Origin of the sequence: Caballeronia choica (genome assembly GCF_001544535.1) — a bacterium.
Taxonomy (GTDB): domain Bacteria; phylum Pseudomonadota; class Gammaproteobacteria; order Burkholderiales; family Burkholderiaceae; genus Caballeronia; species Caballeronia choica.
The window spans coordinates 1-57,671 of record NZ_FCON02000028.1; the positions used below are offsets into that span (position 1 = coordinate 1).

The 57,671-nt window shown below is 61.8% G+C and carries 50 protein-coding genes and 2 pseudogenes (1 of these 52 running past the window's edge); 27 read left to right on the forward strand and 25 right to left on the reverse strand.

Annotated elements, in window-relative coordinates; genetic code table 11:
- Positions 1-97 precede the first annotated feature (97 nt).
- Both AWB68_RS14855 and AWB68_RS14865 read right to left on the reverse strand, forming a co-directional pair.
- A complete protein-coding gene (locus tag AWB68_RS14855; protein ID WP_087645116.1) occupies positions 98-904 on the reverse strand; it encodes a transglutaminase-like domain-containing protein in 807 nt (268 codons plus the stop codon).
- 846 nt (positions 905-1,750) lie between these two features.
- Entirely contained in the window at positions 1,751-1,912 is a 162-nt protein-coding gene (locus tag AWB68_RS14865; protein WP_235028340.1) for a DUF2382 domain-containing protein, read from the reverse strand.
- Positions 1,913-1,923: 11 nt separating this feature from the next.
- Here AWB68_RS14865 and AWB68_RS14870 point away from each other — a divergent pair, with 11 nt between their 5' ends.
- The 4 genes from AWB68_RS14870 (at position 1,924) to AWB68_RS14885 (ending at position 5,595) form a co-directional block, all read left to right on the forward strand.
- Complete coding sequence (locus tag AWB68_RS14870) at positions 1,924-2,385, forward strand: RES family NAD+ phosphorylase (protein WP_087645117.1); 462 nt, start codon at positions 1,924-1,926, stop codon at positions 2,383-2,385.
- A 597-nt stretch (positions 2,386-2,982) separates the two neighbouring features.
- Positions 2,983-4,137 carry an alcohol dehydrogenase gene (gene yqhD, locus AWB68_RS14875; RefSeq protein ID WP_087645118.1) on the forward strand — a complete coding sequence of 385 codons (1,155 nt, stop codon included), beginning with the start codon at positions 2,983-2,985 and terminating at the stop codon, positions 4,135-4,137.
- Positions 4,138-4,179: 42 nt separating this feature from the next.
- On the forward strand, positions 4,180-5,073 hold the full coding sequence (locus tag AWB68_RS14880; protein WP_087645119.1) for an NAD(P)-dependent oxidoreductase: 894 nt from the start codon (positions 4,180-4,182) through the stop codon (positions 5,071-5,073).
- Between the two features lie 201 nt (positions 5,074-5,274).
- Entirely contained in the window at positions 5,275-5,595 is a 321-nt protein-coding gene (locus AWB68_RS14885) for a GntR family transcriptional regulator (protein WP_087645120.1), read from the forward strand.
- Here AWB68_RS14885 and ltaE read toward each other — a convergent pair.
- Together ltaE and AWB68_RS49425 are read right to left on the reverse strand one after the other, a co-directional pair.
- Positions 5,585-6,589 carry a low-specificity L-threonine aldolase gene (gene ltaE / locus AWB68_RS14890; RefSeq protein WP_087645121.1) on the reverse strand — a complete coding sequence of 335 codons (1,005 nt, stop codon included), beginning with the start codon at positions 6,587-6,589 and terminating at the stop codon, positions 5,585-5,587. The two genes, AWB68_RS14885 and ltaE, sit on opposite strands and share 11 nt — an antisense overlap.
- A 350-nt stretch (positions 6,590-6,939) precedes the next feature.
- Positions 6,940-7,140, reverse strand: a pseudogene (locus AWB68_RS49425) (hypothetical protein); the annotation flags it as partial.
- 272 nt (positions 7,141-7,412) lie between these two features.
- On the opposite strand from AWB68_RS49425, the gene AWB68_RS14895 reads away from it, so the two are divergent.
- The gene (locus tag AWB68_RS14895; protein ID WP_087645122.1) at positions 7,413-7,688 is read left to right on the forward strand and encodes an HU family DNA-binding protein; all 276 of its coding nucleotides are present in this window, start codon (positions 7,413-7,415) and stop codon (positions 7,686-7,688) included.
- Between the two features lie 28 nt (positions 7,689-7,716).
- Here AWB68_RS14895 and AWB68_RS14900 read toward each other — a convergent pair whose 3' ends face one another.
- On the reverse strand, positions 7,717-7,878 hold the full coding sequence (locus AWB68_RS14900) for a hypothetical protein (protein WP_235028341.1): 162 nt from the start codon (positions 7,876-7,878) through the stop codon (positions 7,717-7,719).
- Positions 7,879-8,162: 284 nt separating this feature from the next.
- On the opposite strand from AWB68_RS14900, the gene AWB68_RS14905 reads away from it, so the two are divergent.
- A complete protein-coding gene (locus AWB68_RS14905) occupies positions 8,163-8,438 on the forward strand; it encodes a YlcI/YnfO family protein (RefSeq protein WP_087645124.1) in 276 nt (91 codons plus the stop codon).
- 228 nt (positions 8,439-8,666) lie between these two features.
- Here AWB68_RS14905 and AWB68_RS14910 read toward each other — a convergent pair whose 3' ends face one another.
- Positions 8,667-9,443, reverse strand: a complete 777-nt coding sequence (locus tag AWB68_RS14910) for a hypothetical protein (protein WP_087645125.1) — start codon at positions 9,441-9,443, stop codon at positions 8,667-8,669.
- 803 nt (positions 9,444-10,246) lie between these two features.
- On the opposite strand from AWB68_RS14910, the gene AWB68_RS14915 reads away from it, so the two are divergent.
- Positions 10,247-10,702 (forward strand): response regulator, encoded by a 456-nt coding sequence (locus AWB68_RS14915; RefSeq protein WP_087645126.1) that lies wholly within the window; start codon positions 10,247-10,249, stop codon positions 10,700-10,702.
- A 325-nt stretch (positions 10,703-11,027) separates the two neighbouring features.
- On the opposite strand, the gene AWB68_RS14920 is transcribed toward AWB68_RS14915, so the two are convergent.
- Complete coding sequence (locus AWB68_RS14920; protein WP_087645127.1) at positions 11,028-11,327, reverse strand: hypothetical protein; 300 nt, start codon at positions 11,325-11,327, stop codon at positions 11,028-11,030.
- Positions 11,328-11,634: 307 nt separating this feature from the next.
- On the opposite strand from AWB68_RS14920, the gene AWB68_RS14925 reads away from it, so the two are divergent.
- Both AWB68_RS14925 and AWB68_RS14930 read left to right on the forward strand, forming a co-directional pair.
- Positions 11,635-13,152 carry an ATPase domain-containing protein gene (locus AWB68_RS14925; protein WP_087645128.1) on the forward strand — a complete coding sequence of 506 codons (1,518 nt, stop codon included), beginning with the start codon at positions 11,635-11,637 and terminating at the stop codon, positions 13,150-13,152.
- Positions 13,153-13,156: 4 nt separating this feature from the next.
- Entirely contained in the window at positions 13,157-14,836 is a 1,680-nt protein-coding gene (locus tag AWB68_RS14930; protein ID WP_087645129.1) for an ATP-binding protein, read from the forward strand.
- Positions 14,837-15,089: 253 nt separating this feature from the next.
- Here the strand turns inward: AWB68_RS14930 and AWB68_RS14940 are convergent, their stop codons facing one another.
- From AWB68_RS14940 to AWB68_RS14955, 4 genes are all read right to left on the reverse strand, one after another.
- Positions 15,090-17,741, reverse strand: a complete 2,652-nt coding sequence (locus AWB68_RS14940; RefSeq protein WP_087645130.1) for an excinuclease ABC subunit UvrA — start codon at positions 17,739-17,741, stop codon at positions 15,090-15,092.
- 30 nt (positions 17,742-17,771) lie between these two features.
- Positions 17,772-18,074: a putative quinol monooxygenase gene (locus tag AWB68_RS14945; RefSeq protein ID WP_087645131.1), complete on the reverse strand. Its 303-nt coding sequence runs from the start codon at positions 18,072-18,074 to the stop codon at positions 17,772-17,774.
- 496 nt (positions 18,075-18,570) lie between these two features.
- On the reverse strand, positions 18,571-19,008 hold the full coding sequence (locus AWB68_RS14950; protein WP_327382576.1) for a host attachment protein: 438 nt from the start codon (positions 19,006-19,008) through the stop codon (positions 18,571-18,573).
- Between the two features lie 7 nt (positions 19,009-19,015).
- Positions 19,016-20,230, reverse strand: coding sequence for an alkene reductase (locus AWB68_RS14955; protein ID WP_087645132.1), 1,215 nt, complete (start codon positions 20,228-20,230; stop codon positions 19,016-19,018).
- A 798-nt stretch (positions 20,231-21,028) separates the two neighbouring features.
- Between AWB68_RS14955 and AWB68_RS14960 the strand changes: the two genes are divergently transcribed.
- The 3 genes from AWB68_RS14960 to AWB68_RS14970 all read left to right on the forward strand — a co-directional run bounded on the left by AWB68_RS14960 (position 21,029) and on the right by AWB68_RS14970 (position 23,279).
- Positions 21,029-21,235: a hypothetical protein gene (locus tag AWB68_RS14960; RefSeq protein WP_235028342.1), complete on the forward strand. Its 207-nt coding sequence runs from the start codon at positions 21,029-21,031 to the stop codon at positions 21,233-21,235.
- Positions 21,236-21,714: 479 nt separating this feature from the next.
- Positions 21,715-22,950: an NAD(P)/FAD-dependent oxidoreductase gene (locus AWB68_RS14965; RefSeq protein WP_087645133.1), complete on the forward strand. Its 1,236-nt coding sequence runs from the start codon at positions 21,715-21,717 to the stop codon at positions 22,948-22,950.
- 56 nt (positions 22,951-23,006) lie between these two features.
- Entirely contained in the window at positions 23,007-23,279 is a 273-nt protein-coding gene (locus tag AWB68_RS14970; RefSeq protein ID WP_087645134.1) for a UBP-type zinc finger domain-containing protein, read from the forward strand.
- Between the two features lie 48 nt (positions 23,280-23,327).
- On the opposite strand, the pseudogene AWB68_RS14975 reads toward AWB68_RS14970, so the two are convergent.
- Both AWB68_RS14975 and AWB68_RS14980 read right to left on the reverse strand, forming a co-directional pair.
- A pseudogene (locus AWB68_RS14975) lies at positions 23,328-26,158 on the reverse strand (ATP-dependent Clp protease ATP-binding subunit).
- 290 nt (positions 26,159-26,448) lie between these two features.
- Positions 26,449-27,468 carry an IS110 family RNA-guided transposase gene (locus AWB68_RS14980; RefSeq protein WP_087645135.1) on the reverse strand — a complete coding sequence of 340 codons (1,020 nt, stop codon included), beginning with the start codon at positions 27,466-27,468 and terminating at the stop codon, positions 26,449-26,451.
- 261 nt (positions 27,469-27,729) lie between these two features.
- Here AWB68_RS14980 and AWB68_RS14985 point away from each other — a divergent pair, with 261 nt between their 5' ends.
- The gene (locus tag AWB68_RS14985; protein ID WP_125482940.1) at positions 27,730-27,948 is read left to right on the forward strand and encodes a hypothetical protein; all 219 of its coding nucleotides are present in this window, start codon (positions 27,730-27,732) and stop codon (positions 27,946-27,948) included.
- A gap of 43 nt (positions 27,949-27,991) precedes the next feature.
- Positions 27,992-28,231: a hypothetical protein gene (locus AWB68_RS14990; protein ID WP_125482941.1), complete on the forward strand. Its 240-nt coding sequence runs from the start codon at positions 27,992-27,994 to the stop codon at positions 28,229-28,231.
- Here AWB68_RS14990 and AWB68_RS14995 read toward each other — a convergent pair.
- The 5 genes from AWB68_RS14995 to AWB68_RS15015 all read right to left on the reverse strand — a co-directional run bounded on the left by AWB68_RS14995 (position 28,224) and on the right by AWB68_RS15015 (position 31,817).
- Positions 28,224-28,829: an Hsp20/alpha crystallin family protein gene (locus tag AWB68_RS14995; RefSeq protein ID WP_087645138.1), complete on the reverse strand. Its 606-nt coding sequence runs from the start codon at positions 28,827-28,829 to the stop codon at positions 28,224-28,226. The genes AWB68_RS14990 and AWB68_RS14995 overlap by 8 nt on opposite strands.
- 79 nt (positions 28,830-28,908) lie before the next feature.
- The gene (locus tag AWB68_RS15000) at positions 28,909-29,388 is read right to left on the reverse strand and encodes a PRC-barrel domain-containing protein (protein WP_374729576.1); all 480 of its coding nucleotides are present in this window, start codon (positions 29,386-29,388) and stop codon (positions 28,909-28,911) included.
- Positions 29,385-29,960: an HdeD family acid-resistance protein gene (locus AWB68_RS15005; RefSeq protein WP_087645139.1), complete on the reverse strand. Its 576-nt coding sequence runs from the start codon at positions 29,958-29,960 to the stop codon at positions 29,385-29,387. The genes AWB68_RS15000 and AWB68_RS15005 overlap by 4 nt, the downstream gene beginning before the upstream one ends.
- Before the next feature lie 173 nt (positions 29,961-30,133).
- On the reverse strand, positions 30,134-30,970 hold the full coding sequence (locus AWB68_RS15010; RefSeq protein ID WP_087645140.1) for a helix-turn-helix domain-containing protein: 837 nt from the start codon (positions 30,968-30,970) through the stop codon (positions 30,134-30,136).
- A 325-nt stretch (positions 30,971-31,295) separates the two neighbouring features.
- Entirely contained in the window at positions 31,296-31,817 is a 522-nt protein-coding gene (locus tag AWB68_RS15015; protein WP_087645141.1) for a phosphate-starvation-inducible PsiE family protein, read from the reverse strand.
- Between the two features lie 451 nt (positions 31,818-32,268).
- Between AWB68_RS15015 and AWB68_RS15025 the strand changes: the two genes are divergently transcribed.
- The 4 genes from AWB68_RS15025 to AWB68_RS15040 all read left to right on the forward strand — a co-directional run bounded on the left by AWB68_RS15025 (position 32,269) and on the right by AWB68_RS15040 (position 40,483).
- On the forward strand, positions 32,269-36,912 hold the full coding sequence (locus tag AWB68_RS15025; RefSeq protein ID WP_087645143.1) for a PAS domain S-box protein: 4,644 nt from the start codon (positions 32,269-32,271) through the stop codon (positions 36,910-36,912).
- A gap of 11 nt (positions 36,913-36,923) precedes the next feature.
- Positions 36,924-38,087, forward strand: a complete 1,164-nt coding sequence (locus tag AWB68_RS15030; protein WP_087645144.1) for a response regulator — start codon at positions 36,924-36,926, stop codon at positions 38,085-38,087.
- Positions 38,088-38,134: 47 nt separating this feature from the next.
- A complete protein-coding gene (locus tag AWB68_RS15035) occupies positions 38,135-39,337 on the forward strand; it encodes an EAL domain-containing response regulator (RefSeq protein WP_087645145.1) in 1,203 nt (400 codons plus the stop codon).
- Between the two features lie 483 nt (positions 39,338-39,820).
- The gene (locus AWB68_RS15040) at positions 39,821-40,483 is read left to right on the forward strand and encodes a DUF1345 domain-containing protein (RefSeq protein ID WP_087645177.1); all 663 of its coding nucleotides are present in this window, start codon (positions 39,821-39,823) and stop codon (positions 40,481-40,483) included.
- A gap of 410 nt (positions 40,484-40,893) precedes the next feature.
- On the opposite strand, the gene AWB68_RS15045 is transcribed toward AWB68_RS15040, so the two are convergent.
- The 3 genes from AWB68_RS15045 to relB all read right to left on the reverse strand — a co-directional run bounded on the left by AWB68_RS15045 (position 40,894) and on the right by relB (position 41,961).
- Positions 40,894-41,391: a hypothetical protein gene (locus tag AWB68_RS15045; RefSeq protein WP_087645146.1), complete on the reverse strand. Its 498-nt coding sequence runs from the start codon at positions 41,389-41,391 to the stop codon at positions 40,894-40,896.
- Positions 41,392-41,458: 67 nt separating this feature from the next.
- Positions 41,459-41,767 carry a type II toxin-antitoxin system RelE/ParE family toxin gene (locus AWB68_RS15050; RefSeq protein ID WP_200828701.1) on the reverse strand — a complete coding sequence of 103 codons (309 nt, stop codon included), beginning with the start codon at positions 41,765-41,767 and terminating at the stop codon, positions 41,459-41,461.
- Positions 41,764-41,961, reverse strand: coding sequence for a type II toxin-antitoxin system RelB family antitoxin (gene relB, locus AWB68_RS15055; RefSeq protein WP_087645147.1), 198 nt, complete (start codon positions 41,959-41,961; stop codon positions 41,764-41,766). Before relB ends, AWB68_RS15050 begins: the two co-directional genes overlap by 4 nt.
- A gap of 555 nt (positions 41,962-42,516) precedes the next feature.
- Here relB and AWB68_RS50790 point away from each other — a divergent pair.
- Entirely contained in the window at positions 42,517-42,648 is a 132-nt protein-coding gene (locus AWB68_RS50790) for a hypothetical protein (RefSeq protein WP_268810927.1), read from the forward strand.
- 174 nt (positions 42,649-42,822) lie between these two features.
- Here AWB68_RS50790 and AWB68_RS15060 read toward each other — a convergent pair whose 3' ends face one another.
- Genes AWB68_RS15060 through AWB68_RS15075 form a run of 4 tightly spaced genes read right to left on the reverse strand, consistent with a single transcriptional unit; the run spans position 42,823 to position 47,549 of the window.
- Positions 42,823-43,755, reverse strand: a complete 933-nt coding sequence (locus AWB68_RS15060) for a D-2-hydroxyacid dehydrogenase (protein WP_087645148.1) — start codon at positions 43,753-43,755, stop codon at positions 42,823-42,825.
- A 39-nt stretch (positions 43,756-43,794) separates the two neighbouring features.
- Positions 43,795-44,553: a GntR family transcriptional regulator gene (locus tag AWB68_RS15065; protein ID WP_235028343.1), complete on the reverse strand. Its 759-nt coding sequence runs from the start codon at positions 44,551-44,553 to the stop codon at positions 43,795-43,797.
- 24 nt (positions 44,554-44,577) lie between these two features.
- Positions 44,578-46,485, reverse strand: a complete 1,908-nt coding sequence (locus tag AWB68_RS15070; RefSeq protein ID WP_087645149.1) for a TRAP transporter large permease — start codon at positions 46,483-46,485, stop codon at positions 44,578-44,580.
- A gap of 35 nt (positions 46,486-46,520) precedes the next feature.
- Entirely contained in the window at positions 46,521-47,549 is a 1,029-nt protein-coding gene (locus AWB68_RS15075; protein ID WP_200828702.1) for a TRAP transporter substrate-binding protein, read from the reverse strand.
- A 270-nt stretch (positions 47,550-47,819) separates the two neighbouring features.
- Here AWB68_RS15075 and AWB68_RS15080 point away from each other — a divergent pair, with 270 nt between their 5' ends.
- The 8 genes in view from AWB68_RS15080 to AWB68_RS15115 are tightly spaced (at most 19 nt apart) and all read left to right on the forward strand, a layout consistent with a single transcriptional unit that may run on beyond the window.
- Positions 47,820-49,310 (forward strand): NAD-dependent succinate-semialdehyde dehydrogenase, encoded by a 1,491-nt coding sequence (locus tag AWB68_RS15080; RefSeq protein WP_087645150.1) that lies wholly within the window; start codon positions 47,820-47,822, stop codon positions 49,308-49,310.
- 13 nt (positions 49,311-49,323) lie between these two features.
- A complete protein-coding gene (locus tag AWB68_RS15085; protein WP_087645151.1) occupies positions 49,324-50,148 on the forward strand; it encodes an HpcH/HpaI aldolase family protein in 825 nt (274 codons plus the stop codon).
- A gap of 19 nt (positions 50,149-50,167) precedes the next feature.
- Positions 50,168-51,349, forward strand: coding sequence for an acyl-CoA dehydrogenase family protein (locus AWB68_RS15090; RefSeq protein ID WP_087645152.1), 1,182 nt, complete (start codon positions 50,168-50,170; stop codon positions 51,347-51,349).
- Between the two features lie 13 nt (positions 51,350-51,362).
- Positions 51,363-53,156, forward strand: coding sequence for an FAD-binding protein (locus tag AWB68_RS15095; protein WP_087645153.1), 1,794 nt, complete (start codon positions 51,363-51,365; stop codon positions 53,154-53,156).
- Positions 53,149-54,381, forward strand: a complete 1,233-nt coding sequence (locus tag AWB68_RS15100; protein ID WP_087645154.1) for a CaiB/BaiF CoA transferase family protein — start codon at positions 53,149-53,151, stop codon at positions 54,379-54,381. The genes AWB68_RS15095 and AWB68_RS15100 overlap by 8 nt, the downstream gene beginning before the upstream one ends.
- Positions 54,378-56,018 (forward strand): GMC family oxidoreductase, encoded by a 1,641-nt coding sequence (locus tag AWB68_RS15105; RefSeq protein ID WP_087645155.1) that lies wholly within the window; start codon positions 54,378-54,380, stop codon positions 56,016-56,018. The genes AWB68_RS15100 and AWB68_RS15105 overlap by 4 nt, the downstream gene beginning before the upstream one ends.
- Positions 56,015-56,764 (forward strand): electron transfer flavoprotein subunit beta/FixA family protein, encoded by a 750-nt coding sequence (locus AWB68_RS15110; RefSeq protein ID WP_087645156.1) that lies wholly within the window; start codon positions 56,015-56,017, stop codon positions 56,762-56,764. The genes AWB68_RS15105 and AWB68_RS15110 overlap by 4 nt, the downstream gene beginning before the upstream one ends.
- A gap of 11 nt (positions 56,765-56,775) precedes the next feature.
- Positions 56,776-57,671, forward strand: partial view of an electron transfer flavoprotein subunit alpha/FixB family protein gene (locus AWB68_RS15115; RefSeq protein WP_087645157.1) — the 5' portion only. It continues 40 nt past the right edge of the window; 896 of the gene's 936 nt are visible here — the first part of the coding sequence; the start codon lies at positions 56,776-56,778; its stop codon lies off the right edge, out of view.

Below are 57,671 nucleotides of genomic sequence, written 5' to 3' on the forward strand. Positions count from 1 at the left end.
AACGTTCTCGAAGAAGATCAAATGTCCGCAACTGGTACAGTGAAACGTCTTCATCGCGGACGAGTCGTGAACGATGTCGAGGCGATCGTGAAAATCATCAGCCAGGCTCGCATATCACCTTGAATTCGACTAAGGCCGCGTCTCCGAACGTCATACTGATCGGGACGTCCGTCGCATCGCGGCCACGTGCCATGAGCACGCGGCCGGTACGCGGTGCGTTATTGCGAGGATCGAAGGTCTGCCACGCGCCTCCGAGGTACGCCTCGAACCATGCACAGAAATCCTGGGCCGCGTAAGGCGGGGGAAGGTTGACGTCGCTGATATAGCCTGTGCAGTATCGCGCGGGAATATTCATGGCCCGGCACAGTGCGACCGCCAAGTGAGTGAAATCGCGACACACGCCGATACCTTCCTGGTGGGCTTCGAACGCCGTCCTGGTAGGGCGTGCCTTTTTGTAGTCAAACTTGATATGGGCGTGAACGTAGTCACAGATCGCGAGGACCCGGGCGCGCCCTTGAGGAAGGCTGCCGAACCGCTCCCACGCTATGTTCGATAGCAGGTCCGTTTCGCAGTAGCGACTGCCTAACAGGAACTGAAGGCAGTCGTCGGGGAGCTCCTCAACGGAATGCTGATGGCCGTCAGCAGGATAGGTTTCCGGGGTGCCAGGAACCTCGAGCACCCCTTCGGTGGCGACCCGCAAAGATCCATGAGAAGGCGTGACAATGCGGGTGCACAGGTTGCCAAACGCATCATAATAGTGCGTGAACGCCAATGGCGGGTCGAACGAAATGCGGTCGGCCATGACGACTTTGTCCGCCACCGATGGATGCGTGTTCAACATGAGCACCGCCGGTGTCGCATGCGGACAGGAATAGGTCAACTGGAAGCCAACGTGGAGTTTCATGTAACAGGCACTCGATGCTGTGGGTCAAATTGGACGTCCGGTTCTTCCGCGGGTCCGACGGTGATGCGTCAGTAACGCTCGGTGTTCCGACTATTTTTCTGGACTCGGTTTTTCCACTCTCTCTCGGTATTCCTTCGGGCCGGATTCGAACCGCTGTTCGACCACAGTACGCCTATCAAAAAACTTGCGACAGCGACGAGCGCCAAGGTGCCGAGGGAATTTCCGGTGCCTCTGTCCCGGACAACTGTTGCGGCGTCAGCATGAAGTTGCTGCGCCTTGCCGCCCACTTCACGCGCTCTGCTCTTAAGCTGCGTCGAGGTGTTGCCCAAGGGGTCGCCTGCCGCGTCGTGCACTTTGCCAGCGACTTTCTGAACCGCTCCTCGTGCTTTCTCGGTATCCGTTGCTTTTTCCTTTTGCAGGATGAGGGTGCCCGCAGGGGACGGTCGCGGTGTTCGCCTCAAGCTATGTGTTGGGGGCGAGGAAAGAGCGGACGACCTGGGCACGGGATAAAACTCGACAACGTGACGAACAACGGTCGATCTAACCGGGATCGGGAGCATCTCTGAAGGAAATCTTGCTCTAAATTTAATACCGAGTTTTGCGCTTTTGTGGCTCGGACGGCATCAGAGCGGTGGTGCAAAAATGACCACCGCTCGCTTGGCCATCGCGCTCGCTCTGCCCGTGCGGAGCCGATCGTCGCATTCGCGCCGCTCAGCCACATGCTCATAAACCGTTTCTTCATCGTCCAAAGGTTTTCATGTCGACTCCAATTAAAGGGGCGCCGGGAAGTCCACGAAAGTGTGCTTGTCGGCGCCCACGCTTCCTACAGGGCTTCACAGGAGGGACTTAACCCAGGCTTCCCGCGCTTCGGACCTCCGCGGGCAGGTCGCCATCGACCCGCTCGACTTCGACCTCGGTACCGTGCAGGGTCTCATTGATCGTCTCCGTACGTTCGGTCGCCTGACGGCCTACAACAACTTCTTCAATCACATGGGCAGTCTTGGCCACGGGAATGCTCGCTGACGATCTTCCGAATCGCTGACAGTCGCCATCCCGTCTGGCGCGGAACGGGCGCAATGCTAGTCGGTGGCCGGTTCAACAGTCCAGGTCGCCCGGTCATCCATGGCGCGTTGAACTTCGCTGGCGCGATGCTCGAAGTTCTCCTCCACGCGCGCATCGGCAAAGTACCACGCCACCACGTCTACGTAGAGGCGACGGTGCCCGATGGCGTTGACATCGAGCGCGTCGAAGCAGATGAGTTGCCCGCAGGATGGGATGGAACGGACGCCAGGATCGCGCGCCAGGTTGGAGATCGTTGGCTCGAGGAGGCGCGGTCAGCTGTGCTGCTGGTTCCCTCAGTGGTCGCACGCGCCGAGCGGAATGTTCTCGTGAATCCGACGCATCCCGACGCTTCGGGATTCGTCGTTTCCGAGCAGCGCCCAGTTGTCTGGGATCGGCGGCTGTTTTCGAACGGCAAGTAGTTCAGCGGTTCTGTATAAGCCCCGTCACATCAATTTGTTTCCGCGGGGAAAGTATGGAACCGTGAAGTGCCTTCTTGTGATCGACGAATGCGGCTGAAATAATCGTCCCGCATGTTCGCTCAACGGGCATGCATGAGTTCCCTGGACCGCAATCCGGTACGCAGCTGACGCGTCACACCTCGAACAGACGGCATCGCCGAACGACAGCCCCGTGAATATCGCCAGTCCTGCCAAGACAAGCTGAGCGAATCCCGCGGTCGATCGGCGCAAAGCAGGCGCGCCGCAAAGGATGGGGCAACGCATACCTGCGCGGAACACAAGAGGTGGAACCGAGAGCCGGTGGGCGCGCGGCGGTTGAATGCCGCGCGCGTCAACGGAAAGAAGTCAGCGGGTCGAATTCGATCGTGAAGACCATTTACCACAACGTCGACGCGCGCGCAAACATGCGCCGGACAAGTGGTCAACGCGTGGCAAACCTTCCCCTTAACTGAAAGTGTCCGGATTTGCTACGGTCGCGGTGACCACCATGCCGTTTACCGGAACAGGGTGACAGGTGTTTATCCAAAAATGGACCGTCTAAACGTTCCCGAACAAGTCATGCAAAATTTCACTTTCCACAATCCGACCAGAATCCTATTCGGCGAAGGCCAAATCAAAGCACTTGACGCTCACGTGCCGTGCGAGGCACGCGTTCTGATCACCTTCGGCGGCGGGAGCATCAAGAGCAACGGCGTGCTCGCGCAAGTGCAGGCGGCGCTTGGTCATCGGGCGTGGTTTGTGTTCGGTGGCATCGAACCGAATCCGACCTACGAAACCTTGATGGAAGCGGTTGCGCTCGCGCGCGACAAGAAGGTCGACTTTCTCCTTGCAGTCCGCGGCGGCTCGGTGATCGACGGTACGAAGTTCATCGCGGCAGCGCTGAAATTCGACGGCGAACCGTGGGACATCCTGGCAAAGCAGGCCGAGGTGCACGACGCGGTGCCTTTCGGAAGCGTCTTGACGCTGCCAGCCACCGGCGCGGAAATGAACAGTGGCGGAGTCATCAGCTACCGCGCGAGGGGCGACAAATTGCCGTTCCGCAGCGAGGCGACCTATCCGCGCTTTTCGGTGCTGGACCCGACGACGACCTATTCGTTGCCACCGCGGCAGATCGCCAACGGTGTGGTCGATGCGTTCGTGCATATCGTCGAGCAATATCTGACCTACCCTGTCGATGCAAGGGTCCAGGACCGCTTCGCAGAAGGGCTGCTCGTCACGCTGACCGAAATCGGCCCGCAAGCGCTCGCCGAACCACACAACTACGACGTGCGAGCAAACCTGATGTGGACGGCGACGCTGGCGCTGAATGGCCTGATCGGTGCAGGCGTTCCGCAGGACTGGGCGACGCATATGCTCGGCCACGAGATCACCGCGTTGCACGGACTCGATCACGCTCAAACGCTTGCGATCGTGCTGCCGGCGATGCTGAGCGTGCGCCGCGAGCAGAAGCGCGCGAAGCTGCTGCAGTACGCGGAGCGCGTATGGGGCATCGTGCAAGGCACTGAAGCCGAACGCATCACCGCAGCGATCACGGCGACGCGCGTGTTCTTCGAGCGGATGTCGGTCGGGACTCGATTGCGCGACTATCAGATCGGCGGCAGCTCCATTGGCACATTGATGGCAAAACTTGAGGAGCACGGCATGACAGCGCTGGGCGAGCACGGCGACGTGACGCCCGAGGTCAGCCGCCGGGTTTATCAGCTTGCGGTTTGAGCACCGTTTGCTCCATTTATCCGCTTCATTCGGAGATTGATCATGCAGATTGGATTTATCGGACTCGGTTCCATGGGCGCGGCGATTGCGATGAACCTCGTCAAGTCCGGGAACGATGTTCACGTTTTCAACCGTAACCCTTTACGTGCGGAACCGCTGCGCGAAGCCGGCGCTATCGTCGCGGCAAGTCCCGCGCAGGCCGCCCGTTCGGCCGACGTTGTGTTCACGATGGTGGCCGACGATGACGCACTCACATCGGTCACGTTCGGCGATGCGGGCATTCTCGTGGGCCTCAGACCCGGCGCGCTTCATGTCTCGATGAGTACGATCGGCGTCGCCACGGCACAGGATGTCGCGCTCGCGCATCGCGAAGCCGGCCTGGGATTCGTGTCCGCGCTGGTGTTCGGCCGACCCGACGCAGCGGCCGCACGCAAGCTGTTCATCATGGCCGCCGGCGCGGACGAGCATCTGAGCGTTGCGGTGCCGCTGCTCGAGCAGCTCGGGCAGTCGGTCGGTATCGTCGGTCCCGACCCGTCGCACGCGAACCTCGTGAAGCTCATCGGCAATTTCATGCTATCGGTGATCATCGAAACGTTGGGAGAGGCATGCGCCGTTGCGGGCAAGGCAGGGATCGACCCGATGCACCTCGTCGAGCTGCTGACGAGCGCGAACTTCAACGCGCCGCCTTACAAGATCTACGGTCAGTTGATTGCGTCGCAGCGCTTTCAACCCGCTGGCTTTTCACTGCCGCTCGGTCAAAAAGACAATCGCCTGATGCGCGCCGCCGCCGACGCGCTCAGTGTTCCGCTGCCCCTCGCGAGCCTCGTTCACAATCGTTTCCTTGCGTTGCGCGCGCAAGGTATTGGTGCTGAGCACGATTGGTCGCCGGTCGCGCTTTGTGCGCTGGACGAAGCAGGAGTGCTCAAGCAGCGTTGAAACGCCACGGATGCGCAGTACGGTATATCCAGCCGGCCGACATTTCTGGTGACGCCTTATATCGCGCCGCGAGATCGAGCGACGCCACCGTCCTCCTGTGAGGTCGCTCGTTATCGGGCAAGCTTCCGCGAACGCTCGACCCAAATTCCGTTGGGCTCGCCAGGATATCCAGCGTAGTCAGTCACACACGAAAAGGTCGGTATGTGCAAATCCATTTTCCAACTCGCCCAATATTCGAGCCCCGCATTTCTGGCTTTGGCCCATGTCATCGAAATGGCCATCCGCGAGGGGGCGTATGGAGCCGGGGACAGGCTACCTTCGCAGCGAATGTTGGCCGATTTGCTGGGCCTGCACGTAAATACAGTTTGCCGGGCTTTGCGGGAAACCCGGCGACGTGGCCTCACGAGCGGTAACAGGCGCAAGGAACGCGGCTACTTGGAGCTACCACGTCGTGCTGATTCGCCAAATACGGTGCCGGGCCCCAAAGCCGCGCTGCGCCCGTTCCGTGGATTCAGCGCGTGAAGTATTGCTGCACTGATGCCACAAAGGTATCGATGTCGGCCCGCGTGACGTCCATGTGTGTGACGAAGCGCGATGCGTAGAGCATTTGCGTCAGGATTCCGCGCTCCTTGAGCCACGCTTCGAGCGGCGCGCAGTGTTCCTGCGGAAACTCGGCGAAGACCATGTTCGTCGCATGCGACTGAACCTTTACCTGCTCGATTTGCTCCAGCCGCTCCGCGAGATGCGCAGCGTTTGCATGATCTTCTGCGAGACGTGCAACGTTGTGTTCGAGCGCGTAGAGGCACGCAGCGGCGAGCAGCCCGGACTGCCGCATGCCGCCGCCCAGTACTTTGCGCCAGCGATGAGCGTTGTCGATAAGCGCCTTGCTGCCGACCAGAACGGATCCGACGGGCGCGCCGAGTCCCTTCGAGAAACAGATCGAAATCGAATCGAACGGCGCACACAGCGCTGCAATCGATTGCGCCGATGCGACGGCCGCGTTGCACGCGCGCGCGCCATCGAGGTGGGTCGTGAGCCCCCGACTGCGCGCCAGTTGCACCGCATCGGTCACGTAGCCAGCCGGGAGCACCTTGCCGCCGATGGTGTTCTCCAGCGCGAGCAGTCGCGTGCGTGCGAAGTGGTCGTCGATCGGCTTGATCGCCGCGCCGATCTTGGCGAGCGGCAAAGAGCCGTCAGGCGCATTCTCGATCGGTTGAGGCTGAATGCTGCCGAGCACCGCTGCGCCGCCGCCTTCGTACCTATAGGTATGGGCAAGCTGGCCGACGATGTATTCGTCGCCGCGCCCACAATGGGCCATCAGGGCTGCCAGGTTGCTCTGCGTGCCGCTCGGAAAGAAGAGGCCGGCTTCCTTGTCGGCACGCTCGGCCGTCGCCGCCTGAAGGCGCAACACGGTCGGGTCGTCGCCCCAAACGTCGTCGCCTGTCTGCGCGGCCGTCATGGACGCGAGCATCGCCGGAGTCGGACGGGTGACGGTATCGCTGCGCAAATCGATCATGTGAGAGTTCCTGCGTGGGTTAACGGCACTCCGCAACGACTCGAATGGCCCGCGCGGCATCTTGGTTGATGAATCCGCAAAAGTATATCCAGTCACGGTTACTGTGGCCTGCCGAGTCGCACGATACCGCTGCAAACGTGTTGCCTGATCGGCGATTTCTATCGGATGGTTGGGCCCTTTTCGATTTTTTCCGATCAGACGAAATTTGCTTCGGCATCGGTTCGCTCGACGTCCCCGCACTCGCGATCATCCTATGACCGAAGCGCGGCTTGTCGATCATCTTGGGCGCGAGCGTGAACGGATACGCGTCGGCGAAGCCGAGGCTGCGGTTCACTCTGTTCAGCGCGTAGCGCCTTGGCGGCTAGCTTGGCCGTCGTCAGCCAGTCGGCAGAGCGTCGGTGACGATCAAGCCATCGGCGTGCATCTTCGATCGGAAAGTCCGCGTGAGGCCAGCTGCCTTCAAAATAGCAGGCACCCAGGCAGCCGCAGGTGAGCCAACACAACAGCCGGGGCCGATCCTCGCGATCAAAATCGAGATAACCATGGTCCATCTCGGTGCTCGCCGTACAACGCATGACACCCTGATGACGACAGCAGGTCAGGACCGGGCGTGCGGACACATGGTCGAGGGCTGTCTGTGTGGCGGCTCGAGTTCGAGGTGGGTTCGACTCGGCTGAAACGAGTCGGTGCGCTTTGCGTATAGTCGTGACCGCAAGGCCTCTTAGCTTCAACAGCGCGCCGATTTGCGCGCGGGCGGCTCGTCCGGTAAGGTAGCGGGCGCTGAGTGCACTCGGTCTAGATTTAATCTTTGCAAGGAGTCGCCATGAACAAGCAGGAACTGATCGACGCGGTCGCATCGGACGTCGGGATCAGCAAGAGCGCGGCAGCCGATACAATAGACGCTGTGCTGGACGCCGTGTCCAAAGCGGTCGCCGGCGGCGACAGTGTCCAGTTGATTGGATTTGGCACGTTCGCCACGGGCGAACGGTCTGCGCGCACGGGCCGCAATCCGCAGACGGGCGAGACGATCGAGATCGCCGCCGCCAAAACGGTGAAGTTCACCGCCGGCAAGGCGTTCAAGGACGCCGTGAATCAGTAAGCCTGTGGGATCGGCAAAGCCAGGCTGGCTAGAAATGCCGGCCGTCGAGCGGCAGCAGATTGATCCACTTGACGGCGGTGCGGCGCTCACGGCCATCGGCGTGAATCGAGCGAATCATCACTCGCTGTCCGCGTGCTTCGCCGAGAACTTCGGCGATGCGGTCCTGATAGCGCACGAGTGTGCCGCGCATTGGTTTGCGCTTGATGCGGCCGCGACCGAGGGAGGCAGGCATAGATGCGGCGGAAGGAATGCGATGACGTCCTTATGCCCAAGTACGCCCGGATCGCTGCCTGTACGCGCGTCGTTGGTTCGATTATGTAGAGGAACTATGCCCGAATCAAATCGGGTGAATCAGCTGCGGCTGATCATCCCGCTAATAAGTGTTGCGATGCCAGTGGATGATATGGTGGAAGCGATGCGCGGAGGCGTCCGTTTCCGGCTGTTTAAAAGTTAAAACGCTAACAGGAGCGTGCGGTGAAAAGAAACGCCGAAAACAAGCTAAAGGTGGTCGCGGTACGGGTCGATCCTCAGATCGAGCAAAGGTTACGACTCTTGGCTGAAACAACGGGACGCAAGCAGTCGTTCTTCTTGCAACAGATGATCGAGAGCGGTATCGGCGCGATGGAAAATACGTGGTTGCCGCCGGATCTTCTTTCGCAAGTCCAGAACGGCAGGTTACTGTTGCAGCAACAGGCGAGCGATGCGACTTCAGACCTTTTTGGCGGCTTATACACCGACCAAGCAAGCTAAATTAAAGAGACACCTAAGACTTCGTCTGCGCATAGGCCAGTGCCGAGAAAATGCGCGCAACGCATGAAGCAAGATCGCCGCCGCTCTCGACGGTGCGAGACTCTCGCGCTTCGAGTATCTGCATCGAGTCGTCAATCGTCGAGTACAGGCAAATCGTCTCGTGGCGGCAATCTTACCGCGCGTACGAACGGTCCGGGACGTAAGACGGCCGCACCGGGCGGTCATTTATTATTCTATTTTTGATGTGCGTCTGGCTTTGCCGCGTCCGGCTCCAGAAATTCGCTTCGCTTTCACCTGCGTCGATGGGGATCCCGCTGCAGCGGCGCACGGCTCTAGCGAGGCCACGAGCGCCTCACTGGCTTCCAGCTTGCTGCGCGCCGCAGCTAATTCGCTGAGTAGATTTTCCCGTTCAGCTTGCAGCTTTATTAATTCGGCCTCTTTTTTTGCTGTTGTCTCCTTGTGCTGCTCGATGACGCAGGTCTTGTCAGCCAGTTCGGCACGCAGCGCGCTCATTTCGGTCTGCGACGACTCGCTCGTCTGCTGCATTTTCAACAGCAGGGCTTCGGCGCGCTTCTGGTCGGCGCGCGCCTCGCTGATCTGTTTCGTCATGCGGTTTTGGTCGCCTTCCATTCGCTGCACGGCCTTGTCCAGTTCCGTCTGAAACGACTGGTTGCGCATCGCGGCCGACGCGTGCAGTGCGCCGACTTCCTGTTCGTGCGTCGCACGTAGCGCGTCGAGTTTGGTTTCACCCCGTTCCCGCGCGTCGGCAAGCTGCTTTTCGAGTGCGGCAATGCGCGCGTGCGCCGGTTCCGCGGCCGCTGCCTGAGCCGCTAGCTGGTGTTCCAGTTCGACGATTCGGGTTGCGTGTGCTTCCAACTGGGTTTGAAATCGAGCCTGCTCTGCGGCCGCCGCACCCGCACGTTCGGCGTGCTCCCTCCGATCTGCGGCGACGAGCAGGGCAGCGGCTTCGCGGGGACTTAACCGGGTATTGCTGACACGGCTCATGGCGGCTTCGTTCGGGAGGTCGGTGGGAGGGAGCAGCTATCTAATTGTATAGCGGGCTTCGGGGACGGTTGACGTTCGGTAATTCTACTAGCCGTGTTCACGGATTACGCTAACGAAGAAAGTGCCGGCGCGCGCTCACAACCGTACGGGAAGGGCGGAACAAGTGCGCGAGCAGGGTTTTAGACCGATCCGTCCGATCAAGAAGGGCGGCGAGCCTTTCATCGACTATCAGTTGCAAACCGACGGGCGCCGCAGAGTAGCGACCAACCGCACCTATGCCAGTCGTTGCGGTTCGGTCGACTGTCAAGAAACAATGCGGGCCGCATCTTCGACTTGACGTGCGAAGTTGTTAGTTCGAACTGTTTGCTGCAGGGAATGAATGCCGACCAGCCGCAAGACACCGCAAGGACAGCGAATGCCACGGCGCGCGCCGGGATGTCGAACGTTCGTCCTGCTCCCGCCTGAGTTAGTCGCGAGCGGTAAGTCGGTCCTTCAGCGCTGTTCAACGCCATAATCGAATTGTCCGTCAATCGTACCCCGTGCGGTCGAAAAGTCGCTTATTGACGGGTTGGGGTCCGATCGCGTCCCCGAGGATGCGGATTTCCGATGCTTCGAACCCACTGGACATTTTGCGAGGCGAGTGCGAGGATCACTGCTCGCACCCAGAAGTAAAGCGTGCTTATTTTCTGCATCGGGTGGGGCAATCAATGAGGTGTCTGACTCGACGCTTGCCTGCGTCACTGTAGCCGGCGTATGGGGCCGGCAGGAACGTAGAGTACCGAGACTCGGTCTGGGAGCATGAGATGACAAGCCGTGCTGCCGAGGCTAGTTCTGCCCAATTCGCGCTGTGGCAGCGCAAAACGGTTAAAGCCACAAAGGATGCGCGGCGAGTCCTCGTTGCCCATCCCGATCCATCCGTCGGCGAGTCCCTCGTGGTGTTGCTATGCCTGAAGGCGTTTCAGGCGAAACACGCCATCGACGTTGCCGCGACCCGTTCAATCCTTGACCAATGGCGCCCGTACGCAATCTTTCTCGATACGCGTATTGGTGGCCTCGACGATGATGCATTCGTACGCGAGATAGATTTGCTCAAGGGAAACGAGCATGGACTGCTCATTGCGATGAGCAGTTTCATGCCGGAAGAGTCGGTTGAACGCTTAAAGGAAGTCGGCTTTGATGGACACTGCCGCCGTCCCTGCCCGATGTGGCAGATGGCGGACCTCTTAGAGGGATTTTTCTCTTGCGATCTCGAACGCTGATAGCAATGCGACTTACATTTGTGAGGCATTAGCGAGAAGACAGCACATCTGACGACGCAGCGGCTTTCTCCGCGCTGCAGCGATCTCGACAGAATTCAAAAAATTGATTTCTGGATTCGGGTCTTCTCATTGGATTGCCCCAAGACGTGCGCGCTGAACCTGATCTAGAGGCCTACCGTTCGGAAATCAACGTCAGCGCCGCACTGGACATAGATTGGATACAGGGGGTTTCCTTGAGATATGTAGCGGCGGGTGTGCAATTAGGAATACAAGCCTTGTACGAGATTTCATCTGAGCAGGCGGACGCCTATCGCCAATTGCTGCGCTAAGTGCTTTGGCGTTTAGCTCGTCTACGCGCACGCAGCCCCGCCGGCTGCAACGTGTCGACGGCAATGGTCGACCGATCAGCATTATGGTCGATCCACGCGACCCCGCAGTTCAGGGCGAAGACGACTGCTTGATCGGGGGTTTCGAAACCAATTAGGCTGGCATCCACCAATTCGCAGATCCCCCTAACTTTGTCGAACGTCGACGGGAATTTGTCAACGTACGCATCTGCGAAATATGCACCGTGGCCCTCACGCGCGGTTGCGTCGATATGGTGCAACTTATAGTCGTAGCGCATTGCACTTCTCCGCGTGGTGCGTCATAGAAAAATAATGCACTTGAATGGCGGGACGAGTCACGCCCTGTAAGCTGAACTTTCAGCGTTGCATGGGTCGGCAATTTTGTCTGTACGGTACCGGGCGACTTTCGGGCGACTTCAGCGTCGCAGCGCGCCGCGTCGACCGGGCGTCGTCCGCAGAACAAGTTCCGAAATCGGATCTTGGTCGAGTGTTACTGTGGCCCGGTTATTGCGACACGCCGGTCGCAAGTCCTCGACTCTCCGAGCGCTCACAGCCAGATCGGTCATTCTCACCTACTCGACAGCCATGGCAGAAAACATAGAAGAGGCCGTGCCAATGCGCCTCGCCTCAGGAGTCGACGGCGTCGACGACATCCTCGGCGGCGGACTTACTCCGCGCCGAATGTATCTCATAGAGGGTGCGCCTGGCGCGGGCAAAACTACGTTTGCCTTGCAGTTTTTACTCAAGGGCGCTGAAGTGGGTGAGGCCGGGCTCTACGTTACATTGTCGGAGACCAAGTCTGAACTTGTTGCCGTCGCGGCCAGTCACGGATGGGACGTCAGCAGGCTTACGATCATCGAGCTTTTATCCGACGAGGGGCTCGATCCGCGATACGAACAAACGGTACTGCACCCGGCGGAAGTGGAGTTGGGCGAAACGGTGAGGGATGTCATCGAGAAGGTGGACGAGCTCAAACCGGCGCGGCTGGTCTTCGACAGTTTGTCTGAACTGCGTCTGCTTTCTCAGAATCCGCTTCGCTACCGAAGACAGATTCTCGCTTTGAAACGTTACTTTGCCACGCGCGCCTGCACAGTCGTGCTCCTGGATGACAACACCTCGGAGCCTGGCGATCTTCAGTTGCACAGCATCGCGCATGGTGTGGTAAGTCTGGATAACCTCGCGCACGACTACGGAGGAGAACGTCGCCGTTTGCGAATCGCGAAGATGCGTGGCATCAAGTTTCGCGAGGGATACCACGACATGACACTTGATACGGGTGGCATCAAGGTCTACCCGCGGCTGGTGGCCGCGGAGCATCACAGCGACTTCTCAGGGCACGCGCGCAGTACGGGAACGGAGGGCCTCGACGAGCTGCTCGGGGGAGGGCTGGTGCCCGGCACCAATGCGCTGATGATCGGTCCGTCTGGGGTCGGCAAGACGACTACGGTCGTGTCGTGCCTGCTGGCCGCGCTGGAACGCGGCGAGCCGTGCGTCTATTACCTTTTTGATGAGACCCTCAACACGCTTCTGCTGCGCTCGGCCAACCTCGGCATGGACCTAAGGCCGCACATCGAGAGCGGACTCTTGACGCTTCGCCAGATCGACCCTGCGGAAATATCGCCGGGAGAATTCACCAGCGATGTACGCAACCGCGTCGAGTATGGAAAGGCGAAGTACGTGGCGATCGATAGTCTCAATGCATTCCTACAGGCTATGCCCGGAGAACGCTATCTCCTCCTTCAAATGCATGAGCTGCTCGCCTATCTCAATCAACGGGGCGTGGTCACGATGCTGGTTCTCGGGCAGCACGGAATCATCGGTGAAATCGAAAGCGACATTGACGTCAGCTACCTGAGCGACGTGGTACTGCTGTTCCGCTACTTCGAGCGTCAGGGCGAAGTCCTGACCGCCGTGACTGCCCTCAAGAGCCGGGCGAATGCGCACGAGCGCTCCATACGTCAGTTCCGCCTGGGCAACACCGGGCTGGATGTCGGGGAGGCATTGCGCGACTTCGAGGGTATCCTCAGTGGCTTGCCTGCATACAAGGGCACCACCGCCATGCTCGCGACGGCAGGTGGCGCCTCCGACACTGCTGAACAGTAAAGCCATGGAGCACCGCGTTCTTATATTGGCGCCGTTCGGCCGCGACGCTGACGTAATTGCGGACGTACTTGCGGCGGACGGCCGTCAATGCCTTGCTTGCCTCGATTCGCAGGTGCTCGCGACGGAGCTGGCTAAGGGCGCTGGGACCGCGATCGTTACCGAGGAGGCGTTGTTGACCGACGACGCCGTCAATCTATTCGCCTGGCTGAGACAGCAACCCGTCTGGTCCGACTTCCAGATTACCCTGCTGGCTGGAAAGAGAGTCGAACGACGTTCTGCACGAAGCATACAGGTGCTTGAAGAGCTTGGTAACGTCGTAGTCCTCGAACGACCGCTCAATTCGGAGACGCTGCGTCGAGCGGTCGCATCGTCACTTCGCGCACGAGCCAGGCAGTACGATTCGCGCGGACACCTCGCCGAGTCGCATCAACATCTGGTGGAACGTACGAAGGCCCAAGAGGCGCTTGAGCGTCTCAACGATTCGCTCGAAAGCCGGATTGCCGAAAGGACGGAGGAACTTGCATCCGCTAACAACCGGCTGATGAGGGAAATCCACGAGCGCGCAAAGGTACAGGCGGTACTGGTCCAATCGCAGAAGATGGAGGCCCTCGGGCAGTTGACGGGCGGCATCGCGCATGACTTCAACAATCTGCTGAATGTCATTATGGCCAACGCCGAGCTCATCGCGCGCATAAGCGGCGATGAACGCATCCGCAGTATGGCCGCAACCACCAAGCGAGCGACCGAGCGGGGTGCGAAGCTCACCGGGCAGCTCCTGACCTTCTCCCGAACCAGCAATCTCAATCTGAGATCGATAAACGTCATAACGTTGCTTCAGGGGATGCACGACATCATTTCCATTTCCCTGGGCTCGTCGATTAAGTACACCACCGTCTTCGAAGGTGATGAACTGTGGACTCGGGCGGATGCCAACCAGCTCGAGTTGGCCGTTTTAAACCTGGCTATCAATGCGCGAGACGCGATGCCCAGCGGCGGCAGACTGACCATCCGAGCGGGAGCGCGGCTGGCGCCTGACGAAACCTTTACCTCGGACCGGTATGTTGTAGTAGAGGTGTGCGATTCCGGCTCTGGAATTCCGGCGAGCGTGATTGCGCGAGTTTTCGATCCCTTCTTCACAACCAAACCTGTCGGGAAGGGGACGGGGCTTGGCCTAAGCCAAGTGTATGGAATCGCCCGGCAGGCCGGGGGTACGGCTCGCATCGAAAGCGAGCAGGGCAAGGGCACGACGGTTGAACTATGGCTTCCGCTCGGGGCGAAAGACATGTCAGAGATGAAGGCCGCCGCCGATCCGGAGCGGAGTGCGGCGGGCGTCAAGCGTATTCTGGTTGTTGAGGACGACGAGGATGTGCGCACCATGCTCGTTGAATGCCTGAAGACGCTGGGATATATAGCTACCGAGGCCCCAGACGGTCCAAGCGGTCTGGGGCGGCTCGCGCATGACGATCCCGATTTGCTGATGGTCGACTTCGCGATGCCAGGCATGAACGGGATGGAGGTGATTGCGCAGGCTCGAAAGCTGCGAGCCGATCTCCCGGTGATTCTCGCTACCGGTTACGCGGATGTCGATATTTCGAAGCTGGCCGAAAAGGGCTTTACTATCCTGCGTAAGCCGTTTCAGCTCGATGATCTGGCGCGAGCTGTCCGCCTCGGCCTCAGCAACTGATTCAGCCAACCGTATCTGTGCAGACTGTCATGGGGACGCCAGAACACGGTTTCTCTTGACATCGTTGCCACGGCAAACTTCCCATGCTGCCTGACTCGCATGCGCGAGCGGCCCAAGAACTTCCAAATGAAAAACGGCCCGGGCGCAGTTGCACTCGGGCCGTCAAATCCAGACCTTTTTCCGCTACACCTTTCGATACCTGAAGAAGGACCTTAACTGAACGGCAGTACGGCTTCGGCCGCTGTTTTCACGTTTACGACAAACGATCGCGCACATAAGCGGCCGTGCGGCTTTCCGCCACTTTCGCAACTTCACGAGGCGGGCCGCACGCAACCGTCCTTCCGCCGTCGTCGCCCGCGCCCGGTCCGATGTCGATCAGCCAGTCGCTGTGCGCCGCGACACGCATGTCATGCTCGACGACGATCACCGTGTTGCCCGCGTCGACGAGTCCCTGCAACTGGGTCATCAGCCGGTCGACGTCGGCGGGGTGGAGGCCTGTCGTCGGCTCGTCGAGGATGTAGAGCGAGTCGCCGCGTTGCGCGCGCTGCAGTTCGGTCGCGAGCTTGATGCGCTGCGCCTCGCCGCCCGATAGCTCCGTCGCGGGCTGGCCGAGCCGCAAATAACCGAGGCCGATGTCCTGCAGCACTTGCAGCGCGCGCATGACCTGCGCTTCGTCGGCGAAGAAGTCGCAGGCGGCGTCGACCGTCAATCCCAGCACCTGCGCGATGTTCTTGCCGCGCCATTCGATTTCGAGCGTCGGCGCGTTGTAGCGCGTGCCGTGGCAGGTGGAGCAGGGCGCGTACACGCTCGGCAGGAACAGCAGTTCGACGCTGACGAACCCTTCGCCTTCGCACGTCGGGCAGCGGCCTTTCGCGACGTTGAACGAGAAGCGGCCCGCGTCGTAGCGGCGCTTGCGGGCGGCCGGCGTCTCGGCGAAGAGTCTGCGCACGTGATCGAAGAGGCCGGTGTAGGTCGCGAGATTCGAGCGCGGCGTGCGGCCGATCGGCTTCTGGTCGACGCGCACGAGCCGCCGGATCGCCTCCATTCCTTCGACGATGTCGCCGCCCGTCGGCTGTGTATCGGCGGCGAGGAGCGGGTCGAGTTCTTCGTCGGCGTCGGGTGTGATCGTGCGGCCGAGGCGTCCCGCGACGAGCTCCGGCAGCGCCTGACTGACGAGGCTCGATTTGCCCGAGCCCGATACGCCGGTCACGCTCGTGAAGCAGCCGAGCGGAAACGCGGCATCGAGTTTGTGCAGATTGTTCCGCGTGATTTTCGCGAGCCGCAACCAGCCCGAAGGCGTGCGCGGAGTGTTCGCGGCACGCTTGTGGGTGCCGAAGAGATGCTCGCGCGTCTGCGACGCTTCGACCTTCGCGAGCCCCGCCGGCGGCCCGCTGTACACCACGTGACCGCCTGCTTCGCCCGCGGCCGGGCCGACATCGACGAGCCAGTCCGCGCGTCGCATCATGTTCAGATCGTGCTCGACGACGAAAAGCGAATTGCCCGCCGCCTTCAGCCGCTCGAGCGCCGTGAAAAGCGCTTCGCCATCGGCGGGATGTAGCCCTGCGGAGGGCTCGTCGAGCACGTACACGACGCCGAACAACTGCGATGCGAGCTGCGTGGCCAGGCGCAGGCGCTGCAATTCGCCCGACGAAAGCGTAGGCGTCGCGCGGTCGAGCGCGAGGTAGCCGAGGCCGAGGTCGATCAGCGTCGTCAGGCGCTCGAGCAATTCCTCCGCGATGCGCTGCGCTGCGACGCGCTTCTCGTCCGACATGTTCGGCGTACGCCGCACGTTCGGCGCCGCCTTGTGCGCGGAGCCGCCCGCTGCGACGCGCTTCTCGCTCGCTTCGCGCATCGCCTGCTTGCCGAGGATCGCTCTGTCGCCGTCGATGCCGTGGGTGTGCGCGGGCAGTTCGCCGCGCGCGATCGGGCCGAGCAGGCCGGCGAGGCGCGCGAGCGGCATCTGCGAGAACGCGGCGATGTCGAGTCCTGCGAACGTCACGGACAACGCCTCGCGCTTCAATCGCTTGCCGTGACACGCCGGGCACTCGCTGCCGATCATATAGCGCGACACGCGTTTCTTCATCAACGCGCTTTGCGTATTCGCGAACGTGTGCAGCACATAGCGGCGCGCGCCGGTGAACGTGCCCTGATAGCTCGGCTCCATCTTGCGCTTGAGCGCAAGCCGCGTTTCCTCGGGCGTGAAGCCGGCGTAGACGGGCACCGTGGGCGTATCGTCGGTGAAAAGGATCCAGTCGCGGTCCTTTTTCGGCAGATCGCGCCATGGAACATCTACGTCGTAGCCGAGCGTGACGAGGATGTCGCGCAGATTCTGCCCGTGCCACGCGGGCGGCCACGCGGCGATCGCGCGCTCGCGAATTGTGAGCTTATCGTCGGGGACCATCGACTTTTCGGTGACTTCGTACACGCGTCCGAGCCCGTGGCACGTCGGGCATGCGCCCTGGACCGTGTTCGGCGAGAAGTCCTCGGCGTAGAGCATCGGCTGCTTCGGCGGATAGCTGCCGGTGCGCGAGTACAGCATGCGCACCAGGCTAGAAAGCGTCGTGACGCTTCCCACCGACGAGCGCGCGCTCGGCGTGCCGCGCTGCTGCTGAAGCGCGACGGCGGGCGGCAGTCCTTCGATCGAATCGAATTCGGGCACGCCGACCTGTTCGATCAGCCGGCGCGCGTAAGGCGCGACCGACTCGAAGTAGCGCCGCTGCGCCTCGGCGTAGAGCGTGCCGAACGCGAGCGACGACTTGCCGGAGCCGGACACGCCGGTGAATGCGACGAACGCATTGCGCGGAATGTCGACGTCGATGTTCTTGAGGTTGTGTTCGCGTGCGCCGCGCACGCGCACGAAACCATCGCGCGCGGTTTCGGGGGAGTGTTTCGGACGGGAGTTCATCCGCTGCGGAGACAGCAATCCGCAGGCCAGCTAGCCGGGCAGCTTCGCCGCGAGCACGTCGACGTGCGCGATTTCGGGCGGCCTGGCAAAAAGGTCCGCGGCTTTCGCCGTCAGCGCCTCGGCGACCTTGCCCGAGAGATGCGCCTGGCGGCCGGCTTCGTCGGGAAAAGTATCGAAGATGCCGAACGTGGACGGCCCGAGGCGCAGGCCGAACCACGCGATCCTTGCGGGCTCCGCTTCGACGAGCGGCAATCCGCCCATCAGAAAGGCTTCTACTTCCTGCTCCTTGCCCGGCTTCGCTTCCAGCCGGACGAACAACGCGGTCTTGACCATGACATCGCTCCTGTTGCACGCACTGAGGTGACGGACAAATGAGTCGCATACCTCAGCTTACGTCGAATTCTAGGCTGCTTAAGGCCGATTCGTCATATGGACGCCGCACCGGGCGAGATCGCGGAGATCGCCCGCGTACTTGCCATGAATTCCGTCAGGTCTTGCCCGGGCGCGGCGTGCGGCCACGGCGATTCCCGCGATGCGGATTCCAACCAACCGATCCGGTGCTCGTGGATTCTCTTGGCGATGTTCGTACCGATTTGGAGAAGTCATGTAGTGACCAAGTTTGCGCTACGCTCGAAATATTGGAAGGTGGTCTTCGAGCCTGGAAGGCTAGGCGCTCACCGGGCGCGAGCCCGACGTTTTTTTAACGCTCCCGACGGTTTTATTTGGTTCGACTGCAAGCAAAATTGTCGCTACTGCGGTTCGTCGGCCCGAATTGTCAAGGTATGGGCGGTGACACATTTGATGCGGTCTACGACCGCGCAGGTCGCCGTCAATGCCTTCGCAGGTGCGCTTGAATTTCGCGCGCATCGAGGGCCGAGAGATCTTCGTTGATCTCTTCGAAAATCATCTGACGCGTCTCCTCGCTCAGGCGCTCGCGCAGCATCCCGAGAAACTTCGGCTCCGCGGCAAATCGCAATCGCCGATACCGGTGATGAAGCCGTCGCTGTTCGACATAGTCGGCGACGGTCTTTGCGAATTGTTCGCGATCCTTCTCGCTCAGCGTCGGTCCAGTAGAGACGACATTGACGAGGTCTTCGATTTCCCGCAATTCTAATTTGAGTCCCGGGGTCTCGAAGATTCGAGCACGGCTGCCGTCGGCAACGACAACCCAGGTAGTGACAGCCATGGTGCGCCTCTCAGCGTGATCGGTCGCCGGCTCGGCGGCCATCGCAAATCGTCGCCTGACGCCAGCGAGCTTGCCGGTCAACGACAGTCTATCTCCAGCGCCCATCGATGACGGACCGTGGGGTCTCCCCGCGCTCCTGCGCGAGCGATGGATAGTCGGTATAGCCGCGCTCGCCGCCTCCGTAGAACGTTGACGGATCCGGCGAATTGAGCGGAGCGTGCGACCGCAGGCGTTCCGGCAGGTCGGGATTGGCGATGAACAAGCGTCCGAACGCGATCAGGTCTGCGTTGCCGTCCTCAAGCCATTTTTCCGCACTGCCGCCGTCGAACCCGCCCGCGACCATCAGCACACCATGATAGGTGCGGCGTATCATCTCGCTCATGCGTTTCGCGCGCTCCGTGAAAGCGACATCCTCACCGGTCGCCGCCAGCGCGGGATTGACGATGTGCAAATAGGCCAGCCGGTATCGATTGAGCTTCTCGATAACATAGGAAAAGGTCGCCTCGGGATCGTCGTCATGCATGTCGTTGAAGGTGCCAAGAGGAGAGAGCCGCACCCCGACCTTTTCCGGCCCCCACACTTCGCAAACCGTTTCGATCACCTCGAATAGCAGCTTGGCCCGACGGTCGCTCGATCCGCCGTATTCGTCCGTGCGACGGTTCGTGCCGGACGACAGAAACTGGTCGAGTAGATAGCCGTTCGCTCCGTGCACTTCGACGCCGTCCATACCGGCAGCCTTTGCGTTGCGCGCACCCCTGAAGTATTGGCGCACGAGATACGGCATCTCTTCGACCTGCAGCGCGCGAGGCGTGGCGCAGGGCGCGACGACACCTTCGCCGCGCCCGTTCTCAATGAACGCCTCCGCTTTCGGCTGGACCGCAGAGGGTGCAACGGGCAACATTTCATCGGGTTGCAATGAGGGGTGCGATATGCGTCCGACGTGCCAGAGCTGCATGAACATCAACCCGCCCGTCTCGTGCACGGCGTCCGCCACGAGCCGCCAGCCTTCGACCTGCTCGCGACTATGGATCCCAGGTGTCCACGCATAGCCCTGTCCTTGCATCGACACCTGCGTCGCCTCACTGATGATGAGCGCGGCCGCTGCACGCTGCGCGTAATAGCAGGCGTTGAGCTGCGACGGTATGTTGCCTGGTCGGCTCGCGCGCGAACGCGTAAGCGGCGCCATCACGACACGATGACGCAGGTTGTGCGGTCCCACCCTTAGGGGTTCGAAGAGCTTGCGCAGCGGAATTTGTTCGTCGTGTTGCCGCGCTTCCCCGGGCGCGATTTCCGTATCGGGCATAAATTCGCTCCTTCTGTTCTTGACTCGGCCCGAAAAGTGTTGCCATAGACGCATCGAAGCGTCGGCGTCAAATCCACATCGACAGGATCCCCCTCTCCGCCCAGTCTAGCCATGACCCGACGCGGGCTTCTTTCCGGTTTCTGCTCAGATGTGTCACGATTCTGCGGTCTCCCGGTCTCCCGGTCTCCCGGTCTCCCGGTCTCCCGGTCTCCCGGTCCATCGCTCCATCGGGGATGGGGCCCTGCCATGCCCTCGGCTGCTCTGGTGCTTTCGAAAGATTCACGACCGAGGCGCTCGCCTCGGACTTCGGCACGGGGATGGTGCAGTCGGGCCATAGAGGGAGAGCGCCCTGGTCGATGCAGCGGGGCCGTCGTCGGGCGGGAGCAGGCCTTTACGCCTGCCGGCCAGTCGCTCAACGGTCCGGAAAGAACCTTGACGATCATCTCGGTGGCTTCGGCGGCGCCTTCGAGCGCGGTCGGATGCAAGTTGGATTCCATCATGCCTGTCGCCATGACCGGTATCGGGGTCAGGCCGGGCCGGCGTGAGCAACTGCCGGGCGAGGGCTGTTCGACTGCGGCGACGCGTCAAGATCGTCCATCTGCGCAGTTGATGCCGTCGGCCCGGGAGCGTGGTCTCCTTTCTGCGTCTCTCGTCAGGTAGGTGGAGGGTCATTGCATTTGTCGGTGGCTATCCGGATTAGCGACTAGACTTAAAACATCGTCGGCGCATGCTCGCGCAAGAGGAACGTATGCGCCCGTTCACTCCCGATCCTGACGTGCGACCGAAGGAGCCAGACCGATGCCGAAGACCGTTCGAACCGCGGAGCAGATTCGCGACGAACTGCAAAACCGCATGGCGAAAATCGCCGCTGACGCGCCGGTAGCTTTGCACGTGCGCATACCGCTGCCAGAGCGGCACCCGCCCGACGCATCCGGCCGCAACTGGAACGTCGTGCCGCTCAATGACCTCGGCGCAGATTTTGGGTACATCATGTCCAGAAGGTGATCGAAGACATGCGTACCGAGTTCATGCTTCCCGATTGACGCCTTGATACGAAACCCGAGGGGCTCATACAAACGCACGTGTTTGAGCATCGAGGCTAGGAGATCGTGGTACAGCCGGAGCAGAACGGAAACGGCGCGTAGAAGGTACACAGTGAGTGTGCGTCATGCAGATAGCCAGTGGCGGAATTTCGTCCAGAGATGGTTCAGCCGGAATGACTGACGCAGGAGACGCGGTGCGCAACGGCCTCGAATGGGGCACGCGTTTTTGTTGACCGCAAGCTGGAAGAGACGCACGACCGATGTTATGGAAGCGTCAGCAGAAAGCCAACAAAACCCGGCAGGATTGCGAAAGACACCGCCCTACGGTGCGCTTACGGTGCAGGGATATGGCCAACCGCTGTTATCTAGCCGCGGACTGCCTGCTAGTGAAGTGCATGAAACGAAAGAAACTCCTGAACCTCCTCAAAGGCCGACCTGTTCATGGTCAGGATCTATGGACGCATGCGCAGCGCTAACGGCTACGCGATCCGCGACTTCCTGCATCGCTGCGACATACCGTTCGAATGGATCGAACTTGGCAGCGGTAAAGAAGCGGAGGAACTGGCGCACGTGCAGCATCTTTCCGACTCGCGCTTGCCGGTCTGCGTCTTCCACGACGGCACGCGGCTCGAGTGTCCCACTATCCGGCAAATCACCGAGAAGCTCGGCTGGTTTGCGAGTCCATCCCGTGAAGGCTACGATCTGGCGATTTACGGCGCAGGACCGGCGGGATTGAGCGCGGCCGTGTACGGAGCATCGGAAGGGCTGCATACCGTACTGGTGGAGCGTTGGGCGCTGGGCGGTCAGGCAGGCAGTAGTTCAAAAATCGAGAACTATCTGGGCTTCCCACACGGCGTGAGCGGCGCGGAACTGGCAGAACGGGCCCGCGTCCAGGCCATCAAGTTCGGCGCCGACATCCTGATAGCGCGCGCCGGCGTGCGCGCGGAATTTCCGCCCGGCCAGGGCATCGTCTATCTGGAGGATGGCACACGTATTACGGCGCGCACGTCGATCTGCGCCACCGGCGTGGCATATCGCACGCTCGGCCTGGAAGGTGAGGAGCGCTTTTTCGGCGCGGGCCTTTATTACGGCGCCGGCGCGAGTGAGGCGGCGCTGATCTATAACGAAGATGTCTATGTGGTGGGCGGCGGCAATTCGGCGGGACAGGCCGCCATGCATTTTTCGCAGTCGGCCAACCGCGTCTATTTGCTCGTGCGTGACGCGTCGCTTAAGAACACGTTGTCCCAATACCTGGTGGATCGCATCATGTCGGCGCCGAACATTGAAAGGTGCACGTGCACTGAGGTTACCGCACTCGCAGGCGGTGACGTGTTGCAGGAGATCACACTGACCGATGTGCGCACTGGCCGGCAACGCACGGTAATGACAAACTGGCTATTCATCTGCATTGGCGGCGTGCCGCAGACCGAGTGGGCGCAGGAGGTTGGCATTGTCCGAGATGAAGGCGGCTATCTCGTAACCGGTCCCGACCTGCAGGATTATCGGTCGAACCTGAAATGGCCGCTCGAACGCGCGCCGCTACATCTGGAGACCTCTGTGCCTGGCGTATTCGCAGCGGGCGACGTACGTCACGCGTCGATCAAGCGCGTGGCGTCGGCAGTCGGCGAGGGCGCAATGGCTGTGGCGCTGGTGCATCGCTATTTAAATAGCGCGTGAGCGTAAGCGCAAGCTTGAATCACACGTCTGCGCGCACCTCTCAGAGGAGTACGATCATGACCCCCGGTTGCACGCATCTAGGCGAGGCCCGCATTCTCCACACGCCCATCGACTATTGCGAGGACTGCGTCAAGCTTCGCCAGCCGTGGGTACATTTGAGGCTTTGTCTTTCGTGCGGACACGTCGGCTGTTGCGATTCGTCGCCCAACCGGCATGCAAGCAAGCATTTTCACGCGACCGGCCATCCGCTGGTGCGTTCAATCGAACCCGGCGAAACGTGGATCTGGTGCTATCGCGACGAGATCGTCGTAGGCGAACTTGAATCGTGACCAGCCACCCGCACGGGCGGGCGGCGTCCCGTTCAAGCAATGCCGGTGTTACGTATGCGCCGGTTCTTGTTTCGCCCCTTCGCTCGGCGCTTCTGCGGGCGCTGCGCCCTTCTGCACACGCACAGAGTGCGTACCGGAGTCGTAGGTCATTGTGACCTTATCACCGTCGCGAACGTCGCCCCGCAGCAGCGCATCGGCGAGTTGCGATTCCACTTCCGCCCGGATCTTGCGCTTTAGCATTCGTGCGCCGAACTCGGGGTCATAGCCGATCTCCGCGAGATGATTGCGCAACGAATCGTCGAATGACAACTCAATGTTTTGCCCGGCCGCGGTGCGCTGCACGCGCGCGAGTTGCAGATCGACGATGCGGCGAATCTGCTCCCTGCCGAGCGCATGGAACACGACGACTTCATCGACCCGGTTCAGGAACTCGGGCCTGAAGTGATGCCGCAGTACTTCCATCAGACGGTCGCGCAGCGCGGGGTAGTCCAGCTGCTTCTTGTCGGATCGCACGTTGTCCTGGATCATCTGTGAACCAATATTGCTCGTCGCGATGATGATCGTGTTCGTGAAATCGACGAGACGGCCCTTGCCGTCGGTGAGGCGGCCTTCGTCGAAGAGCTGCAGCAGCATGTTGTGCACCTCCGAATGCGCCTTCTCGATCTCGTCGAGCAGCACCACGCAATACGGGCGGCGCCGCACCCGCTCGGTCAACTGGCCGCCTTCCTCATAGCCGACATAGCCCGGAGGCGCGCCCACCAGCCGCGCTACGGTATGCCGCTCGGAGTACTCGCTCATGTCGATGCGCACCAGCGCGTTCTCGTCGCCGAACACAGAGGCGGCGAGCGCTTTGGCGAGTTCGGTCTTGCCCACGCCCGTCGGTCCGAGAAAAAGGAAGCTCGCGGTCGGCTTGCCGCCTTCGGTGAGACCGGCGCGTGACAGTCGGACCGCCTTCGCGACGGCGCTGACCGCCTCGTCCTGGCCGACCACCCGTTCCTTCAGACGGTCTTCGAGACGCAGCAGTTTCTCGCGGTCCTCGGCGGTGAGTTCAGACACGGGCACGCCCGTGAGCGACGCCACGATCTGCGCGATGTCCTCTGCTGTGACCTCTTGCGAACTGGTGCCGCGTTCCTTCTTCCACGCTTCGGTCGCATCGTTCAGGCGCTTCTGTTCGGAGACGAGCTTGTCTTCCAGTTCCTTTGCCTTGTCGAACCGCTTGGCGGCGCTTGCCGCATCCTGTTCCTGGCGTGTGCGACGCATGGTCGCCTCGATGTCGCGCAGTTGTGTCGGCCGCGAATTCGATGAAATGCGCACGCGAGCGGCCGCCTGATCGAGCAGGTCGATGGCCTTGTCCGGCAGGAAGCGTGCGGCGATATAGCGGTCCGACAGCTTCGCCGCGGCCGCGATGGCCTCCTCGGTAATCTTCACCTTGTGATGCGCTTCAAGGCGGTCACGCAGTCCGCGCAGGATTTCGATGGTTTCCGCGACGGTCGGCTCGGGCACGTTCACCGGCTGGAAGCGCCGCTCGAGCGCCGAGTCCTTTTCGATGTACTTTTGGTATTCGTTGAGCGTCGTGGCGCCCACGAGATGCAGTTCGCCGCGCGCGAGAGCAGGCTTGAACACGTTGCCGATATCGAGCCCGCCTTCGCCGCCGCCCTGGCCGGCACCGACGATCGTATGCAGTTCATCGATGAAGATGATCAACCGGTCCTGGTTCTCGACGATCTCATCGAGCACCTGCTTCACGCGCTCTTCGAACTCACCGCGGTACTTTGCCCCCGCCACCACGCTGTTGATATTCAGCTCGACGACACGCTTGCCGCGCAGCACTTCTGGCACCTGGTCCTGGGCGATGCGCTGCGCGAGACCTTCGACGATCGCCGTTTTGCCGACGCCCGGTTCGCCGATCAGCACCGGGTTGTTCTTGCGCCGACGCGCAAGGACTTCGATAGTCGTTTCGATTTCCTTGTCGCGGCCGATCACCGGATCGAGCTTGCCGCGCCGTGCAAGATCGCTCAGGTCGCGCGCGTACTTGTCGAGCGTCGGCGTGGTGGAGCGACCCTCGACGGTGCCTTCCTCGGCGCCCTTGCCGACCACCTTGACCGTCCTCTGGCGGAGCGCATGCGACGATAGCCCGTACTTGCGCAACAGCTCGCCCGCGAAGCCGTCTTCCTCTTCCACGAGCCCAATCAGGATGTGCTCCGGTCCGACGTAGCTGTGGCCGAGTTCCCGCGACGCGGTGAGCGCATTTTCAAGCGCGCTTTTCGCGCGCGGCGATACGCCGATGCGTTCCTCGTCCGTCTTCTCGGCGCGGGTGCCGCGTGGTGCGTTCTGATCCACGTTCTTCTTGACCTCTTCGGGATCGAGCTTGAATTCGCGCAGAATCTCCTGCACCACGTTGTTGTCGGCGAGTGCAAGCAGCAGGTGCTCGGTATCGACTTCGGACTTGCCGAACTCGACCGCCTTTTGCGCGGCCGCCTGCAAGCGCTCCAGGCCGCTCTCGCTCAGGAACGTCTGCAGGTCGACGGCCTCGCGCGCTCGGCGATGCCGACGCGGCCGGCCGGCGGGCCGCCGCTCGCGTTCGCCCCCCGACTCGCCGCCGCCGCCCGCGCCTTCCCCCCACTCGCGTGCGTCTCGTCCGCCTGGCCGAGAGGTTGCCAGCCGCCGCGCCTGCCTTCGAGCGGCGACAACATGTCGTCGAAGAGACTTTCGAAAAGGCCGCCGTGAAAGAGCGATTCGAGCGGCGAGAGGCTGCGCTGGTTGCGGGCCATGAACTGCATGTAGTGCTCGTCGCACAGCGTCAACTGACGGCGCTGGCCGTTCTCGGTGATCGTGATCTGCGAGGTCGCCGGTTTGCCGCAAACGCTGCAAGTGGCCATGATGTTTATATGAACGCGTCCCGTTTGCAACAGTTTTCGTGTGTTCAGACTGACAGGATGGGCTGCGGCTTTATATCCGGCCTTGTTGCAGCCGGTACAGCCGCTGCGGGCCCCTATGAAATTCGCTGACCCGCACCTCATTTCTCCGGCGAGCTCGAAGCTCTCCACATCATTCAGGTTTAGCGAGTCCCGGTCCTACCTGGCTTGTCATCACACTCAATTGCTGCGCAACCTTTCGACGTTCACCCTGTGTTAAAACGATGGTTGATCAACTACGCGACGCTGACCGCTCAAGCCGGTTTTACGCTCGCGTAACTCTTCTGATACTGCCGGTCATGGGCTAGCACGGCCCAGATCGTTCTGGCTATCTTGTTGGCCAACGCAACCACAATCACGTTCGTTGGCCGCCGCTTCTTGATCTGCTCGACCCAGGGGCCAGGATCTTTCGAATGCGACAACACACTGCGCGCACCGTGAATCAGCAGCGTGCGCAAATACGTGTCGCCGCGTTTCGATATGCCGTGGAAGTTCACCTTGCCGCCCGAGCCTGTCTGCTTTGGCACCAGTCCCGCCCACGCTGCAAACTCCCTGCCTGATTTGAACGCCTTTGCGTCACCCATCATCGCCACCGCTGCCGTCGCCGTCAGCAGGCCACCACCGGGTATCTCGCTGATCGCCTTCACCGCCCGGTCTTCCTTCTTCCACTCGCGCATGCGGCGCTCAATCTCGGCAATCTGCTCGTCCAGCCTTGCCAGCCCGTTCCACTGCTCGCGCAGCGTGTCGATCAACGCCGCCGGAAGTCGCTGTGCAAGCCGTCCCAGCACCGCCGCAATCTCGCCGTTCAGTTTCTCCCGGCCGCGGCTCATCACCTCGCCGTATTCCGTCAGCAACCCACGCAGTCCGTTGATTTGCATCGTGCGGAACTTCACCAACTGCTCGCGCATCCGATGCAGTGCCAGCATCGCCTGCTGCATCTCCGTCTTCACTGCCACCGGCTTACCAGGCTGTTGCACCGCCAGCCAGATCGCCTTTGCATCGGCCGCGTCGTTCTTGTTGCGGATATTGAACGCCTTCACGAACTCCGCCGGCATCAACCTGACTTCGTGGCCCAACTGCATCAACTGCCGGGCCCAGTGGTGCGCTCCGCCACACGCTTCCATTCCGATCAGGCACTTGGCACGGTTGGCAAAGTGCTCCAGAAACTTCGCCCGCTTGATCGGCTTGTTCACGACCTCGCCGGTTTCCTGATCGATGTAATGCACTTGGAACACCTGCTTGGCGATGTCTACACCAACTGCGATACTGTTCATCGTGGATCCTCCGGTTGCCTGGGAAATGCTTGCATTTTCCGCTTGGGCACATCGATGCCGTCGGCCCGTGAGGATCCACCCTGCCTTTTCCTCTCACTCGACCACGGGGTGGGACGCGTTCATTTCATTTCTCCGTTGGGGGCAGGGGATGGTTGAAAGGCGAGGGATCTTGCGCAAGCAGTGAGGCGATGCGCCGCGCGGCTGCCGTCCGCACTTTGCATCCGGTGGGTCATGCCCCGTTTCGGTTTCAGGGTGCCGTGCATGCGTTCTGCCACGCGCGGCGAATCCGCCGGCCGAAGCGGCACCCGCGTCTTCGCCGGCGCCGCGCCGCGCCGAGAGCCTCGCACGCAGGACCGCACAGGCACCGTCGAGCCACGGCTGTACGGTGGCCTGATCGGTGTCGAAGCGCGCCGCGACTTCGCGGGCGGGCAGGTCGTCGACGCGAGCGAGCAGCATAGGTCGCCCCCGCGCATGCGGTAACTAATATATTCGTCGATACCGTCGTGTCTTGGCGGCGAGCGTCGTGCTCCGCAGCGCGAAACCGCAGCTTCACCCGATACTTGCCGCCCATGCGCCTCACATCCTTCTCGTCACGCGCGCACAGCCTGACGAGATCCGTCGCGAAGTACTGCAGGTACCGCTTGAAACGATGCTCGTCCAGTCCCGCGATCCTGTCTTCGACGGCTTCATGCAGGATATCGTCGAGGCTATGGAAACTGACGACCTGCCTCACTGTGTCGCCGTACGCAGTCGCGCTATTTGATCTCGAGGCGCCGCTTCGCCGCGGGTTCATTGGCCGCTTTGGGCACCCGCACGGTGAGCACGCCGTTCTCGAAATTCGCTTCGGCGCGTTCGAGATCGACGCCCGAGGGAAGCGGAATCGCGCGCTCGAACTGTCCGAACGCCCGCTCCACCCGGTAGCAGCCCTTCTCGTCGCTCTTCGATTCGATGCGCTTCTCGCCGGTCAGCACCAGCATGTCCTCGACGACTTCGAGCTCTACGTCCTCACGCGACAGTCCTGGCAACTCGGCCACGACGCGCAGCGCGTCGCCGTCGTCGACCACATCGAGGCGCGGCTGAAAGCGGCTGGGACTGAAGTCGCCGAACCAGTTGCCGAGCGGTCCCACCCCGCCGAACGGATCGCGTATCAGGTCGGTGAGAAGATGCAGGGGATCGGGCAGCGGCCAACGCGCCGCATCGAACGATGCCGGCCATGCGGACGCGGCCGCATCCGAGGTCAACGGCGCGGTGGCCAGCTGTGAGGCCGCGGGCGCGGCGTTCAGCTTCGCGCCCGCGCCCTTTTCCTCGGGGCTCTTGCGCAGGAAGCGGAAGGGATTCCACTTATCGACGTCCAACAGCATCGCTATGCTCCTTGTTCCGATGAGCCGTCAGAGCGGCCCGAATCTTCAGTGACTCCTGCCTTGGCGTTCCCGGCCGATGTCAGCCCTTGGCATATTCGAACTCCGGCAGTTTTTTCAGCGCATCCTTGTTTGCGCCGACCAAGATTGCCTTCGGTGCTATCTGCTTGAACTGCTGAATGGGGATGGCGACGCGGTGCGCCGCCATCCCGAGAAAGCCGCCCACGTCGATAATCGCGGTCGACAACGACCCATCGGGTGCGACAATCAGGTCGTCGACGCGGCCGATCTTTTCGTTCTTTTCGTTGTAGACATCGGTGTGGATCATCTTCGATGCGCGCCAGCCTGTTGCGACCAGTTGCGCTTCGGTGACGGTCACGCCGAGCGTCGCCTTCCCGGCGATAGGCGCATCCTGCGCGGTCGCGCCGCTGGCCACAAAGCCACCAGCGGATAGCGCAAGGATGAATGTCGACAGCCTTGCGGCCGATGCGAGGTTAGTCTTCATGGCGTTCTCCAAAATGCGCAACGGGATACGTGGACGCCGGGCGCAGGATGCGCTCATGAGTGCAGCGGCGTGTTTTGCTTGTCGCGAAGGACGGCGCTGCGCCAATTCCGTGCGCCGAGGCCGAGGACGAACAGAAGCGCGCCGGTCACGATCGCGTAGGTGCCGATCATCCAGACGAGCGCAAGCGCTCCAGCACCCGGGACGGCCAGCACGAAGATGCCGAACAGAGCCGACAGGATACCGATGAACAACAGCAGCCACTGCGTGCGGCCGCGCCTTTTCAGCCGAACCCAGGCGATGACGTCGAGCACTCCGGTGACTATGGCGTTCGCGCCCATCACTGCGATTAACACGAGCGCCGTGACGCCCGGCGCCGCGACAGCAATCAGGCCCGCAGCGATCGTGCACAGGCCGAGCAGTAACGGGATCCACCAGTCCGTGCGGATCGAACGATGTCGTATCGCCGCGCTGACCGCTGCGATGCCTCCAATGAGCGCATACGCCGCGAACACCGCGACGAGAAGCAGCAGCGTGAGACCGGGCAAAAAGAGCGCGACGAGGCCGAACAGGATTCCCGCGGCGCCACGCAGCGCGAGCATCCACCATGCGCGTCCGAGCAGTTCGTCCATCGTTCGGTCCTCGGTCGAATTGCCGGTATCCGGCTAATACAGCGCGCGCAATTCTTATGCGGCGCATATTAGTCAAGCCTACGTCCGCAAGCCGCGCGCTTCTTTCGGGTTCCTGCCCAGAGGTGTCGGAATTCTGCGCTTGTCGGTTGCCCGGGGATCGATTCGAGAACGCATCACCGGATCGTCGGGAGGTGATGCGCAAGGCGGAAAGCGCGGGGCGTGCAGCCCGCATATCGATGGAACACTTCGGTGAAATGCTGCTGCGTCTGAAAGCCCACGCATGCGGCGACATCGATCAGCGGGAGGCTCCCTTCCGAAAGCATTGACTGCGCTAGTCTCAACCTTTCGGTTGTCAGGTAGAAGTGAGGTGGATGCCCCGTCGCATTCTTGAAAGCCCGCGCGAAATGCGACGGGCTCATGTGCACGAGCGCGGCGAGGTGCTCAATCTGGATGCTCTCGGCGATGTGCTCGCGTATGAAGTGTTCAACGACGCTCAGCTTTGGCTGGCTGAGACTTGCACCCGCGTCACGCGTATCGCCGTCGTGTCCGTACCGGCACGCGAGATGAAGTGCGAACACATCCGCGAACGCGGCAAGGCAGATAGGGTCCGGGCTTCTGCCGACGTGCAACGAATTGAGCGTGTCGGCCGCCTCGCGTAGGAAAGGGTCCCACGCCTTGAACCAGCATGGGATATTGCACGTCGTGGTGCCGAGCGCCCTTCGAGCGGTTTCCCTCACCTTGGCCGAATTGAGCGTCACGACGAAGCCGCGCGGACCGTAATCATTGTCGAGCTCGATGCAAGCCGACGCCGGCACGATCGCGATGAACGGCGCACTGACGCTTATGTGCCGATAGGGGCGTGCGCTGCTGCCGATGGTGCTCGCGTGCGCGGTGGTCCGGTCAGCCGGGATGACACACGAGATCGATTGCGCCGACTGTACGGCACAGTCTGTGCGGGACGCGCCGATCGAGTGGCAGCGAAGACATCGCAGTTGTGGAGGACGTGGCATTTTGCTCCATCGTGCGCGTTCGCTGGGGAGGCGCGACTCGAAGTCGTGCCCCCCCAAGTGTAGTGTTCATTTTTCGTCTACGGTAAGTTTGATTTGTTATATGACGAGCGAGCGTTGCATTCTCTCGCCGCCAAAATGCCCTTCCGGCCAGATGAACGCGGCGTGCCGGAGGCCGAGGTCGAAATAAGGCCCGGTTAATAAGTAGCCGCTACGAACGTGTCATTGGTCACGGCTGTTGAAGAGGATCGAGCCCGCCCGGACCTGGACTATGCGCAAAGATCGAGCAAGAACCGGCAAGTACTCGATGTTCTCGGAGCGAAAGCAGTCACTCAGCGCGCTCTTTCCGATCCTGCGCGGCGGGCTCGGCGATCGCGGCTTCGACGGGATCGTCGCGCTGCCGCATCAGCCAGTAGACGCTGCCAAGCGCAACCAGAGCGGCCGCGAGTGCGGCGATGCGAGCCGGGTCCGTGGCTGGATCGAGGATGATGAACTTGCGCGCTATCGCGAGCATGGCCACGAGGATCACTGTCTTGACTTGCACGATGTGATCGCGTCTTAACATGACGCGGGTAATCGAATGCTTGAATTCCATCGCGATCAACAGCGTCATCACCATCCCGAAGACCGCCTGGAAGATCGCATGATCCAGAGGATTGAGCGCCCCCGATAGCAACAGCGCGATGACCGCCCGAATCAACTGCCATAGCGATACGACGATAATCACCGAGATCACGATGCTCAGGATATGGGCGATTATCTGCTCGAAGCGCTCATAGAAGGTGAGCACGCGCCATTGCAGCCGAAGCTCGTCGAGGTTCAAGCGAATTGGTCGGGTTGGTTTGTTCATGAATGGGTTTGCACAAAGGCTCGGACAGAAGTGAAGCCCAATAAGGGCGTAACGCGCAGTGGCGGCGGCAACGAAAGCCGCGGACAGCCTCTGTGAGGGTGAGCCATGCGTGCGGCCGTTTCTTTCGCCTTCGTGCTCACTTTTTTCCCTTATCTGTTGTGCAAGGCACCTTACTCACGCGGTGACCCCGCAATCTGCTGCGCGGGCTTGTGGCACGCGGCAGGCGCGAGCACGCCGAGGAAAACAGATTCGCGTCTTTTGCAGCACGGTGCGCTGCATGAGCCCCGTTCTCGCGAGCAGCGCCGGATTTGCTTGCCCGCCGACAAGCTGAAGCCCCTATTGGGCGAGAAGGGGTGACATAGATGTCCGCGCGGATCATTTTCGGAACGCCCTCCACACAAAGGTCTGCGCCGGCAAAGGGAATTTTCAACAGTCTGCTAAAGATTTCGCCATGCCGGTCGTTAACTTCGAGTGCATCTTCGAAAAAGGAAATGCCTCCTCGCTACCAAGCGCTGCGGAAAAATTCCCGAAAGGGCGCACTGGGTCCGACCTAGAGATAAATAAGTCGCCGTTTTCGATCATGAAAGACTCTTCCAAGAATCCCGACCCGGTCTTCCCGCCCAGCGTGCTTTTGATGCTGCGCAAGTCACGCAACTGGCTTGCAGGCCTCGCGAGCGTGGGCCACGCGTTCAGCGCCATGTTAATTATCGGGCTGTGGTTGGCGCTCGGAGTGTTCGTAGCCTGGGATGCGCGCACTGAGCTGCGCAGGGCGAGAACGCAGACCGACACATTGGCCGATGCTATAGCCGCTCATACAAGTCGCGTTCTGAGCCAAGCAGAAGATTTGGCAGCCGTTGTCGCGTGGCAAGTTCAGAAACGGGGTCTGGGGCTACCGCTATCCGATTACACGCCGCCCGGCTCATTTAAGCTCGACGCATTCGAAAAAATCGCCGTGATTGACCGCGACGGAACGGTGCGATCATCGACCGCGCCGCGACATCCTGGCGTCGATGTTGCGGATAGCGACCAATTTGCGGTCCATGTCGACAATCCCAGCACGCGCCTCTTCATTGGCAAGACAGTCATAGGGCGCGCGAGCGGCAGGCCTTCAGTGCAGCTTTCACGCAGAATCGATGATGCCTCCGGCCGCTTTTTGGGTGTGGTGGCGATTTCAATGACCCCCTCGCACCTAACCGAATTCTACGAGGCCCTGCGCGTGGGCGATCATGGAATGATTTGGATTCTGGGTACCATTGACTACGAGGTCCGCGCTCGCCGAAGCGGTCCGACGAACGCCGGCAATCTACTGCTGCCCGAGGACGACCCTCTGCGCAGAGCGTTGACTGGCGCAAAAAGCGGACAGCTTTCCGGTGCCAGTCGGGTGGACGGTGTCTACCGAACCATCAGTTACAGGGAACTAGCCGATTATCCGATTGCCGTCGCTGTGGGATTTTCGGTCACTGATTTCCTGCTTGCGTTCAGGGGCCGCGCCCTGGCGTTGCTGGTGGCGGGAATCGTGCTGCCGGCTCTCATCCTTGCTGCCGAGACATACCGGGCTATCCTTCTCACGAAGATGAAGTTCGCCGACGCACGCGAACGCGAGGCAGACAGTAACCGTGCACTCAAGGTGCAGCGGATCGAATCGCTCTTTATGGCAGTATCGGATGCTGCCGTCGGATTCTCGCCTGACGGCGAGATCGACGGTTACAACTCCAACTTGCTCACCCTACTCGGGTGGTCAGTGGACGACCTCCCACGCGCGACTGCCGCAGCGCTGGCCGCTGCGTTCTTTCGCGAAGACACAAGCGCGGAACGCGACGGCAAGGCGTCGAGCATGGCATCGATGCTGCGCGACGTATCCGCCGATGGCGCCATAAGCGCTGTGTTCCAGCTCGAATCATCGACACCGGCCGCGTATGAACTCCGCGTGGAGAGACGATGTGGTTCCGCTACGGGGACCGTTGCGCTATTTAGGGATATCACTGCGCAATCACGAATCGCCGATAGCGAGCGCGATCTCGAAAGCACGCTCCAAGCAATAGGCGATGCCGTCGTGTCGGTCGACGAATGCGGCCGGGTCAAGCGCATGAACATCATGGCGGAAACCTTTTCCGGATGGAAGAGTGCCGACGCCGTCGGTCGCCACCATGCAGACGTCTTTTCTCTTATCAGTACCGCAAGCGGTGCTTGCGCTGCGGCTCCGGTAGATGAAGTGCTTAAGACCCGGCAAGTGCTGCGTCTCGCCGATTGCCGTATTTTGCTTTCTCTCAGCGGGGAGAGGCGAAACGTTGCGCTCAGCGCGGGTCCGCTTCGGGGTCAAGGCGATCGTGTCAACGGCGTAGTACTCGTACTGCGCGATGTAAGTCGCGAATATGCCGGTGAGCAAGCCCTAATGCAAAGTGAAGCTCGCTACCGCCAGCTCATTGCGCTATCTCCATACGCGGTGTTTCTAGGTCAGAATCGCATCGTTAAGTTCGCCAACCCCAAGGCGCTCGAGATGCTACGCGCGCATACGCCGCAACAGGTGGTAGGGCGCTCTATCCTGGACTTTCTACATCCCGACAGCATTCCCGCCGTCGAGAAGCGCATGGCCCGACTGCACGACGACCGGGCCGCGGTCCCGCCCATGGAAGAAAAATGGTTGCGCCTGGATAGCACAACGTTCATTGGCGAGGCCATGGCAGTGCCCTACGAGATGGATGGTGCGCCCGCCGTGCTTGCCATGCTTCACGATATTAGCGGCCGCAAGGAGGCTGAAGCGGAGCGGGACCGCCTCTTCAACCTGTCCCGAGATCTGGCTTGCGTCGCGGAGCCGACGGGTTTTTTTAAGAGAGTCAACCCCGCTTTCTCCAGGGTGCTTGGCTGGAGCGCGGACGAACTGCTGGGCCGTCCTTTTATCGAGCTCGTCCACCCGGAAGATCGGGAAACGACCGCAAGCCGAGTGGGCGGGCTTTGCTTTGGTACGCCGATGGATCACTTCGAGAATCGCTACTTGTGCAAGGGCGGATCGTCTCGATGGCTATCCTGGAGCGCGGTAGAACTGGATGGCGTCATCTACGCGACGGCACGCGATGTGACTGAAAGCCACGAAGCGACTCGGCAGTTGGAACAGGCAACCGCCAATGCAGAGGCAGCATCGCGAGCCAAGAGTGCGTTCCTGGCTATGATGAGCCATGAGATACGCACGCCGATGAACGGCGTCATCGGCATGACAGAGGTATTTGCGCGCACTGGACTAGCCAGCGATCAGCATGATATGGTCGCGACGATTCGTGAATCGGCCCACTCGCTGCTCGCGATTATCGACGACATTCTGGACTTCTCCAAAATCGAAGCGGGCAAACTCGATGTCGAGCAAGCCCCGGTTCCCATTGTCGACCTCGTCGAGAATGTGTGCGCTTCGCTGCTGCCGGTGGCTCAGAGAGCCGGCGTGAGCCTCGCAACGAAAGTCGAGCCCGATGTTCCGGACATTGTGCTGTGCGACGACACACGGCTCAAGCAGGTCCTTTACAACCTTGTCGGCAACGCGGTCAAGTTCTCAGGTAGACGTTCAGGACGAGTCGGGAACGTATCGGTTCGCCTGGACGTCGCCCCGCATGCGCCGGGCGAAGTGCGAATTCACGTCGCTGACGACGGCATCGGCATGTCTGAACACACGATGGCCGGACTCTTCACGCCATTCAGCCAGGCAGACGTCTGCACCACCCGCAAGTTCGGAGGGACAGGGCTTGGTCTTGCCATTTGCCACCGGCTCGTCAGCCTCATGGGCGGGAACATAACGGTGTCCAGCATTCTGGGCGTCGGTTCGACTTTCGTGGTTAAGCTTCCTTGCCACACGCCAGTATCCGAGCAGGTAGACCGGCGACCGGACATGGAAGGCATCACCTGCCTCGTCCTGCGGTCCATCCAATACGACGCCGAAAACATTCGTGTCTGGCTCACGCGCGCGCGTGCGCAGGTTTTCGTTGTCGACAGTTTGAAGGACGGTCAGCGAGCCTTCGAAGTAGCGTGCGGCTCACTTCTGATAGTCAGAGACGACGTTCCGGCACTGCAGCCATTTCCGCTGCTCGATTCGAGCGAAGACGCGCGACTAGCCGTCCCTGAACTGAGAATTGCTGCTGGAGCACGCTCGGCCATGCACCTTGAAGGTGGCGGGGTCGTTGTCATTGGAGCGGAAGGATTACGACGGCAGTCGTTCAGGCACGCTGCAATGGTAGCTGTTGGCCGGGCGACGCTGGAGATAGCAGTGCCGACTGCAGACGAGGCGTTGCTGGGCAAGGGCGAGTCTCATCCAATAACAGTCGCAGGTGCGCGCGAGCAGGGACGGTTAATTCTCGTGGCGGAAGACGATGAAATCAATCAGAAGGTAATCCTTCGCCAGCTTGCCCTTCTCGGTCACGTTGCCGAATTGGCGAGTGACGGGGGCGAAGCGCTCGATCTATGGCGTCGTTCAAGCTATGCACTTCTTTTTACCGACCTACATATGCCGGAACTGGACGGCTATCAGTTGGTGGAGGCCATCAGGCGGGAAGAGGCGAAGGGAGGAACGCGAATGCCCATCATCGCTTTGACTGCAAATGCAATACACGGCGAGGCTGCCCGGGCAGTGGCTTGCGGCATGGATGGGTACCTTACCAAGCCATTACAACTTGCCCGGCTCCAGGCCGTGCTTGAAACGCATTTCCCTGACGTGAAACATGCGCCGCCCGAACAGAATTTACAGCCGCCGAATTCAAGTGATGTGCAATCGCTCAGCGTAGATACGAATGTGCTCAAAAGCATCGTGGGCGACGATCCTGAGGTAGTGCGCGAATTGCTCGCCGATTACCTGAAATCCGTGCAGCACCTTGCCACGGAACTGCGCACTCATTGTGTGCACGGCCGTGGCCGCGAGGCCGGTTCCGTCGCACACAAATTGAAGTCGTCGTCCCGCTCGATCGGCGCTAGTGCACTGGCTGATCTCTGTGCGGAACTCGAGAACGCTGGAAAGACCGGCGACCTCGCCACACTGGCCCGCTGGGTTAAACAGTTCGATGCGGCGCTCGCCGCCGTCGAACAAGAGATTGCATCGATGCTGCAGAAGACAATCACTTGATAAGCGCTATCATGTTCAAAAAAGACTTCTCTCCGCAGAAAGCACCAATTCTGGTTGCGACGGATGCCGTCGCTGATGCCGATCTAGTCATGTCACTCCTCAGCGAGGAGTTCGGCAACGTCCGAACATCGACGAAGCCAGAATGCTCGATTAGCGATTTCGAAGAGCATCGTCCGAGTGTGCTAGTTCTTGCCTTTGATTCACTCGAGACGGCAAATCAATACTATCTCGGCATTCACCGGCACAGTAGAGACGCCCACCTCGTACCTCATCGAACTCTGGTTCTATGCTCGAAGCATGATCTCTGGCGAGCATACGAGTTGTGCAAGAAGGAGCAGTTCGACGACTATGTGTTGTTCTGGCCAGTCACCAACGATGCTCCACGCCTACGCATGGCCGTGCATCATGCGTTGCGCCGGTTGAATGCGACACTTCATAACGAAGTGACCGCCAATCAACTCGCGAATCAGGTTCGTCCTCTTGCGGCACTCGAGCCGGAGCTAGTGCAGCTCATCTCGTCGATCGGCCAACAGATCGAAGTTGCCGCAGCGACGTTCAGGCAGGCAGAGGAGGCATGTGCCGGGACGGCGGGCGAGCCCCGCCCTAATGAGGGGCAAGCGTCAAACAATCGCGCGCCCGGTAACCCTGAAGTCACGGATCTGGACAACCTGACAACGCATCTCGGGGCGATGGCGGACGCGGTGACCGCGCTGCGTAGCTTGGTCACTCGCGCCGGCCATGAAATGAGCGCGAGTCTCGCGCCCGTTAAAGCACTACTTGATCTTTCCCACCGGGTTCGGCCGATCGTCTTGATGGTGGACGATGATGCCTTCCAGCACAAGCTGGTTGCGCGCGCGCTTGCCGATTATCGCATCGAACTCATTTATGCCCACTCCGGATCGGAAGTCATGGGTCTGCTGTGGCAGCATCGTCCAAACCTCGTCTTGATGGATATCGGATTGCCCGATGTCGACGGCATCCAGATGACGCGCCGGATCCGGGATATTGCCAACTTCGCGGATATACAGATAGTCATGTTGACGGGGCACAGCGAACGCAGCGTGGTTCTAGAAAGCCTGAGAGCGGGTGCCGTGGATTTTCTGGTGAAGCCGCTCGAGAAGGCGAAGCTCGTCGAGAAGCTCGCCAGCTTCGGTCCAATGACGCCGTCGACATGAAGGGTGTTCGTGATGCATGTGAAGGTCATCGCCGATGGGTGCGCGCAATGAGCGACATCAGGAAGAAAAGCCGGATCCTGGTCATTGACGACGAGCCGTTCGCGCTCAAGTTGCTGGAGACGCAGCTGACCCAGCTCGGCCACGAGGTCATTCCGTATTGCAGTGCCGCAGACGCACTCAGCTACTTGGAACAACAGCGCATCACCGTCGACTTCGTCTTTTCGGATTTGCAGATGCCTACCATGGATGGCGTCGAATTCGTGCGTCAACTCGTCGCGATGGGATGGGACGGCAAATTGGTGCTCGTCAGTGGCGAGGATCCGAGAATACTCAAGAGCGCGGAAAGGTTGGCCTCGGCCCGTGGACTCCGCGTATTGGGATCCTTGACGAAGCCCGCGACGCGCGAGCAGTTGCAGCAACGCCTCCAATCGTCGACCGCTGTGGAGCGTCGCTCCACGAGCCCACAAAGCGCGCGTTACCAGCCTGACGAACTGCGTCGCGCCATCGCAGAAAACGAACTGACCGCCTACTATCAGCCTCAGGTGACGATTTCCTCTGGAGCCTTGCACGGAGTCGAAGCATTGGTCCGCTGGAAGCATCCGCGCGACGGGATCGTTACTGCGGAACACTTCGTCGGCTTGGCCGAGCAATACGGTCTGGTCGACGACCTCATGGAGGCCATCCTGCCTGCTATATTGGTTCAAGGCGCGCACTGGCGGGAACAAGGACTGGATTTGCGCCTTGCCGTCAACTTGTCAATGGACAATCTGACGGCACTCGATTTCCCGGACTTCGTCGTCGATGCAGCGGATGCCGCAGGCTTTCCGCTCTCCAGGCTGGCGCTGGAGATTACCGAGACCCGATTGATGCAGGACCGCCTCATATCGCTTGACATCGTAACGCGGCTGCGCCTGAAGCGAATCAGCCTGTCGATCGATGACTTTGGAACGGGTCACGCGTCGCTGGCGCATCTTCGCGACATCCCGTTCGATGAACTCAAAATAGATCGGACCTTCATCCATGGCGCGGGTCACGATGAGTCGCTAAAAGCGATTGTCAATGCTAGCCTGTCGCTTGCCCGACAGCTGAACATGAGTGCGGTTGCCGAAGGAGTGGAGGATTCTGGCGACTGGCAGTTTCTGAAGGGGACCTCCTGCGACATTGCGCAAGGGTATTTTATTGGACGTCCCATGCCTCCTGAACAACTGCCACATTGGTATGTCGAATGGATGTGCCGTCAACGGGTTTGACGAGCCGTAGGCTGGCAATGTCGTGGAAATAAAGCAGCAGGTGGGCAACCGCCATCAATGCCTGGCGTTCACCGCCTGCTCGGGGCGTCGGGCGGTGCGCAGTGAAGAACGCCTGTTGCGTGGTCCCCAGGAAAGTTCGCCTGTAGCGCGAGGATCTTCTCGTCGAGCCCATTGTCTGCCATCAAAACGGCGAGACTGAATTGTCCACTGTGCTCACCGGCAGCTCTCGAACGCCCAATAACCCGCCCGATCATAGATGGCCGTCTTGACCATACCTTATAGTATTCACGGAATGCGGCAACTCAGCCGCGCCGGAAAGCGGTCTAGTATCCGTGCGGAGATTCACGCGCACCGCGTGCGTGGTATTGCATGCATGATTGCAATGACGGCGGTATGACGATCCCGGTTGCGCCGCGGCCGCGCATCGACTGTCTACTGAAAGCGGCGGGTAAGGCCGCTGCGAAAGATCGTTCATCGAGTCCCATGTCCATCAAATACTATCCGCAGCTTCTTCGCAATCGTCCCCGCACGGTGATCGGCCTCGCGATCGGCGTCGTCGTCGCGCTCCTCATCTCCGGCCATTCGAGTCCGCTGACGCGCACACTGCTCGGTTGGGACGCGGCCGTCTGGAGCTACCTGCTGATGATCTGGGTACATATGGCCCTCACCGAGGAACACCGCGTGCGCGAATACGCGATACGCGACGACGAAAACGCGGGCGTCGTGCTGTTCGTAAGCTGTACCGCGACGGTCGCGAGCATCGCCGCGGTCGTACTAGAGCTCGCCTCGGCGAAGGGTGCGGGAGGCGCGTCGATCGTATCGCACTACCTGCTGACCGGTCTGACGTTGATGGGCGCATGGTTTCTGATTCCGACAATCTTCACGCTCCACTACGCGCGGCTCTACTACGACACCGACGCCCAGGAAACCGCGTTGAAGTTCCCCGACCACCATTTGCTGCCGAACTACTGGGACTTCCTCTACTACTCGTTCACGATCGCGGTTGCGTCGCAGACCTCGGACGTCGTGCTACGCTCGCGCGAAATTCGCCGCGCGACGCTCGCTCAATCGATCCTGTCGTTCTACTTCAACGTCGCCGTGCTCGGCTTGTGCGTGAACATCGCGGCGGGGCTGCTGGGCTCATGACACTGCCCTTGCGCGGTGGTCAGACGATTTTCACGCGAACGCCACGCGCGTGCCTGAGAGTTGCGACGCGGGTGAAGCCCAAGCTGCGCGCGCCCACTTCAGGCGGACTCGAGCATCGTCGGTCCGTCCGTGCAAAACCGGTAAACGCCGAGGCCTGACTCCGGCCATTTCCATGCCGCCCCCCGGGAGCGAGCATGACGATGCACGCTTTATCGCAAGCGCCGGCCGCCCGATGCGCGGTGGTGTCCAGTGCCCGCGGACCGCCTGGCATAGCAGTTGCCTCGACCGCGCGAGCCGAGGCCCCAGGGGACGCCGCTCGCGTGCCATCTTCCGGTCAGCCGAAGAAGCCACGCTTGCGGCTCGCCTGGCCCCGCAGTTGTCGCACCTGGCCGCCTAGCGCGGTGAGCTTTTCATCGAGTCGTATGACCGCCTCGAGCGTGGCCCCGGGGTCGGTCGATTGCTTGCTTCGCACGAGCGTTGCGCATGTCGTCCCCCGACCGCGACGGCATGCTGTCGGCGCGGTCGGCCGCCTTTATGGCCTCGTCGGGAAACCGCTCCGAATGCTCATGCATCATCGCGACAAGCCGAGCTACCTCTTCCCACTCGTGGGCGCGCCACGGCAGGGCAGCGAGTACGGTTTCAGGCATCGTGGCCGGCTCATCGGCCGTGATGGTCGTCAATCCCATGCGGGTTGGCAGAACGCTCGCGAGTTGTCCTTGCAGTGCCGGCCCCGCGCTCCGCGCGACGTCCCAGCCGGCCTTGATGGACTTACCCGCGTAGTGCGCGTCCAAGCCGTCGTCGAAGTCGAGCGGGTTGTGACCCAGCTTTGCCGGGGAGCGCCGCGCTGCTTTTCGGCCTGGAGACAGCGTGCGGATGGGTCGCAGCTTCGCCGAGCTGCAGGCGCTCACGATCGTATGGTCTGGATCGACAGCGAGGGCGGAAGCAGAGAGCTTCGTGCGCGAAATGCTCAGAGAATTAGGCTGACCCGGGCGAGTAAAGCTTCTTGACGTGGGTGAAGTCCACGATAGAGATGAACCTGCCGTCGATTTCGTTCTCGCGCACGGCGTAGATCGTGATGTAGTTCGGGTGCGAAATAATCTCATAGGTGCCCGGCACACGACCGGGGCGAGCCGAGTAGGGGAAGTAGGCCGCCGGGACGAGTGAGTTCTCAACTCGGTCGAATAGCCTCTCTGCTGCGCCTTGGTCCTTTTCGGAAATGAAGAAGAGATATTCGAGGAAGATTTCGCGTGCTTCGTCGGTCCAAATGATGGGCAAAGGCGTCAATCGCGTTTCCCCGCCTTCTTCGCGCGTTGCGCATTGAGAAGCGCGCGGGCCTCTTTCATGACCTGCTCATGCGTCACGCCCGGTTTCGTGCTGTTCATGGCGCGGTCGACGCGCTCAGACAACGCACGGTCGAAGGCTTCCGCTTCTTCCGCGGTGTCATGCTCATGGATATAGGGATCGAGTCGGGTGCCCATAGCGGTTACTCGGTTGGTTGATTCCCTGATGATAGCCCATCGCGCTCGGCGCGCGTTCGCGTCGTCTCTCTTGGGTCGTCGCAAAGCTCCATTCGCCGAAGGATTTTTTGACAGACGACGCCGCGCATGAAACCATCGCGTTCCCGTTTTGTAGTTGGTTTGCGAACCTGATAAGTTATATCTTCGGGATGACGTTTGCGCGGTAAAATCGGCGCATTGCCATTTACGCCTCGGGGTTTAGGCGCATTTCGACTTCCCATGTGAGGTTCTCCCAGCCAAGCAATCGCCAGGATCGTGCTGCAACTCGATGCTGCCATCACCGCCGACAGGGCCGGGCGGCGCTCGGCGCGGCCCGCGCCGGATCTCGCGGGCTGCGGACTGGATCATGAGTCTGCATCTGCCGGGGTCCGGCGACGGCTGCGCGGCCGGCCGCATCGCGTCGAGCCGCGGTGGTCCGACGTGTTGCATGCGGAACCCAAAGCGGTGTGTCGGCTTATCGGACAGCCCCACGACCACGGCCACCGGTGCCCCCGAATCGGAAGAGAGGCGGGCGCGATGAGTGAAGTGCTCATCAACGATCGGAGCTTCACCGCCAAGGATTTCAACGCGCTGCGCGCCTTCGTGCAGGGTCACTTTGGTACTGCATCGGTCGGTCAAAACAATGCCGGACGGCAGTTGCAACAATAGCTCGCGTGCGGAATCTGAACCGTGCCATTCCGGCGCCTGGCCAAACGTGAGCCAGCCGTAACACTTAGGTCGATGCGCGGGCTTCCGAGGGCCAAGAGTCGCTTCGAATGCAATTGAAAGAGAGATGCCAAACCACACGGACCTCGTCCGAGGCTCCGTCTGATCTTTTCCGTCTTACGCTACTTGCGCATAGTGCTCCTCGATGCCCTCGGCCAATTGCGTCACCAGCCGGTTCATCGCTACCTGCGTACGCCATGCGACGTGCGGCGTCACGATCAAGTCGGCTCTGGGATTGCGCAGCAACGGATGATCGTGCGCAGGCGGCTCCTGCTCCAGCACGTCGAGCGCGGCGTTGGCGATCAGTTTGCGGTCGAGCGCCTCGAGGAGCGCAGCTTCGTCGACGATCCCGCCGCGCGCCGTGTTCACGAGCGATGCAGTTCGCTTCATCCGCTCGAATTCGCCAATCCCGAAAAGATGCCGCGTTTCTTCCGTGAGAGGACAATGCAGGCTGATCACATCGGACTCGCGCAGCACCTCGTCGAATGCCGAGTAGCCGGGACGGAGCGCAGTTGCGCCCTTGCGGTCGGCGAAGAGCACACGCATGCCGAACGCCTCGGCGAGTTGGCCGATGCGCTTGCCGCCATGCCCCGACCCGATGATGCCAAGCGTCGAGCCGTAGAGATCCACGACCGGATGCAGTTCCGCATAGAAGGTCGGCGAGCCGCTCCAGCCGCCGGCGTATATGTCGCGCCAATACGGCACGAGATTGCGGCGCAACGCCAATATCAGCGCGAAGGCATGCTCGGGCACCGAGATCGTCGAATAGCCGGCGCACATGACGACGCCGATGCCGCGCGCGCGGCACGTTTCCAGATCGAGGTGATTGACCCCGGCGGCGGGCACGCCGATCAGTTCGAGTTCAGGCAATTGGTCGAACGCTTCGCGTGACAGCGGCACCTTGTTGGTCACGACGATCTGCGCGCCGTTGCAGCGCTCGACGACCTGCATTGGTGTAGTCGAAGGATATTCGACCCAACGGTGCGGGAAAGAAAGCTCTGGGATGTCGACGGCAAGCGTCGCGCGATCCAGAAAGACGATGGTTTTCAAATACCGACTCCAGTCCTTTTGCGTGTGCGCAAAGCCTGCTCAACGATCGGCAGGATTCGTGGAAACCGTGTCGAGCATGCGCTTCTTGCCGGTCTGCACGTGCATTTCGAACGCCTGTGCCGCGAGGTCGGCCTGTCCGGTGCGCAGCGCTTCGAACAGCTCGCGATGCTCCTTCGCCGAGCGCAGCATCTGCGAGAACGAATAAACGCCCTTGTGCAGATACAGCGTCAACTCCTCCTCGACTGCCTGATTGATCTTGATGAGCCGCGGGTTCTTGGTCGCGTCCATCAATTGCCGGTGGAACTCGGTATTCAGAGCCTGATACTCGCGACCGTCGCGCGCGGCGACCGCGGCATCCATCTGTTCGAGGAGAATGCCGAGCAACTGTTCCTCGTCGCCCGTCAGGCGCAGCGCGGCCAGGCGTCCCGCCGTGCGGGCGAGACCCGCGCGGATCTCGTAGAGATCCATCGCTTCCTCGAGCGACAGGCGCCGCACTTCCGCGCCCCGGTTCGGCACGATGCGCACGAGTCCCGCCTGTTCGAGCGCGCGCAACGCCTCGCGCGCCGAGTTGCGGCCGACGCCGATCTGATGCGCGAGCGCCTGCTCGTTCACGCGCTCGCCCGGGCGCAGTTCGCCGCGCTGGATCATCGCGCGCACCTGGTCGCGGATGTCATCCAGCTTCGATGCGATCACCTCGGGCGCGCGCGCGTTCACCTTGCCGTCGATGGCGCCGGTTATCTCACTTTTTATCTCACGTTTCATGTCGGTTTTCAGGGCCGCCGCTCTCGTCAATGCCATTTTCGTTCCTATTTTGCACGGCTTTTAACGCAGGAACCCGGTCGACACCCACGGAACCGCGACGATGACGATCAAAGCGAGTGCCAGCGCGCCGAGATATGGCCACACCCGGCGCATCGCCGCGCTCGGATCCACCTTGCTGACCGCGCACGCCGCATAGAAGCCGAGGCCGAGCGGCGGCGCGAACAGGCCGAGCCCCATCGCGAACACGACGACCATCGCGTAGTGCACGTCTGAGATGCCCATCGCGCGCGCGATCGGAAAGAGCAGCGGCCCAAACAGCACGATCGCAGGAATTCCTTCCAGGAAACTGCCTAGCACCACGAACGTCACAGCCGAGATCGCCAGGAAGCCGAGCTTGCCGCCGGGCGCCGCCATCATCAGCGAGGCGAGTTGCGCGGAGAAGCCCGACTGCGTGAGCGCCCAGCCCATCGCCGTCGCGCAGCCGATGATGATCAGGATCGCGCCCGACAGCGACGCCGTCTCCACCAGGATCGGATACAGCCGGTTCCACTCGAAGCGCCGATACAGCAGCAAGCCGACCACGCCCGTATAGGCGACGCCGATCGTCGCGACTTCGGTCGCAGTCGCCACGCCCTCGACGACCGCCGCACGGATCACGAACGGCAACGCAAGCGCCGGCAATGCGACGAGGAGCGTGCGGCCGATCTCGGCGCGCGACGCGCGCTTGACGCCCTCCAACTGCTCCTTGCGGCTCTTGTACCCGATCACCGCGCACAGCGCGATCGCGCCGACCACCGCGGGCATGAAACCGCCCGTGAAGAGCGCGGCGATCGAGACGCCGGTCACCGAGCCGATCGTGATCAGCACGAGACTCGGCGGAATGGTTTCCGACATCGCCGCCGCCGAGCTGAGCATCGCGACGAGATCGCCCTCGTTCGCGCCGCGCTTCTTCATCTCGGGGAACAGGCCCGGTGCGAGCGCGGCCATGTCGGCCACTTTCGAACCGGAGATGCCCGACACCAGATACATCGCGCCGATCAGCACATAGGCGAGACCGCCGCGCTTGTGCCCGATCAGGGATGCGAGAAAGCGGATCATCGCCTCAGCGAGTCCCATGGCTTCCATCAGCGCGCCGAGCAGGATGAACAGCGGCACGGCGAGCAGGATCAGGCTCGACATGCCCTGGCTCATCGTGCTGACCACGATCGTCAAGGGCGCCGCCGTGACCGTCGACAGGTACGCGAGCGTACACACGCCGAACGCTACCATGATTGGCACGCCGAGGCAGATGATCGTGATCGTGCCGACAGCGAAGAACAGGATGAGGCTCATTGCCGTCATCGGGGCGAGCGCGTTGCGCGCGAAATACAGGATGACGGCGAGGCCGCCCACGACCGCGAACGCGGCGAAACAGTCCCGCAGCGTCGAACGTTCCAGCAGACGCGTGACCGCTAGCGCGAGCATCAGCACGGCGGCAACCGGAATCGCTGCGGCGGGAATCGCGTTCGGCAGGCTGAGTGCGGGCGTCGTGATGATCCACTCGTCCATCGCCCATTGGGTGGCTGGCTGCACGAGCAGCAGCACGAACGTCATTACGATGAAATTGCCGAGCGTCTCCGCGAAGATTCGGCGGGATTGCGGCATCTTCGCGAGGAACATCGTGAGGCGCATATGCTCGCCGCGCCGAAGCGCGATCACGGCGCCCAGCATCGACAGCCAGATGAACAGGATCGAGGCGAGCTCGTCGCCCCAGATGAGTGGGTCGTGCAGGGCATAGCGGCACGTAACGTTGGTCAGAAGTAGCACGACCTCGACAACGAGCAGCACCGCGGCCGGCACTTCCGTGATCCATTTGATGAACGTTTCGAGCGCGACGCCTACGCGCGCCACCTTCGATGATCCGGCGGGGAGGTCGGGCGCATCGAATTCGTTTGCGAATACCTGCTCCGGGTGAACTCGGGAAGTCATGACATGTTCTCCAGACACTCTTGGACGGTTCGCGTTCATGCGAACTTTTGCGTGTACTTCTCGAGGAGCGCCCACGATTCGTCGCCGTATTTTTTGCGCCACTGGTCGTAGAAGCCGGACTTTTGCAGGGCGGCGCGAAACGGCTGAGTATCGGGTTTGTTGAACACCATGCCGTGCGCCTTCAGTTGCGTTTCGAGCGAGGTGTTCAGCGCGGCGACGTCGGCGCGCTCCCTGATCGCCGCGGCATTGAGGTGTTTCGCCACAATCGCCTGCAGGTCCGGCGGCAGGTTGCCCCACGAGCGTGCGTTGCCGAGGAACCAGAAGCCGTCCCAAATGTGGCCCGTCAGCGAGCAGTATTTCTGCACTTCATAGAAGCGGCCCGTGTCGATGAGTGCGAGCGGGTTTTCCTCGGCATCAACCACCTTGGTCTGCAGCGCTGAATACGCTTCGCTGAAGTTGATGCTGGTCGGCGAGGCATCGAGCGCCTTAAACATTGATGTCCACAGCGGACTCACGGGCACGCGAATCTTCAGGCCCTTCAGGTCGGTGGGCATCTGCACTGGCTTGATCGAACTGGTGATGTGACGGAAGCCGTTGTCCCACACCTTATCCATCGCCACCAGCCCGACCTTCGAGATCGCCGTACGGATGTGGGCGCCGAGATCGCCGTCCATCGCGGCCCAGACCTGGTTGTAATCCTTGAACGCGAAGCCGATGCCGTTGATTGCGGATACCGGCACGAGCGTGGAGAGCACGACGCCGCCTTGCGTCAGGAAGTCGATGGCACCGGAGCGGACCTGCGACAGCATGTCGGTGTCGGTGCCCATCTGGCCGTTCGGGAAGATCTGCAAGTCGACGCGGCCATTGGTTTCCTTCCTGATCGCGTCCGCTGCCTCCTTGGCGCGGATGTTCAGCGGGTGCGAGATGGCGAGGTTGTGCGCGTACTTCAGCTTGTATTGCGCGGCCTGGGCCCGAGCGATGGGCGCCACCACGCTCGCGCCTGCCGCGACGGCAGATGCCGCGCCAAGAGTTCGCATAAAGGCACGACGGGAATACGAATTCATTTGTCTCGCTCCATGAAAGGAAGTGCTGCATCGGGGACGCGCGCGGCGGCGCCGGCACGTTCGTTATTTTCGAAAGCGATTCGCAAGAAGCCTTTCGCGTTTGCATGCGATCAATCTTGTTTCGCTGACACACACTTTAAAAGTGTTGACACTTATGTGTCAAGATGTTGATATAAGAAAAAGAGTGCAGACAAAAATACGTTCATCCGACGGGTGCGTCAGACGGATTCCGTCTGACGAATCGGCCCACGATTCATATCAGGAGGCAGCATGGAATTACACGAGCATTACCGCGAGCACGGTTTGCTGATCGGGGGGCGCTGGTATCCGGCGTCGGCGGACAACGGCCAGGTGTCGGTGAACCCCGCCACCGAAGCGCCGCTCGGCCACACGCCGCTCGCGACGAAGGAGCAGGTGACGCAAGCCGTCGCCGCGGCTGTGATCGGCTCGCGTGCGATGCGCAAGTTGACACCGTGGGAGCGCTCGGCGCTGTTGCGGCGCGCGGCGGTCCTGATTCGCGAGCGGGCGCCGCAACTCGGCCGGATCGTCGCGCTGGAGACCGGCAAACCGATCGCGCAGGCGGCGGGCGAGGCGAACGCGTCAGCGGAATCGATCGACTGGTTTGCCGACGAAGCGCGCCGCGTGTTCGGCATGTCGTATGAAAGCCGCGTCAAGGGCGGGCGCTATCTGGTGCACTACGAGCCGCTCGGCGTCGTCGCGGCCTTCACGCCGTGGAATTTCCCGCTGCTCCTGCTGGCCCGCAAGATGGGCCCGGCGCTCGCGGCGGGCAACGCGATCGTGATCCGGCCGTCGAACGAGGCGGCGGGCGCGACGATGGCGCTCGTGCGCTGCTTCACCGACGCCGGTTTCCCCGAAGGCGCCGTGAACCTTGTGATCGGCAAGCCCGACGTCATCACGCCGACGATCATGGCCGATGAGCGCGTCGCCAAGATCAGCTTCACGGGCTCGGTGCCGATCGGCCGGCAGATCGTCGAAATGTCGGCGCAGACGCTCAAGAAAGTCACGATGGAACTCGGCGGCCACGCGCCGGTGATCGTCCACTCCGATGCCGATATCGCCGCGTTCGCGAAGCTCGCCTCGCTCGGCAAGTTTCGCAATGCAGGTCAGGTCTGCGCATCGCCGACGCGTTTCTATGTGCATCAATCAATCTTCGACAAGACCGTGAAGGCGCTCGTCGAGCGGTCGAAGGCACTAAAACTCGGCGATCCGCTCGAGCAGAACACCGATCTCGGGCCGCTCACCACGGCGCGCCGCCGCGAAGCGATCGAACGGCTCGTCGACGAAGCGGCAAGCGACGGCGCGCAGATTCTCTGCGGCGGCCGGCGCCCGTCGCAATTCGGCCAAGGCTGGTTCTACGAGCCGACGCTCGTCGCCAACCCGGCGCCGCACATCGGCCTGATGAACGACGAGCCGTTCGGCCCGGTCGGCACGCTCACGCCATTCGCGACCACCGACGAAGTCATCGAGGAAGCCAACCGCCTGCCGTTCGCCCTCGCCGCCTACGTATTCACACGCTCGATGCGCAATACGCTGGAAACCACCGAGCGCCTGCAGGCCGGCGTGATCGGCGTGAACACGTTCGTCGCCTCGACGGCGGAAACGCCGTTCGGCGGAGCCAAGGACAGCGGCTTCGGACGGGAAGGCGGCCCGCACGCGATCCGCGACTATCTCGACACCAAATTCATCAACCTGGAACTGGCAGAGGACGAGACGCCCGACGCCGGCTACGCCACCGTCTGACTGGAAACCCATCATGCAAAGCATAAAGAATCACGCGAAAGCACGGCTGCAAACGGGCGAACTCGCCCTTGGCATGGGTCTGCGCCAGGCTCGCACCGTCGATATCGCGCAGATCGCGAAGACGAGCGGCTTCGACTGGCTCTTCATCGACATGGAACACAACTCCATGGACATCGACACCGCCGCGCAAATCTGCGCGGGCGCACTGGTTGGCGGCATCACGCCGATTATCCGCGTGCCGGGTCACGAGCCGTTTCACGCCACGCGCCTGCTCGACACCGGCGCGATGGGCATCGTCGTGCCGCACGTCAGCACGGCGGAGCAGGCCGCGCACGTCGCGAATATGTGCCGCTTTCCGCCCGCTGGAGGCCGCTCGATTCCTGGCATGCTGCCGCAGGTCGGCTTCGAGGCGCTGCCGATCGCCGACGTGGTCCGCGCGATCAACGACGAGATTCTTGTCGTCGCGATGATCGAAACGCGCGATGGGCTCGCGAACGTTGAAGCGATCGCGGCAGTGCCCGGCATCGACGTGCTGCTGGTCGGCGCGACCGATCTCGCGGCCGAACTCGGCATCACCGGACAGCTCGGCCATGCGCGTATTGGCGAGGCGATCGACACGGTGTGCGCCGCGTGCGCGCGCCACGGCAAGGTGCCGGGCGTCGGCGGCGTGTACGACGAAGCGCTGATGAGCGCCTATGTGCAAAAGGGCGCGCGCTTCATTCTCAGCGGCTCGGATCTCGCGTTCCTGATGGCGGGAGCCAAAGCGCGCTCCAGCATGTTGCGATCGATCCCGCTCGGGGCGGCAGAAGAGCCGTCCCTGCAACAACAAGCATCCTGAGTCAGCCGGAGGAGATAAAGTGAATCCCGCATACGCAGCAAACCTGGTCAATCGACGCGACCTGAAGCCCTATCTGAGCTCGGACCAGTTCGAATTCCGCGACTCGGTGAATCGCGTGCTTACGCGCCACGCGTCGCCCGAATATATCCGTCACTGCGACGAGGAAAAGCGCTTCCCTCAGGAACTCGTCGATGTCGCCGCCGAGCAGGGCTGGTTCGGCATCACGCTGCCGGAAGAACATGGTGGCATCGGCGGCTATCTCGACATGGCGGCCTACCTCGAGATCGTCGCGTACCACACGATCGCGCTCGCGCGGTTCTGGAACGCGAACGTGAACATGTGCGGCGGTGCGCTCGCACGCTTCGCGCCCGAGCACCTCAAGTCCGAGGTCCTGCCGAAGCTCGCCGCTGGCAAGGCGTGGCTCGCCTTCGCGCTGAGCGAGAACGGCTCGGGGTCGGACGCCGCATCGCTCACCACGCACGCCGTGGCCGACGGCGACGACTTCATCATCAACGGAACCAAGATGTGGATCTCAGGCGCCGTTCAGGCCGACTACATCCTAACCGCCGTGCGCACCGACCCGAATGCGAAGAAGCACGACGGCATCAGCCTCTTTCTCGTGCCGACCGAATCGAAGGGCATCTCGATCAATCCGATCGACCTGCTCGGCGGTCACGCGATCCGCACCTGTGAAGTGGTCTATGACGGCGTGCGGGTGTCGAAGGACAGCATCGTCGGCGGACTGCACGTCGGCTGGAAGAAGCTCACGACGGTGCTCTCGAAAGAGCGCATTGCACTCTCGGCGATGTGCGTCGGCGGCGCGCAAGCGGCGATCGATCTCGCGCGCTGGTATGCGAACGAGCGCAAGCAGTTCGGCCAGTCGATCATCGATTTCCAGACGGTGTCGCACATGCTCGCCGACATGCAGACGCGGGTGGATGCGGCCCGCATGCTGGCGTTTCGCGCGGCCAAGCTGCTCGACGAGGGCGAGACGTGCGACGTGGAATCGTCGCAGGCGAAGTACTTTGCGTCCGATACCTACGTGCAGGTCGCGACCGACGGTATTCAGATCATGGGCGCCAACGGCTACTCCGCCGAATACGCGATGCAGCGGCATTTCCGCGAAGCCAAGATGTTCCAGATCTTCGGCGGCACCAATCAAATCCAGCGCAACATCGTTGCACGCGCGCTGAAGTCATAAGCGGAGAGCGAAGGTGACTCTGGTTCAAACATTCGAGACATTCGGTTTCGACGTCGATCAGGTTCAGGCGGACGTGGTCGTGGTGGGCGGCGGCGGGGCCGCATCACGGGCGGCGGTATCGGCGGCGCAGGCGGGCGCGAAGGTGCTCGTGGTGGCGAAGGCGCCGGTCGGGCAGGGCGGCAGCACGGTGCACGGCGCGAGCGAAATCATGAGCATGGGCGCGTCGGGCTATGGCAGCGAGCAGGACAGCCCGAGCATCCACTACGAAGACACGATGCGCCCGGCCGGCGGCTTCATCGATCGCGAGCTGGTGCGCGTGCTGGCCGAAGACGCGCCGGCGCGGATCGCCGATCTAATTGCGCTGGGCGTGCCGTTCGATCGCGTACGCACAGAAGGCCCAGATGCCGGCTACAAGCTGATTCAGAGCGACTTCGGCAGCTACGCACGCGCGCTCGGTGTGAAGGGCAAGACCGGCAAGGCGTTCGTGAGCGCACTCGCCGACGAGGCGAAGAAGCTCGGTGTCGAGACGCGCCATTCGGTCGCGCTGATCGACTTGCTGCGCGATTCGACCGGGCGTGTCAGCGGCGTGGTCGGCATGGACCTCAACTCGCGGCGGCTGCTCGTCGTGTCGGCGGGTGCGGTCGTGCTGGGCACTGGCGGCGCGCACGGCCTGTTCTCGCAACAGGTGTCGACGGCCGAAATGACCGGCGACGGCCAGGCGATCTGCTTTCGACACGGCGCGGAACTCGTCAACATGGAGTTCCATCAGTTCGGTCCGGCGATGGTGCATCCGTACGTGCAGCTCTTCAGCAAGTCGTGCTTCATCCTGCATCCGAAGATGCTCAATCGCGACGGCCACGAATTCCTTGCCGATTATCTGCCGGCAGGCGTCGCACCTGAAGCCATCATGGACGAGAAGGTGTTTCCGTTCACCATTTCGAACGAATCGCGCTACATCGATATCGCGATTGCGGCAGAGATCGCGGCTGGACGCGGCACCGAGCGCGGCGCCGTGCAGTTCTCCTTCGCGCACATCGCGCCCGAAAAGCTCGCCGCGACCATTCCGAACACGATGCGCTGGATGCGCGCGAAGGGGCTCGACCCGCAGCGCGATCTGCTCGATGTGGGGATCGCGTTCCAGTGTCTGAACGGCGGCGTGCGGATGACCGACACCAACGCGATGTCCACCATCGAGGGCTTGTTCGTGATCGGCGAACTGGCGGGCGGCGTGCGCGGCCCGGACCGTCCGGGCGGCAATTCGCTCGCCGAAGGTCAGGTGTTCGGTCATCGCGCCGGCGCCGGCGCCGCGGTTTTCGCGCGCCAGAACGCGGCGCCGGGAGCACCCGACGCCGCACCGCTCGCAGCGCGTCTCGAACTTGCGCTCAAGCCCAATGCCAGCTTCGACGCGCAGCGCATCGCGACCGGCCTGCGTCACGCGATGCAGACGCATTGCCTCGTCGAAAAGACCGAGATTGGTTTGAAGCAGGCGTTGCAGGTTGCCCGCGAGGCTCGTGAGCAGTTCGAGGCAGGCGGCGCGGCGACGCCGCAAAGCGCGATCGACGCGTTGACCATCGACAACATGGCGACCACCGCCGCAGTGATCGTCGAGGCGTGTATCGAGCGGCGCGAATCGCGCAGTAGCCACTACCGCACGGATTGCCCCGAACGCGACGACGCCCGGTTCGGCCACGCGCTGACGATCACGCGCGGCACCGACGATCCTTTACGCCCGAAGTTCGCCGGGCTGCGTTACGTGCACGCCGAACTCCCCGAACAATCGCTTTACCAGGCAGCCAATCATGGATAAGACACAAGCTGGCCCGTTGTCGGGCTATCGGATTCTCGACCTGACGGTGATGACCGCCGGCCCCGTCGGCACGGTGCTACTCGCGGACCTCGGCGCCGATGTGATCAAGGTGGAAGAGCCGCGCTCGGGCGACCTGTCGCGCAACCTCGGCAACCAGTTCATCGAAGGCGAGAGCGTGCAGTTCCTGTCGCAGAACCGGAACAAGCGCAGCATGCGGCTCGACCTGAAATCGGAAGAAGGGCGCGACGCGTTTCTGCGCATGGCGGAGCAGGCGGATGTGGTCGTCGAAAACTTCCGGCCGGGGACGGTCGAGCGTCTGGGCATCGGCTACGAGGCAGTCAAGGCGCGCAATCCGAAAATCGTCTACGCGAGCGTGTCGGCGTTTGGGCAGAGCGGGCCGTATGCCGCGTGGCCCGCGAACGATCCGATCGTGCAGGCCGTCGCCGGTCTCATGGACATGACGGGTGAAGCGGGCGGCAATCCCGTGCGGCTCGGTGCTCCGTTGCCCGACTTCGGCGCAGCGGCCTTGCTCGCGTTCGGCATTTCGGCGGCGCTTTTGCATCTCGAGCGGCACGGCGTTGGGCAGCGCATTGATACGTCGCTTCTTTCGGCGGCACTTTTCAGCACGATTCCCCGCGACGGCGAAACGCTGAGGAGCGGCAAGGCGCCCGAGCGCCTTGGCAGCGGCCATCCGACGATGGTGCCGTATCGCAACTATCAAGGCTCGGACGGCCGCTATTTCTTCGCGGCGTGCTTTACCGAAAAATTCTGGCAGAACCTGTGCCGCGCGCTCGGTCGCGAGGAGTTGCTGACTGACGAGCGCTTTATCGGCAACACCGCGCGCACGGCGAACCGTCATGCGCTCGATACAATCCTGGAGCAGCAGTTCCTGCTGCATACCGCCGACTACTGGGTGGCCCACCTGAGCGCCGCCGATGTGCCGTGTGCGATGGTGCAGGACTACCACACGGCGCTGACCCAGGACCCGCAGATCAAGCACAACGGCGCGGTGGTCGAGATCGAGCATCCTCGCGCGGGCACGGTCACGAACATCGCGAGCCCGGTTAATTTCCACGGCAGTCCGGTGGCTTACCGCCGGCCGCCGCCGGTGCTCGGCGAACACACCGCCGAGGTGCTTGCCGAGTTCGGCTTCAGCGTCGACGAGATCGCCGAGCTCGAAGGCAGGCGCTCGGCGCAAGTGGCCGAAGCAGGTGCGAGATCATGAAGAGGCTTACGGCAGATTATGTGATCGTCGGCGCGGGGACGGCCGGCTGCGTGCTGGCGAGCCGGCTGTCGGAAGAGCCGAACGTCAGAGTCATCCTGATCGAGGCGGGCGAGCGCGATCGTCATCCGTTCATTCATGTTCCGGCGGGGTTCGTGCGGCTGCTCGACCATCCGACCGTGACCTGGCGCTATCACACGGAAGCGAGCGTCGAGACGGGCGGCCGCGAGATTATGTTCCCTCGCGGGCGTGGACTCGGCGGATCGAGTGCGATCAACGGGTTGCTGTACGTGCGGCCGTTCGCCGAGGACATCGATAGCTGGGAAGCGGCGGGAGCAAGCGGCTGGAACTTCGCGAATTGCCTGCCGTACTACAGCCGCTCGGAAACGTGGACTGAGGGCCGCAGCGCGCAACGCGGCACCGATGGTCCGATCCAGGTCAGCCGCGTGAAGAATCCACCGGAGATCTGCGCATCGGTGGTCGCAGCGGCGCAGCAGGCGGGTCTCGATTTTCTCGACGATCCCAACTCGACGACGCGCGGCCCGTCGATCTGGTATTACCAGCAAACGCGTGAAGGGCGTCGACGGTCGAGCGCGGCGCGCGCCTATCTGCGGCCCGCGATGGCGCGGCCAAACCTCACGGTGCTGACCGGCTTGCAAGTGTCGAAGCTCGAGATGACCGGCACGCAGGTGACCGGCGTCAGTGCGACGACCGGCGCCGGCAATCCGCTCGACATCCGCGCGAAACGCGAGGTGATCATAAGCGCGGGCGTGATCGGCACACCCAAGCTGCTGGAGTTGAGCGGAATCGGCGACCGGGACGTGCTCGATAACGCCGGCATTCAGACGCGCGTTGCGTCGCCAGGCGTCGGCAGCAACTTGCAAGATCACTACGTGGTGCGACTGGGCTTTCGCGTGCGCGGCGCCGGCACCGCGAACGAACGCTCGCACGGCCTCGCGCTGGCGCGCGAGATGATGCGGTATGTGGTGTCGGGAACCGGCGTGCTGACGTACAGCGCGGCGATCGTCGGTGCCTTCGCGCAGACGCGGTTTGCCGAGCGTCCCGATGTGCAGTACGTGATCGCCCCCGGCAGTTTCGCGGCGGGACGCATCGGCGTGCTTGAGGCCGAGCCGGGCATCTCATGCGGCGTCTGGCAAATGCGGCCCGAGAGTCGCGGACACGTGCATATCCGCAGCAATGATGTGGCGGCTTCCCCGACGATCGCGCCGTCGTATCTGAGTCACGAACTCGACCGAAACACGATGGTGGAAGGGCTCAAGATCGGCCGGAAGATTTTTGCGCAACCGGAGATTGCGCGCTACATCGTCGAGGAGACCGTGCCGGGTCGCGCGGCCACCAGTGACGAAGCGCTGCTGCAATACGTGCGCGACAACGGCTCGACCGTTTATCACGCGGTCGGCACTTGCAGGATGGGCGACGACGAAATGAGCGTGGTCGATTCGGAACTCCGCGTGCGCGGAATGACGGGGTTGCGGATCGTGGATGCATCGGTGATGCCGTCGATCACCTCGACCAATACGAATGCGACCGTGTTGATGCTCGCGGAACGCGCCGCGCAGATCATTCGCTCGCCGCGCGAGGCGGGCCTGACGAAGCAACGCTCGAAGGAGACTGTATGAAGGTGCTGGTGTGTGTGAAACGCGTGGTCGACTACAACGTGAAGATCCGGGTGAAGTCGGATGGCACGGGCGTCGACGTGGCGAATGTGAAGATGTCGATGAACCCGTTCGATGAGATCGCGTTAGAAGAAGCGGTGCGGTTGCGCGAAGCGGGCGTGGCGACTGAGGTCGTAGCCGTTACGTGCGGCGTCACGCAATGTCAGGAGACGCTGCGCACGGCGATGGCAATCGGCTCGGATCGCGCGATTCTCGTTGAATCGACCGACGAATTGCAGCCGCTCGCAGTCGCGAAGATTCTCAAGGCGTTGGTCGACAAAGAGCAGCCTGGGCTGATCATCCTCGGCAAGCAGGCCATCGATGATGATTCGAATCAAACCGGTCAGATGCTCGCCGCGTTGGCGGGCCTGCCGCAGGCGACGTTTGCATCGAAGGTCGTTGTGGCCGATGGCAAAGCGACCGTGTCGCGTGAAGTCGATGGCGGATCCGAGACCCTTTCGCTGAAGCTGCCCGCTGTTGTGACCACGGACCTGCGCCTGAACGAGCCGCGCTACGTGACGCTGCCCAACATCATGAAGGCGAAGAAGAAGCCTTTGGAAACTTTGAAACTTGCTGATTTTGGTGTCGATGTCACGCCGCGCCTGAAGACGCTGAAAGTCGTCGAGCCGCCCAAGCGCTCGGCGGGCGTGATGGTGCCGGACGTGAAGACGCTGGTCGAGAAATTGAAGAACGAAGCCAAGGTTCTGTAAGGGAGACAAGCATGACGATTCTGGTAATTGCAGAACACGACAACGCGTCGATCAAGGCGGCGACCTTGAACACGATTGCTGCCGCACAAAAGATCGGCGGTGATATTCACGTGCTGGTGGCGGGTTCGAACGCCCAAGCCGCAGCGGATGCGGCCGCGAAAATCGCGGGCGTGAGCAAGGTATTGCTCGCCGATGCGCCGCAACTGGGCGATGGCCTCGCGGAAAACATCAACGGCACGGTGCTGAGGATCGCGAGAGATTATTCACATGTCCTCGCGCCCGCGACCGCATACGGCAAGAACATCGCGCCGCGTATCGCCGCGCATCTGGACGTCGCGCAGATCAGCGACATCACCGCCGTCGACAGCGCAGACACGTTCGAGCGCCCGATCTACGCCGGCAACGCGATCGCGACGGTGCAATCGAGCGATCCGATCAAGATCATCACGGTGCGTACAACGGGCTTCGATCCGGTCGCGGTGGAAGGCGGCAGCGCATCGATTGAAAAAATCGAAGCCGCCGCCGAAGCCGGCATTTCGCAGTTCGTGAGCCGTGAACTCACAAAGCTAACCCGTCCAGAGTTGACCTCGGCGACGATCATCGTGTCGGGTGGACGCGGTTTGGGCAACGGCGAGAACTACACGAAGATTCTGGAACCGCTGGCGGACAAACTCGGCGCGGCACTCGGCGCATCGCGCGCAGCGGTCGATGCGGGCTTCGTACCGAACGATTATCAAGTCGGTCAAACCGGCAAGATCGTCGCACCGCAGCTGTACGTAGCGGTCGGCATCTCGGGCGCCATCCAGCACTTGGCCGGCATGAAGGACAGCAAGGTCATCGTCGCGATCAACAAGGACGCGGAAGCACCGATCTTTGGTGTCGCCGACTACGGTCTGGTGGGCGATCT

Coding starts and splice junctions, on each gene's coding strand:
- AWB68_RS14855 (WP_087645116.1), bottom strand. CDS start 904: ATGAAACTCCACGTTGGCTTCCAGTTGACCTATTCCTGTCCGCATGCG.
- yqhD (WP_087645118.1), top strand. CDS start 2,983: ATGCAAAATTTCACTTTCCACAATCCGACCAGAATCCTATTCGGCGAA.
- AWB68_RS14880 (WP_087645119.1), top strand. CDS start 4,180: ATGCAGATTGGATTTATCGGACTCGGTTCCATGGGCGCGGCGATTGCG.
- AWB68_RS14885 (WP_087645120.1), top strand. CDS start 5,275: ATGTGCAAATCCATTTTCCAACTCGCCCAATATTCGAGCCCCGCATTT.
- ltaE (WP_087645121.1), bottom strand. CDS start 6,589: ATGATCGATTTGCGCAGCGATACCGTCACCCGTCCGACTCCGGCGATG.
- AWB68_RS14895 (WP_087645122.1), top strand. CDS start 7,413: ATGAACAAGCAGGAACTGATCGACGCGGTCGCATCGGACGTCGGGATC.
- AWB68_RS14900 (WP_235028341.1), bottom strand. CDS start 7,878: ATGCGCGGCACACTCGTGCGCTATCAGGACCGCATCGCCGAAGTTCTC.
- AWB68_RS14910 (WP_087645125.1), bottom strand. CDS start 9,443: ATGAGCCGTGTCAGCAATACCCGGTTAAGTCCCCGCGAAGCCGCTGCC.
- AWB68_RS14915 (WP_087645126.1), top strand. CDS start 10,247: ATGACAAGCCGTGCTGCCGAGGCTAGTTCTGCCCAATTCGCGCTGTGG.
- AWB68_RS14920 (WP_087645127.1), bottom strand. CDS start 11,327: ATGCGCTACGACTATAAGTTGCACCATATCGACGCAACCGCGCGTGAG.
- AWB68_RS14925 (WP_087645128.1), top strand. CDS start 11,635: ATGGCAGAAAACATAGAAGAGGCCGTGCCAATGCGCCTCGCCTCAGGA.
- AWB68_RS14930 (WP_087645129.1), top strand. CDS start 13,157: ATGGAGCACCGCGTTCTTATATTGGCGCCGTTCGGCCGCGACGCTGAC.
- AWB68_RS14940 (WP_087645130.1), bottom strand. CDS start 17,741: ATGAACTCCCGTCCGAAACACTCCCCCGAAACCGCGCGCGATGGTTTC.
- AWB68_RS14945 (WP_087645131.1), bottom strand. CDS start 18,074: ATGGTCAAGACCGCGTTGTTCGTCCGGCTGGAAGCGAAGCCGGGCAAG.
- AWB68_RS14955 (WP_087645132.1), bottom strand. CDS start 20,230: ATGCCCGATACGGAAATCGCGCCCGGGGAAGCGCGGCAACACGACGAA.
- AWB68_RS14960 (WP_235028342.1), top strand. CDS start 21,029: ATGCCGAAGACCGTTCGAACCGCGGAGCAGATTCGCGACGAACTGCAA.
- AWB68_RS14965 (WP_087645133.1), top strand. CDS start 21,715: ATGGTCAGGATCTATGGACGCATGCGCAGCGCTAACGGCTACGCGATC.
- AWB68_RS14970 (WP_087645134.1), top strand. CDS start 23,007: ATGACCCCCGGTTGCACGCATCTAGGCGAGGCCCGCATTCTCCACACG.
- AWB68_RS14980 (WP_087645135.1), bottom strand. CDS start 27,468: ATGAACAGTATCGCAGTTGGTGTAGACATCGCCAAGCAGGTGTTCCAA.
- AWB68_RS14985 (WP_125482940.1), top strand. CDS start 27,730: ATGCGTTCTGCCACGCGCGGCGAATCCGCCGGCCGAAGCGGCACCCGC.
- AWB68_RS14995 (WP_087645138.1), bottom strand. CDS start 28,829: ATGCTGTTGGACGTCGATAAGTGGAATCCCTTCCGCTTCCTGCGCAAG.
- AWB68_RS15000 (WP_374729576.1), bottom strand. CDS start 29,388: ATGAGCGCATCCTGCGCCCGGCGTCCACGTATCCCGTTGCGCATTTTG.
- AWB68_RS15005 (WP_087645139.1), bottom strand. CDS start 29,960: ATGGACGAACTGCTCGGACGCGCATGGTGGATGCTCGCGCTGCGTGGC.
- AWB68_RS15010 (WP_087645140.1), bottom strand. CDS start 30,970: ATGCCACGTCCTCCACAACTGCGATGTCTTCGCTGCCACTCGATCGGC.
- AWB68_RS15015 (WP_087645141.1), bottom strand. CDS start 31,817: ATGAACAAACCAACCCGACCAATTCGCTTGAACCTCGACGAGCTTCGG.
- AWB68_RS15025 (WP_087645143.1), top strand. CDS start 32,269: ATGCCGGTCGTTAACTTCGAGTGCATCTTCGAAAAAGGAAATGCCTCC.
- AWB68_RS15030 (WP_087645144.1), top strand. CDS start 36,924: ATGTTCAAAAAAGACTTCTCTCCGCAGAAAGCACCAATTCTGGTTGCG.
- AWB68_RS15035 (WP_087645145.1), top strand. CDS start 38,135: ATGAGCGACATCAGGAAGAAAAGCCGGATCCTGGTCATTGACGACGAG.
- AWB68_RS15040 (WP_087645177.1), top strand. CDS start 39,821: ATGTCCATCAAATACTATCCGCAGCTTCTTCGCAATCGTCCCCGCACG.
- relB (WP_087645147.1), bottom strand. CDS start 41,961: ATGGGCACCCGACTCGATCCCTATATCCATGAGCATGACACCGCGGAA.
- AWB68_RS50790 (WP_268810927.1), top strand. CDS start 42,517: ATGAGTGAAGTGCTCATCAACGATCGGAGCTTCACCGCCAAGGATTTC.
- AWB68_RS15065 (WP_235028343.1), bottom strand. CDS start 44,553: ATGGCATTGACGAGAGCGGCGGCCCTGAAAACCGACATGAAACGTGAG.
- AWB68_RS15070 (WP_087645149.1), bottom strand. CDS start 46,485: ATGACTTCCCGAGTTCACCCGGAGCAGGTATTCGCAAACGAATTCGAT.
- AWB68_RS15075 (WP_200828702.1), bottom strand. CDS start 47,549: ATGAATTCGTATTCCCGTCGTGCCTTTATGCGAACTCTTGGCGCGGCA.
- AWB68_RS15080 (WP_087645150.1), top strand. CDS start 47,820: ATGGAATTACACGAGCATTACCGCGAGCACGGTTTGCTGATCGGGGGG.
- AWB68_RS15085 (WP_087645151.1), top strand. CDS start 49,324: ATGCAAAGCATAAAGAATCACGCGAAAGCACGGCTGCAAACGGGCGAA.
- AWB68_RS15100 (WP_087645154.1), top strand. CDS start 53,149: ATGGATAAGACACAAGCTGGCCCGTTGTCGGGCTATCGGATTCTCGAC.
- AWB68_RS15105 (WP_087645155.1), top strand. CDS start 54,378: ATGAAGAGGCTTACGGCAGATTATGTGATCGTCGGCGCGGGGACGGCC.
- AWB68_RS15110 (WP_087645156.1), top strand. CDS start 56,015: ATGAAGGTGCTGGTGTGTGTGAAACGCGTGGTCGACTACAACGTGAAG.